This is a genomic window from Micromonospora sp. PRAS1 (assembly GCF_059553435.1).
The window spans coordinates 1-57,671 of sequence record NZ_JCANNB010000024.1 but is presented as its reverse complement, the minus strand read 5'-3'; the positions used below and the strand labels follow the sequence as shown (position 1 = coordinate 57,671).

Genomic DNA, 57,671 nt, shown 5'->3' with positions numbered 1-57,671 from the left:
CGCCCGGGTACGCGACGCCGACCGGCACTGGTCGACCGCCGCCCGGGTCGCGCTGGACCTGCTGCCCCGGCTGACCGCCGGGCCGGTGGAGAGCGTGCTCAACGTCAACGCGCCGGACCTGCCCTTCGAGCGGCTGCGTGGCGTCCGCCGAGGCTCCCTGGCCACCTTCGGTCAGGTACAGATGACCGTCGCCGAATCCGGCCACGGATTCGTGCGTACCGCGCTGGAGGAGCCGGGTGAGGTGGTGCAGCCCGGCACCGACCTGGCCCTGATCGCCGAGGGTTACGCATCGGTGACGGCGGTCCGGGCCGTCACCGAGGCGGTCGGCGTCGACCTGTCGGATCTCGACGCCGGCTGAGCACGCCGGGCCGCGTCTTCTGGATCTCGCCGAGTCGAGATCTGGGCTAGGCGCCGGGCAGCACCTCGGGAGTCGCGGCGGCACCGGCGTAGTAGGGCTCGGGAGCGCCGAAGAGGCCGAGCAGTCCGGTCACCCAGAGCTGCCGGTGCACGAACCGACTCGGCTCGGTGACGACCAGCTTCACGCCACTGACCTCGGCCGTCTGGAAACCGGCGACCATCGCGCTGATGCCCACCGAGTCGATGAAGGTGACCAGCCGCATGTTGAGCTCGATCCGGGCCGGGCGCCCCTTGGCCAGCACTTCGGCGATTGCCTCTTTCACCTCGTACGCGGTGTCGACGTCAATCTCGCCCCGCGGGGCGATCTCGATGACACCACCAGGCCGAACCGTTTGCAGGATCGACAGGCTCACGCGAGCACCTCCACTCGCCCGTCCGACGGGCGCCTCATCAGTACGCGGGCCGCGACCGAGAGTATTCCTCCAACGGCCTCGGTCGCCACCCCTCGGGATGAGCAATTCGCGAACGCGGGCGCGCCAAAAGCCCCACGTCCGGACCTTCCAGGACCAAACTACCCGACGCCGGATGGGGTCACCCGCGCCGCCGAACCAGGGTAGCGGGCTGACGCCGGACCGGCAGTGATCCGGCGTACCGGCGTGCCCGCCGGCCGGACCGGCACTGGGCTGGCCACGGGCACCGTTCGGGCAACGGGCGCCACTGGTGCGGTGTGCCTAGCATCACCGTTGGACCGGACGAACGAAAGGACGATCGATGCTTCGCAGACTTGCCGCGCTGGCCGGTGTCAGCGCCCTGCTCGCCCTCGTACTGGCCTGCGGATTCGGCGGCGGGGATGGTGACGACGATGACGATGACGACGACTTCGCCCGCGCGGCGACCGTCGCCGTCATGACCGGCTGACCGCGGGCGGCCCGAGCGGGTTTGCGACGGCACCCGGTGGGGCACAGCTTGCCAGGCGAGCCCCACCGCACCGGGCAAGCCGCCGAGGAGGTCTGATCTGGGCACCGGCCTCGGCACGTCGAGGAGGGAACCCACATGTTCGGAACCAACCTGCTGGAGCGCCGCAGCACGCCGGAGCGGATCGCGGACCAGGCGTGGCAACACCTCGTCTCGGCCGTCAACACCGCGGGCGACAGCATCCGCGACACCGCCCGCTCGGCCCGGCACACCTCCGCCGGCCTCGCCGACGACGCCGGTGACCTGGTGGGATCGGCCGCCGACGAGGCGCGCCACCGGGCCACCCTGGCCTTCGACGCGCTGGCCGGACGCCGTCCCGCGCTGCCCTGGACGCTGCTGATCGGCGCGGCTCTGGTCGGCGCGGCGATCGGCTGGGCTGCGGGCACCGCGGCGCGGGCCGCCGGCAGCCACGACCGTGCCGTCGACGACATCGAGTTCGTCGACGTCCAGCGCCCCAACGACGTCTAGCAAGATGAAAGGAAGGGCCCCCTGTTAACGCCTGGTGCATAGCAGGGGCCCCCTTTTAACGAGTTGCACAGCGAGTAACGAGTTGCACAGCGAGAGCCCCGCCCGACTTCACCGGTCGGACGGGGCCCGTGTCGCTGGCCGCGGTGGGTACGGATCAGCGTTTGGCGCAGGTGACTGTGGTCGGCACGGCGTTGCTGCCGGTGGCGCTGGCGAGGAAGCCGACGGTGCCGGTGGCACCGGGGGCGAGGGCGCCGTTGTAGCCCGCGTCCCGCACCGAGACGGTCGCGCCGTTCTGGGTGTGGGTGCCACCCCAGAGCTGGGTGATCTGCTGACCGTTGGCGAACGTCCAGCCGATGGTCCAGCCGCCGATCGCCGAGGTGCCCGAGTTGCGCACCACCACCTCGCCCTGGAAGCCGCCGGGCCAGGAGCCGACGATCCGGTAACTGGCGGCGCATCCCCCGCTGCTCGGCGGCGGGGTGGTCGGCGTCGGGGACGGTCCGGTGGGCGTGGGTGTCGGGGACGGGCCGGTGGGCGACGGCGTCGGGCCGGTCGGGCTCGGTGAAGGGCCGGTCGGCGTGGGGGTGGGATTCCCACCGACTCGGTCCGCCACCAGGATGCCCCGACCGTTGGTGCCGAGGTAGACCCGGCCGTAGACCCGGGGATCGCCGGTGAGGGCGTCACCGGCGTTGCCGTACTGGTGCTGGTCGTCGTTGATGCGTACCCAACTGGCACCGACGTCGTCCGACCGGTACACCCCGTGCTGGCCGCCGACGGTGCCGAACAGGTACAGCGCCGGGTACGTCTGGCCGGGCGCCGCCCGGCCGAAGCCGATGTTGCCCGCGGTGCTGACCGTTGTCGATTTGCTGAAGGTCGCGCCGGAGTCGGTGGAACGCCACAGCCCGCCCTGACCGGCCAGCCATATTTCACCCTCCCGACCGGGCAGGGCCTTGAACCGGACCTCGCCGGTGCTCGGCAGGCCGGACGCGGCGGAGGCGGTGAAGCTGGCGCCGCCGTTCGTGCTCACGTAGAACCGGCCGCCGCTGAAGCCGTAGAACTTGTTCGGGTTGACCCGGTCGGACTCGACTGTCGCGTTGGCCGGGATGCCGGTCGACGCGGTCCACGAGTTGCCGAAACCGACCGAGCGTACGACCTGCTGGCCGGCGTCGCCCGGGGCCCAGACGAAGCGGCTGCCGTCGGCCGCCGCGGCGACCGTACCGCCGTTGTTGATCCCGCCCGGCTCGGTGCCCTGGAACCAGTTCGCCCCACCGTCGGTGGAGAACGCGACGTGGCTGTCGTTGGGCCGGTCGGCGTCGGTGAAGTTGCCGGCCCGGACCATCACCGACGGGTTGGCCTCGGCGAAGTCCAGGCTGGTGGTGCTGGTGAAGACCGGCTGGGTGAACATCGCCGGCGGTACCGCGTCGAGGTTTGTGTGCCGGAAACCGCCGATGTCACCGAGTGCGCTGACCAGCGGAGCGCCCGACGGCGGGCTGACCAGGTCGAGGACCGCGGTCTCCTCCAGGCCCTTGACCATGGGCCGGATGGTGACCGTGCCGCCGGTGTCCCACCGGGTCAGGTCGGTGCTGCCGTAGATGGTCGCGCCGGTGCCGTACATGAACCGGTTGGAGTCGTGCGGGTCGATCTCGACCGACTCGTTCATCCAGCCGAGCTTCGGCGTCTCCTCGGGCGGCTGCGGGTTGACGCCGAAGGTCAGCCACGGTACCGAGCTGATGTCCATTGTGTACTTCTTGACCCGTTCCGGGTAGCTGCCCCAGTCCCAGATCCGGCTCCAGGTGGCACCGCCGTCGGTGCTCCGCCAGAAGATCGCATCCGGCCACCAGGAAATCTGGGTGGCCACCATGAGGGTGTTCGGTCGCTGCCGGTCGATGGTCAGGCCGCTGTAACCGAAGGACGCGTCGGAGCTGCTCGACGGGACCGGGCTGATCCGCGTCCAGCTGCCGGTGGCGCGGGTGAACTTCCAGACGTCGCCCTTGCCGCCGTCGTACGGGCCACCGGTGTCACTGGTGGCGATGTAGAGGTGACCGCCGACGTGGTCCACCACGCCCTTGTGCGCGAGATAGCCCGTTGGCTGGCCGGGCACCCGCTCCCAGGTGCTGCCCCCGTTGGTGCTGCGGTAGACCGGGTTCTGCTTGTCCGCCACCCCGACGTAGATGGTCTGCGTGGTGTTGCCCGGCGTACCCGTGGACTTGTCGAAGGCGACCCAGGTCACGCCCTGGTTCTGGCTCTGGTAGCCGGTGCTGTCGTTCGGATCCGCGGCGTAGTTGCCGACGTTCGGGAAGTTCGTCACCTTGGCCCAGGTGGCCCCGTGGTCGGTGCTGCGCCAGAGCCCGTTGCCGCCCTCGGCGCCGTAGTAGACGACGCTGTTGCGGTTCGGGTCGACTGCCAGCCGCTCCCCCATGCCCCGGCCCGGCATGTTGCCGCCGACCTTGAACGGCAACTCGAACGCCTGCCAGGTGGCACCCCGGTCGGTGGAGCGCAGGATCGCGCCGTTGTTCGGGTCCCAGTCGTTCGTGTACATCCCGACGGCCGCGTACACCCGGTTGGTCTGCACCGGGTCGGTGGCGAGGCTGAGCACGCCGTTCCATCCCCACCGGTCCGCGTCGACCCAGTCCAGCAGCGGGATCCAGGACTGGCTGCTCTGCTCCCAGCGGTACGCGCCGCCGATGTCGGTCCGGGCGTAGATCAGGTTCCGCTCGGTGGGGTTGAAGACGATGCCGGGGACGAAGCCGCCGCCGTCGATCCGGACGTTGCGCCAGGTGTACGCCTCGGCAGCGGCGCTCGGTGCCGAACTCGCGTTGACCGGCACCGCCAGCACGGCCGCGCCGGCAGCCAGCGCGGACACCACCGCGCCGACGAAACTTCTCCGCATCTGCGCTTTTCCTCTCGGGGGACGCCCCTGCCCCCGCACGGGGGCGGGCGGACGTAGCGGAACACCTGGCGGGAGTTGCCCTGACTCCGCCACCGGCGCGACGGCTCCCGCACCCGAGGAATGCGCTTACCCTAACCCTCCCCGGCGACAAATGGAAGCGCTCCCAGCGCTTCGCCCGGTCCGGGTGAGGCCGGGTCACCCGAACAGCCACCAGCGTCGGCTACGGCGGCCCTGAACTGCTGGTCCGCCACCGGACGACCCGCCCCGGACGGTTGTCGGCTCGACCCAAAACGCGGTTGTCCGGACGGCTCGACCAGGACGCCGGTACCGCGCGGCGAGGAAGGAGCGACCCGATGGCCGACATCCGCACGATCAACCGCACCGACCAGGACATCCGATCCGCGGTGCTCGACGAACTCGACTGGGAGCCCCGGGTAGGGGCACACGAGATCGGGGTGACCGTCGCCGAGGGCGTGGTGACGCTGGCCGGACGGGTGGACAGCTACGCCAAGAAGTGGGCGGCGGAGCGGGCCGCGCACCGGGTCAAGCAGGTCCGGGCGGTCGCCAACGATCTGACCGTACGACTGGTCACCGGCGTGGAACGGGCCGACCCGGAGATCGCGATGGCGGTCGACCACGCCCTCCAGTGGCACGCGTTCGTGCCGGTCGAGCAGCTGGAGATCACGGTTTCCCAGGGTTGGGTGACCCTGCACGGCGAGGTCGAGTGGGAGTACCAGCGCCGCGCCGCCGAGCAGGCGGTAGGCCAGCTGACCGGGGTACGCGGGGTCAGCAACGGCATCCGCGTCCGACCTGCCGTACGCCCGGACGGTGCCCGGCTGGCTCAGCGGATCGTCGACGCCCTGGCGCGCCACCGGGCCACCGACGCCGAGCAGGTCACGGTGCGCGTACACGGCGACACGGTGCTGCTGACCGGGTTGGTGCACTCGATGCCCGAACGCGCCGAGGTGGAGCAGGTCGCCTGGTCCGCTCCCGGCATCCGGGAGGTCCAGAACCACATCGCGGTCGCACCGGTCCTGCACTGAATCGGCCCCCCGTCAACGCTCGACGGGGTGAACCACCTGGGTCGGGTGAGTCGTGCTCACCCGGGTCGGTACGACGCTGGACGGTATGACCGATCGGCTGAGCACGCCGCTGCGGGTCACCGCGCGGCTGCGTACACCCGTCACGGGGGACGACCATGTCCGAGGGCCGGTGGACGCACCGGTGACCCTCGTCGTCTACGGCGACTACCAGTGCCCGTTCTGCGGCCTGGCGTACGCGAACCTGCGGGAGGTGCTGCGGCAGCGGGCCGAGATCGTTCGCCTGGTGCACCGGCACTTCCCGATCGCGAACCTGCACCCGTACGCGGAACGGGCGGCCGAGGCGGCCGAGGCGGCCGGCCGGCGGGGTCGCTTCTGGGACATGCACGACTGGTTGTACGACCACCAGGACCAACTGGACCCGGTGCACCTGACGCTCGGCATCGAACAGCTCGGCCTGCCCGTCGCGGAGGTGGATGCCGAGATCGACCGGCACGCGGGCGGTGACCGGATCCGGCACGACTTCGTCGGTGGCATCCGCAGCGGCGTGGACGCCACCCCCACCCTCTTCGTCAACGGCGCCCGCCACGACGGCGACCTCTCCACACCCACCCTGCTGACCACCATCGACACCACTCCCCTCCCCTGACCTGGGGATGCTCAGATGAGGTGGAGGTCGCGGGCGCGGCGGACGGCGTCGCGGCGGCGGGTGGCGTCGAGCTTGCGGTAGATGTTGCGCACGTGGGTCTTGACGGTGTTCACCGAGACGGACAGCTCCGCCGCGATCTCCACGTTGGACAGGATGCTCTGCAGGTAACGCAGAATGGTCAACTCCCGCTCGGTGAGTGGCTCGTCGAGCGGCGCCACGGACGCGCCGGTCGGGGCCCGCTCGGCCGGTACCTCGACGGCTCGGACCAGGTCGCTGACGAAGGACCAGTGCGCCGTGCCGGCGTCGAGCCGGGCGGCGAGCAGATCCCGCAGCCCTGGCTCGCCCCGGGTGAACGGCCGGCGGTAGCCGTCCGGGGCGGCCAGGTCGAGCGCCCGTTCCATGGTCCGCCCGGCCCGGCGGTCGTCGCCGTCGCCCACGGCGAGCAGGGCGTCCAGCAGGACAGCGTCGAGGCGTACCGGTAATGGCCAGTCCGCTGCCGACGCGGCGGACCAGTCCGGTAGCAGGCCGGCGGCGGCACGCGCATCACCGGCCCGCAGCTCGAGCCGGGCCGCCGCGACCGCCAATGCGGCCTCCGCTGCCGGGTCGGCGACGGCCAGCTCGCGGGCGCGCTGCGCTCCCGGATGGGCGGCCAACAGGTCGCGGGCACGCTGCGCGTCACCGCGCGCGCCGTGCAGGTCGACCTCGGCGGCCAGCAGCCACCCGGCCGGCTCGCCGAGGCGCTGCGCCCACTGGGCGCGGGCCGCCACCAGCAGCCGGTGGCCGGCGCTCAGGTCACCCTCGTCGTAGCGCAGGTACGCGCGGCACCAGCCGGCCACCGCGCCGGCCAACGGCTCCCGGCTGGCCTCGGCGGTGAGCCCCAGGTTCGCCTCCGCCTCCGCCGGCTGGTCCCGGTGCAGCGCCACCAGGGCCAGCGCCAGATAGGCGTACCCGCAGTCGACAGGCGCCGACCAGCCCTGGCAGGGCGGTAGGGCCAGCGCGCCCCGGGCCGTCTCCTCGGCCGCCCGCAACTCTCCCCGTACGGCGCTGAGCAGGGCCGAGCGGCTGGCGCAGACCAGCTCGGTACGGGTCCGTCCCGCCTGCCGTGCCGCCGCCAGCGCCGCCGCGAACCCGGTAGCCGCCGCGCCCAGGTCACCCGCGTCCAACGCGAGCAGGGCCAACGCGGTACCGGCCACCGCGCGCACGTCGGCGTCCTCGCCCGCATCGGCCCGTGGCCCGCCAACGGTGGCCGGCGCAGCAGCCGGGACGTTGGCCGGCGCAGCAGCCGGGACGGAGGACGGCGCAGCAGCCGGGACGGAGGACGGCGCAACAGCCGGGACGGTGGTCCGGGTGGCAAGCAGTCGGGTGGCGGCGGCGCGTACCGCCTCGGCGTCGCCGGCCGACTTAGCCAGGACAAGTTCGACCACGGCGACCAGCCGCCCGAACCGGGCCCGGCGCGGTTCCGGCAGGGATCGCCCGTGCGTCGCGGCCAGCCGCAGGTGTTCCCGGGCCGCGTCGGCGTCGCCGTCGAGCGCCCGCTGGGTGGCGGCGGCCAGCGCGAGTTCCGGGTCAGCCGCCAACGCCTCCGGCGCAGGCAGCGCGGACGGCGCGTCGGTGCGGACGATCCGGTCGTACGGCACGAGTTCCGGCCACCGGGTGACGAACAGGTCGGTGGCGCCCGTCCAGTCGCCAGCGGCGAACGCGTGCCGCAGCGCGTCGACCGGCCGGCCGTTGCCGCCGTACCAGCCCGCCGCGCGCAGGTGCAGCTCACGCAACTCTTCGGCCGGTAGCCGGCCCAGTTCACGGCGCAGCAGGTCGGCGAGGAGCGGCGGGCACCGGTACCACGCCGGGCGGCCACCGTCGTGGTGCAGCAGGCCGGCGTTCTCGGCGAGACCGCTCAGCCGGGTCTCCGCGTCCGCGCCGCCGGTGAGCGCCTCGGCGAGCCCGGCGCAGATCGTGTCCGCGACCGCCGCCCGGCGCAACAGCTCACGGTCCGACGGCTCCAGTCCGGCGAGCACCTCCTCGCGCAGGTAACCGGCCAGCTCCGGCTGGTCCGCGCCGAGTTGGGCGATCCAGCGCTCCGGGTCCGGCTGGTCACGCAGCGCGAGCGCGGCGATCCGTACCGCCGCCGGCCAGCCCTCGGTACGCTCCCCCAACCGTCGTACCGCAGCTGCCGGCATCGCCACCTGATGCGCGGTGAACAGATCGGCGATCTCGTCACCGGTGAAGGCCAGTTCATCCGGACCGATCTCGGTCAGCTCCCCGGCCAACCGCAGCCGCTGCACGGCCAGCGGCAGCCCGGCACGGCCCGCCGCCACCAGGCGTAGCCGCTGCTCGGTGTGGCGCAGCAGGAACTCCAGGCCGGTCAGCGCCGCCGGGTCGGTGATCCGGTGCAGGTCGTCCAGGATCAGCACGGCCGGCCGCTCCCGGGCGGCGAGGGCCGCCGCCAGCACCTCCAGCTCATCCGGTCGCGGGGCGCGGTCGGGCACCGGCGCCACGGCGGCCGGATCCCCGCCGGGATCCGCGACCGAACGCAGCGCCGCAGCCAGGTACGTCCAGAGCCGGTCACTGTCGTCACCGATCTCGACGGAAACCCAGGCCGATGCCGGGGCGGCCGGATCGGCCCCGACGGCCCGACGCCAGGTGGCGAGCAGCGTCGTCTTGCCCCAGCCCGCCGGGGCGCGGAGCAGGGTCACCGGTCGGGCCACCCCGTCGTCGAGCAGCCGGGCCAACCGGGGCCGCAGGACGACCGGCTCGGGCAGCACGGCGGGCGCCAGTCGGGACGCCAGCAGGGGCGGACCGGCCGACGTCCGGGCCGGCTCGACCCGGACGGTGCTGCGGTCATCCGGCATCCGGCCCACCCCCACGGACGCGATCCCTCCCCGGTCCTGCGGCCGGCGGTTACCCCACCCGGACCGGTTCACCCCTTCCGGGGGAACCCGGTTCACCCGCGAGCCGGACGACGGCACCGGACGCGGCCGTCCCGGCAGCCGGCCCGGCTCGGTGTTCGGCCTGCTCACAGGCGGGGTGAGTAGGCGTGGGAGGCGGTCGACGCAGCGGAGTGGGATGATCGCAAAATGGCTGCGGATCGGGCGTACGACATCGTGTTGTTCGGGGCGACCGGGTTCACCGGCGGGCTCACCGCGGAATACCTGGCCCGGCACGCCCCGGCCGGGCTGCGCTGGGCGATCGCCGGGCGTAACCCGGACAAGCTGGCCGCCGTCCGGGACCGGCTGGCCGCCATCGAGCCGACCCTGGCCGGGTTACCGCTGCTCACCGCCGACGTCACCGATGCGGCGTCGCTGCGCGCGGTGGCCGCCGACGCCCGAGTGGTGGCCAGCACCGTCGGGCCGTACGTCCACCATGGGGAGCCGCTGGTGGCGGCCTGCGCCGCCGCCGGCACCGACTACCTCGACATCACCGGGGAACCGGAGTTCGTCGACCTGATGTACCTGCGGCACCACGCCGAGGCGGTACGCACCGGAGCCCGGCTCGTGCACGCCTGCGGCTTCGACTCCATCCCGCACGACCTGGGCGTCTGGTTCACGGTCAAGCAGTTGCCCGACGACGTGCCGATCACCGTCGACGGGTACGTGCGGGCGGGTGGGCGGTTCTCGGCCGGCACGTACCACTCGGTGCTCACCGCCATCTCGCGTGCCGGCGAGGCGTCCCGGGCCGCCCGCGAACGCCGAAGCGTCGAACCTCGCCCGGCCGACCGCCGGGCCCGCGCCGTGCCCGGCCGGCTGGCCCGGTCGCGGGACCTGCCGGTCTGGGCGGTACCGCTGCCCACGATCGACCCGCAGGTGGTCCGCCGCTCGGCGGCGGCCCGCCCGGAGTACGGCCCGGACTTCCGCTACCGGCACTTCGCCGCGGTGAAGCGGCTGCCGACCGTGCTGGCCGCCGGTGCCGGGCTGGGCGCCCTGGCCGGGCTGGTGCGGCTGCCACCGACCCGACGGTGGCTGCACGGCCGGCTCGCCTCCGGCCAGGGGCCGAGCGCCGAACAGCGGGCGAAATCGTGGTTCCGGCTCCGCTTCGTCGGCACCGGCGGCGGCCGGCGGGTGGTCACCGAGGTGGCCGGCGGCGATCCCGGCTACGACGAGACCGCCAAGATGCTCGCCGAGTCGGCGCTCTGCCTGGCCCTGGACGACCTGCCCGCCACCTCGGGGCAGGTCACGCCGGTCACCGCGATGGGCGACGCCCTCCTGCACCGCCTAACCGCCGCCGACATCACCTTCCGCGTACTGGACGAGGCAGTGCCCGCTACGGAGGACGCCTGAGGTAGCGGTTTGACTCTCTACCAGGTTGAGGCGGCAGGATCTCGGGGGTGGAGAGCGACCTGCGCAGCATCGGCGAACTGGCCCGGGCCAGCGGGCTGACGGTCAGCGCCCTGCGGTTCTACGACGCCGCCGGGGTGTTGGTGCCGGCCTGGGTGGACCCGGTGACCGGGTACCGCCGGTACACCGACGACCAGGTGGCGCCGGCCCGGCTGGTCGCCGGGCTGCGCCGGGTGGGCATGCCGGTGGCCGAGATCGCCCAGGCGGTACGCGCCGAACCCGCCGCCGTGCACCGGCTGCTCGACGCGCATCTGCGCCGGCTGGCCGACGGTCTGGCCGACGCGCGTCGCGAGGTGTCCCGGATCCGTTCGCTGCTCCCCGCCGACCAGTCGCCGACGGCCACCGAACTGGTGCTGACCGGTGCCGACCTGGCCGCCGCCGTGGACGCCGTCCGCTTCGCCGTCGGCGCCGATCCCGAGCTGCCGGCGCTGGCCGGGGTGCTGTTCGACGTGACGGAGCAGGGCGTACGGCTGGTCGCCACCGACCGGCACCGGCTCGCGGTGACCTGGGCCGACGCGGTGGTCCGGGGTCCGGCGGTACGCACGCTCCTGCCGGTGACCGCCGTGGACGAGCTGCGCCGGCTGCTGGACCGGGCGGCGACCGAGGTGCGGTTGACCGTCCTCGGGGCGCAGGTCGTCGCCGAGGTCGCCGGTGGTCGGCTGCCGATCACCCCGTTGCCGTACGACTTTCCGGACTATCACGCGTTGTTGCCGGGCGCGGGCGACGGCGGCCCGACCCGCCGGGTCGCGGTGGACGCCGAACGGCTGGTCGCCGCGCTGCGGGCGGGCGGACCGACCCTCACCCGGCAGTACGCCGGCCGGCCGCTGCCGGTGACGGTGCTCGGCCTGCGCGGCCCGGATGCGGTACGCCTGCTCGGCCCCGACGACCTCAGCCGGGCCGATCCCGCTGAGCTGCACGTCGGCGTCAACGGTGACTACCTGCTCGACGCGCTCGACGCGGCCGGCCATCCGCGACCGGTGCTGGAGCTGGAAGGCCCGACCACCCCGCTGGCCATCCGCCGGCCGGACGACGAGGTCGCCTTCTCCATCCTGATGCCCATCCGGCTGTGAAGCCCTGCCGCGGATCCGCCGCTGCGGCCCCGGTGCCGGCCCGATGCCCCTTCACCGCCGCTGCGGCCCCGGTGCCGGCCCGACGCCCCTTCGCCGAAGCCGGCGCCGGCCGTTGCCGAGCCGTCGCCGAGGCGAGAGGTGGGTGCGGGGGGCCGGGCGTTCCGGGCACGGCGGTAGCATCCTCTGGTCGGTCCGAGCGACGGAGGCGTACGGAGCAGCATGCTCGACATGGAGTTGATCCGGAAGGATCGCGACGCGGTGGCGACCGCGCTGGCAAAGCGGCTCGACGCCGCCGAGGTCGACCGGGCGCTGGACGAAATCCAGCAGCTCGACCGGGATCGTCGCCGGCTGATCAGCGAGATCGACGGCGAGCGCCAGCGCCGCAAGGCCGAGGCTCGGGCGTACGCGCAGGCCAAGCGGGCCGGTGTCGAGCCGCAGGTGGCCGACGAGGCGGGCCGCAAGCAGGTCGCCGAGTTGGAGGCCGAGCTGGACGAGGTGCAGTCCCGGCTGCGTACCGTGATGAGCGAGCTGCCCAACCTGCCCGCCGACGACGTGCTGCCCGGCGGCAAGGAGGCCAACCGGGTGGTGAAGACCTTCGGCGAGCCACCGGCGATCGAGAAGGTCCGCGACCACGTCGAGTTGAGCCGGATGCTGGGCCTGGTCGACCACGAGCGCGGCGTCAAGCTCGGCGGATCCGGTTTCTGGATGTACACCGGCGTCGGCGCCCGGCTGGAGTGGGCGCTGATCAACTGGTTGATCGAACGGAACATCGAGGCCGGGTACGAGTTCCTGCTCCCGCCGCACCTGCTGCTGGACACCGCAGGCTTCGCCGCCGGCCAGTTTCCCAAGTTCTACGACGATGTCTACCACCTGGACCGGCAGTCCGCGCCGCGCGGGCAGTTCCTGCTGCCCACCGCGGAGACGGCGATTCTCGGCGCGTACCAGGACGAGATCCTGGACCCGGCGAAGCTGCCGCTGAAGGTGTTCGCGTACACCCCCTGCTACCGGCGGGAGGCGGCCGGTTCACACTCGGACGAGCGCGGCACCGTCCGGGGGCACCAGTTCAACAAGGTGGAGATCTTCCAGTTCACCCTTCCCGACCAGGCCGACGCCGCGCTGGAGCAGATGGTCACGCACGCGGAGAGCCTGGTCGAAGGGCTGGGCCTGCACTACCAGCGCAGCCTGCTCGCGGCCGGTGACTCCAGCGCCTCGATGCGCAAGACCCTCGACATCGAGGTCTGGATGCCGAGCACCGGCAAGTACAAGGAGGTCTCCTCGGTCTCCTGGGGTGGTGACTACCAGGCCCGCCGGGCGGCGATCCGCTACAAGGAGCCGGGTGGCAAGCAGACCCGCTTCGTACACACTCTCAACGGCTCGGCGTTGGCGACCAGCCGGCTGTACCCGGCGATCCTGGAGCAGTTCCAGCAGCCCGACGGCTCGGTGCTGGTGCCCGAGGTGCTCCGGGACCGGCTCGGCACCGACCGCCTCACCCCCCGCTGACCGTCGATCGGGGGCCCTTCCTTCGCAGCCAGGCGGTGAGCAGCAGCGCGGCGAGGAGGAGGGCGAGCACGGTGGGGCCGGCGGTGTCGAGGGTGCCGGCGAGCCAGCGCTGGATGCCGGCGGCGGTGGTCACCACCGGGTCGGTGAGCGCGTCCCGGCGGCCGGCGAAGAGCCGCGCCTCGTACCAGCCGTACCAGGCGACGTAGCCGCCGGCGAGCAGCAGCACCAGGCCGCTGAGCCGGGGTGCCCAGGCGCCGGCGCCGCGCAGCCGGGCCACCACCTCGCCGCGCACCAGCGCCACGCCGAGCGCGGCGACCGCCACCACCAGCCCCATGCCGAGGGCGTACGCGCCGAACAGCGCCAGCCCGCGCAGCGGCGAGCCGGCCTGGAGGCTGGTCACCACGGTGGCCAGGAACGGCGCGATGGCGCAGCCCAGCGAGGCGACCGCGTACGCCATGCCGAAGAGCACCATCGACGGCAGCGTGCGGGTCAGTCGCGGTGCCCGGGCCAACGGGCGCGGGGTGGGCAGCCGCCGGCCGGCGAGCAGCCAGCAGCCGAGCGCCACCAGCAGCAGTCCCAGGCCGACGGTGAACCAGGGCAGCCGGGGCCGCAGCCAGCCGGCGAGCGGGGCCAGCGCAAGTCCGAAGGCACCGAACACCAGCACGTACCCCAGGGTCAGCGCGCCCGCGGCGGTGAGCGCCCGCCGGATCGCGCCCCGGGTGTCGGCGGCCCCGGCGACCAGCAACGACAGGTACGCCGGCAGCATCGCGAAGCCGCACGGGTTGACCGCGCCGAGCATGCCGGCGGTCAGTGCCAGCAGCAGCGGCGCCTCCATCAGCCGGCCAGCGCGGTGACCCGGCGGGTGAGGTCCTCCCCGTCCAGCCAACCCTGGTGGATCACCTTGCCGTCCCGGTCGATGATCACGAAGGTGCTCTGCTCGACGACCTCGAAGCGTCGCCAGATCGCCCCCTCCCGATCATCGAGCTGCGGCACCGGTTCGAGCTCGAACTCGGTGACGAAGTCGGTCATCGCCTTGTGCTCGCCGAGCCCGGCCACACCGATGATCGGCACGGTGTCCCGGAAGCCGGGCGCGATCTCGGCCACCGTCCACGCCTGGCTGGCGCAGGCCGCGCACCAGGGTGCCCAGAACCAGAGCACCGCCGGGCGGCCGGCCAGGCTGGCGCCGTCGAACGCCGCGCCGTCCAGGCGCTTACCGGTGAACCGGAGGGTCTCCGGCACCGGCCCGGGGCTGGCCGGCCCGGTCGAGGGCGAGCCAGTGGCACCGTCCGCCGGGATGGTGGCGGCCGGCGTGCCGGCCGGCGGGGCCGCCTCGGCGACCGGGTCGGCAGCGCAGCCGGCGGTGGCCAGCACACCGACGAGCAGTGCGGCGGCGATCGCGCCGGTGGAACGTCCCGTCGTGCCTGCCGACCTCATCCGCGTCTCCTTCGGTTCGCTGCGCCGGTCCGGGCGCTCGGGCCGTCGCCGGCCACCCGCTCAGGCCTTTGTCAGCCGCAGCGCGAGTTCCGGACAGACCTTGACCGCCTTCACCGCGCCCTCCCGCAGCCAGGTCGGCACGGGAGTGGCCGGGAAGGCCGGGTATCCGTTCTGGTCGAGCCGGATGAAGTCCGGCACCACGTGGGCGCAGAGCCCGTGCCCGTCGCACCGGGACCAGTCCAGCACCAGCTTCTGCGGGTCCGGGTCGGGTGCGCCGGGCAGGCCCATCACGCCCTTGACCCGCCGGCCGCAGCCCTCGCCGGTGGTGTGCCGCTTCAGGTCGTCGGCGAAGACCTCCATCGCCGAGAGGGCGAAGCGGGACGTACCGTCGGGGTGGCTGCACGCACCACGGCCCTTGACGTCGCCGGCCGCGGCCCGGACCACCTCCACCGGCGCGCTGCCGGAGACCGCCAGGTCGACGGCGCGGGCCAGGTCGGGCAGGCCGCGCTTGCACGGGCCGCACTGCCCGGCGGACTCGCCGGCCAGGTAGCGCACCACCTGGGCGGCCTCGCCGAGCGGGCAGGTGTCGTTGGCCAGCGGCACGATGATGCCGGCGCCGAGGGTGCCGCCGACGGCGGCGAGCCCCTTGCGGGAGACCTCGGCCTTGTTCGCCGCCTCCCAGGTGATCCACTTGCCGTGGTAGCCGCCCATCAGGATGCCCGGCCCCTCGGGCACCTCGCAGAGTTCGAGGATCTCCCGAAGCGGGGTGCCGGCGGCGCACTCGACCACCGCGTGCCGCTTCGCCGCGCCGGTCACGCTGAGCAGCACGGTTCCGGGCTCGTCGTCGGTGCCGAGCGCCGCGTACTCGTACGGGCCGAGCCGGGCGGCGATCGCCATCTGGGAGTACGTCTCGGCGTTGGAGAGCAGGGTGGGCAGGTTGTTCACGCCGGAGTCGCTGGACCGCTTCTTGGTGCCGGGCGGGATGTGCGGCAACCCGTTGATCCCGTTGACCAACGCACCGCCCTCACCGCTGATGAACCGGTGCGGCACCGTCACCACGCTTGTCGGCACCGGCATCCGGCGCTCCTCCAGCGCCTCCATCAGGGAGTCCCGGCCGATCAGGTCGTCGGCCACGCAGAGCACGATCTCCTCGGCGTCGAGCGCGAACGCGGCCAGGGCGGCACCGTCGAGGATCAGGTGCGGGGCCCGGGTGAGGATGACCTTGTCCTTCCAGCTGGCCGGCTCACCCTCGGTGGCGTTGACCACCACCACGGGCGGCAGGTCCTGGCGCTCGCAGGACTCCAGCACCGCGCGCAGCTTCTTGGCGAACGGGAAGCCCGCGCCGCCCTTGCCCTTGAGCTGGATGCCCTCGGCCAGGCCCAGCAGCACGGAGGGTTCCATCGGGCTGATCGGGCCGTGCACCATCTCGTGCGCGCGCAGGTCGAGCCGGCCGAACTCGGCGAATCCGGCGGTGAGCCGGGGCTCACCGACGCAGGCCACCGGCGGAACCGTGGTACGCATCGTCACTTGGCTTCACCTCGCAGACCGGCCCAGTAGGCACCGTCGACACTGTCCGGGTCGGCCCGGCGGCGGCGCCGGCTCTCGGCGGAGGAGGCCCGGCGGGCCCGCCGCGAGGCGAGGTCGACAAGGGTCGGGGTGTCGTCCTCCTCCGGCGTGTACCGCGCCGGGGGCCGCCAGTAGTCGGTCTCGGCCTCCGGCACCTCGTCGTCGGCGCTGTGTCGTCCGCCGCCGCTGCGCGGCGCGGCGGAGATCGGCGAACCGGAGATGGGCGAACCGGAGATCGGTGCGCCGGAGATCGGGCCGGCGGAGATCGGTGCGCTCGACTCCCAGCGACGCGGGCTGTCCCAGGGCTCCTCCGGCTCCTCCCGGTCCAGCTGCGGCGGGGCCGAGTAGCGGCTGCGGGCGTCGCTTGCGACCCGGGAGCGCCGGGCGGAGCCGATCTCCTCGTCGTCGCGGCGGCGCCGGCCGACCGGCTCGCGGTCGGCGTCCAGCAGCAGTTCCTCCTCCTCGCGGCGGCGCGTCGAGCGACGGCCCACCGGCTCGCGCTCTGCCTCCCGCCGGGCGGACCGCCGGCGGCTCGGCTCCTCGTCGCGGCGGGTACGGCGGCTGACCGGCTCCAGGTCCTCCTCGACCTGGGCCGACTCCAGTTCCTCGTCCCGGCGGCTGGTGCGCCGGCCGGTCGGCTCCTCGTCGCGGCGCCGACGCGCCACCGGTTCGAGCAGTTCGGTCTCCCGGCGGACGACCCGCTCCAGTTCCTCCTCCTCGCGGCGCGAGGGCCGCCGGACGACCGGCTCCAGCTCCTCGTCGCGGCGGTCCCGGCCCGGGCGGCCCGGCTCGCCGAGCGAGCCCGGCTGCGGCACCACCGGCACGGTGAAGCGTTCCGGGTCGTTGCGCCGGATGGTGGGGCTGGCCCAGGTGCCGGAGGTGGTGTTCGCCCAGCTGGTGTCGCGGCGGGCCCGCTCGTTCTCGCCGCCCCGCTTGGTGAGGGTGCCGAGCAGCGACTTGGGCCGGGTCTCCTCGCTGCCCTTGCCGGCCATCGCCTCGTTGAGCGCGGCGGCCTGGTGCTGCTCGCGGCTGCGTCGTTGCAGGGTCACCGAGAGGCGCACGCACAGCGCCACCACGACCAGCACCACGCAGAGGAAGTAGCTGAGGGTGACCCAGCCGGCGGGCGCGCGGCCGGCGCCCAGGCCGTGGAAGATGCCGAACGGCCAGGAGACGTAGGCCATCGAGTGCAGCGCCCGCCACACCCACTTGGGGCCGATGTCGGCGAACCGGGCGCGGATGATGCCGGTCCAGAGCACACCGACCATGAGCAGCGCGGCGATGGTGCCGAGCCCGACATAGAGGCCCCGACCGCCGACGAACGGCACGGCGGCGTCGGTCACCCCGGCCCGACCGGTGGCGATCTTCGTGACCACGTGGAAGCCGAGGCCGGCGACGCCGAGGATGCCGGTGGCCCGGTGCGCGGACTGGAGCAGGACCCGGTGCCGGATGAGCAGCACCAAACGGTCGGTCGAGACCAGACCCAACATCACGGTGATGCTCAGCGCGACGAGCGCGACGACACCGGCGAAGAACTCGGTGAAGAAGAAACCCATCGCGTACGCCTGCTGACCGGCGCCGGTGAGCATGGTCAGCGCCCACAACACGGCGAGTCCACACGTGGTCAGCGCCAGTATCTGGGCGCGGGACCGCACCCGGATCCCTCTGGTGCTGACGCTGGTACGGACGGCAGGCGGCTTCTCGTTCTGCGTAGCCCGGGCCACTGTGCTCCTCGATCGTCTCGCGGCGGCGCACCGCCGGCCGACCCTGTTCCCCACACCAGTACGGCTCCGGACCCTCGGACGGATCAGTTGCCGACAAAAAATTCTCAGCAACTTGTCGAACCGTCCCCCGACCCGGCGCGTGTAGGCGGCCCGCGCAGTCACTCATGTCCATCATTGACAGTCGATGAAATCCGCTTGTAACCTTTCCGAAATTTTTCAGCCCGGATTGCAAGATCCGGGCAACCGATCCACCACCCGTCCCCCGGCACCCCCCAGGAGCACCCGATGCATCGACGTCGACTCCGCCCGGCGCTCGTCGCCCTCGCCGCGATCGCCAGCCTCCTCGCCCCCAACCTCGTGACGACGTCCCCGGCCATGGCCGCACCGGCCGGCAACAAGAAGGTCATCGCCAACCTCTTCGAGTGGAACTGGCCCTCGGTGGCCAGCGAGTGCACCAGCACCCTCGGCCCGAAGGGCTACGGCTACGTCCAGGTCTCACCCCCGCAGGAGCACGTCCGCGGCAACCAGTGGTGGGTGGCCTACCAGCCGGTCAGCTACCGGATCGAGTCCCGCAAGGGCACCCGGGAGCAGTTCCGCTCCATGGTCGCCACCTGCCAGGCCGCCGGCGTCAAGGTGATCGTGGACGCCGTGATCAACCACATGTCCGGCCAGACAAACGGCGGCACCGGCTGGGCCGGATCGTCGTACCAGCACCACGTCTACCCGGGCATCTACCAGGCGCAGGACTTCAACTACTGCGGCCGCAACGGCAACAACGACATCGTCAACTACAACGACCGGTACGAGGTGCAGAACTGTGAGCTGGTGAACCTCGCCGACCTGAAGACGGGATCGGACTACGTCCGGTCCCGGCTGGCCGGGTACCTCAACGACCTGCTCTCGCTCGGCGTGGACGGCTTCCGGCTGGACGCCAGCAAGCACATGCCGGCCGCCGACATCGCCAACATCCTGAGCCGGCTGAACCGTCGGCCGTACATCGTGCAGGAGGTGATCTACGGCGCGGGCGAGCCGATCACCCCGAACGAGTACACCGGCAACGGCGACGTGCACGAGTTCCGCTACGGCAAGGACCTGGCCCGGGTCTTCCGCTCGGAGCGCCTGGCCTACCTGCGCAACTTCGGTGAGGGCTGGGGCCACCTGCCCGGCGGCGTCTCCGCCGTCTTCGTCGACAACCACGACACCCAGCGCGACGACGGCGGCGTGCTCACCTACCGCGACCGGGGCATCTACGCCCTCGCCAACGCCTTCATGCTGGCCTGGCCGTACGGCTCGCCGACGGTGATGTCGAGCTACACCTTCAGCAGCCGGGACGCCGGCCCGCCCTCCGACGGCAACAACAAGACGCTAAACGCGGTCTGCTACTCGGGCTGGGAGTGCGAGCACCGCTGGCCGGTCATCGCGAACATGGTCGGCTTCCGCAACGCCACCGAGGGCACCGGCGTCAGCAACTGGTACGACAACGGCAGCCAGCACATCGCGTTCAGCCGTACCGGCCGGGGCTTCATCACCATCAACGACGAGGACTTCGCGATCAACGGCCGCTCGTACTACACCGGCCTACCCGCCGGCCGCTACTGCGACGTCATCCACGGCACCTTCACCAACGGCTCGTGCAGTGGCCCGGTCATCACGGTCGACGCCAACGGCTGGTTCGCCGCAAACGTCCCCGCCCACGACGCGATAGCCATCCACACCTCCGCCCGCCTCCCCTGACACCCACCCTTCCTCCGTTGATCAAGAGGTTTGCGTCAGGATCCCGCCATCCCCTGACGCAAACCTCTTGATCATTTGCGGGCTATGGAAGGTCTTGGGAGGTTTGAGGGGATAGTGTTGGGTTTGTGAGGGTTTGGGGTGGAGGGCGATGGGCGGTTGGCATCATCAGTGCTTCCCTCCTGGTCGGCGGTGTGGCTTACGGCGGGTGGAGGTTGACCTCGGCACCCGGGGCGGCGCCGGTGGCGCGGCCGGACGTCGTGCCGTCCGTCGTCGAGGTGCCGGCACCCACCAGGCCCGAGGCCGAGGAGGGGCCAGCCGCGGCACCCGCGCCGGACTGGCTACCGGAGATCGACTACGACCCGGCACCCGCCGGCTTCCCCGCCGACCCGGACACCCTGGACACCACGCCGCTGACCGAGGGAGTACGCCCCGACCGCCGGCTCGCCGCCTACGACGCACCCGGCGGACGGCCGCTGGCCTTCCTGATGCCGACCATTCGTGGCGTTGAGCTGACCGTACCCGTCGCGCAGCGCAGGGCGGGTTGGACGGCGGTGCTGCTGCCCTCGGCCAACCGCAGACTGGCCTGGCTGCCACCCGGCGGCTTCCGTACGGTCCCGCTGGTCGACCAGATCGTGGTGGAGCGGGTGCCGTACCGGCTCACCTGGTACCGAGACGGCGAGGCGAAACGCAGTTGGCGGCTCAGCCTGGGCCAGCCCGGCCAGGAGACGCCGCTCGGCCGGACCTTCGTCCTCGGCCGCACTCCGCCACCCGAACCGGTCTACGGCGGCGTCGACATCCTCGCCCTCGGGTCGGTACCCGACGACCCCGACGCGGTACCCGCCGCCCTGCGGGGCGCGCACATCGGCATCCACACCTGGCACCACGACGGCGAGCTGGGCCGGAAGACCACGAACGGCTGCATCCGACTGACCAGCAGCGGCCAGCGGCTCCTGCTGGAACAACTGCGCCCGGGCACGCCGGTGGTGGTCGTCGACGAGCTACCCACCCCGCCCCCGACCGCCTGAGGCACGCCGAGGCAACACCGGGCCGTCGACCGCAGCTCAGCCGGTGATCGGGGCGAGGTAGCCGCGCAGCACCTTCTTCAGTTCCCGCGTCTCGACGTCGCGCTCGCCGTCCGGCGCGGCGATCACCAGCGGCAGCAGACCCTTGAAGACCTGCACGAGGGTACGCGCGGCGCGGTTGCGCTCCGCCGGGGCCAGACCCGGGGCCCGGGCCGAGAGGACGGACTCGACCCGGCCCAGGAGTGCCGCCTGGATCGGCGCCGCAGCCTGGGTGAGGCCGGCGGGCATGTCCGGGCGGGCGAAGAGCGCCTTGAATCCCGGGTTGGCGAGGTTGAAGGCCAGGATCGGGTCGATCACCCGGTCGAGTAGTTCGTCGAGGTCGATGGCCGCGAAGTCGACGCCCTCGAACGCGTCCCGATGCGCCTCCCGCATCCGGGTGACGAACCGGTCGGCCAGGGCCTGCGCGATTGCCTCCTTGTTCGGGAAGAACTGGTACAGCGATCCAGGTGAGATCCCGGCCGCCGCCGCGATCGCGTTGGTGCTGCTCTTCTCGTAGCCGACTTCTCCGAACAGGGCTGCGGCCGCTTCCAGGATCTCGCCGATGCGCCGTTCACCGCGCGCCTGCCGACGCCGTGGCTGGCCGTCCGAGTCCACAGTCGACCTCCTCTGTTGCAAATGCGAGCGGTCGCTCGTATTGTTGCCGAGCGAACGCGAGTGACCGCTCGTAAACACTCCGACAGGGAGACTACCGTGCTCGTTGCGCGCAGACCGACATGGGTTCTCGTGATCGCGCTCCTGGCCACCGTCCTGGCCGGCCTGATCGGCGCCGGCACGATCAACGCGCTGTCCCTCAACCGGTTCGAGGCGCCCGGCTCCGAATCGATGCAGGCCCGGGACCTGCTCGCCGAGAGGTTCGGCACCGGCGCCCCCAACGTCGCCCTGCTGGTCACCGCCCGGCACGGCACGGTGGACAGCGGCGACGTCGCTGCCGCCGGCCGGGCCCTCACCGACGAGCTGGCCGCGTACCCCGGGGTCGGCGACGCCTGGTCGTACTGGTCCCGAGGCACGCCGGAGACGCTGCGCAGCGACGACGCCCGGCAGGCGATGGTGCTGGCCTGGGTGCCGGGCGACGCCAACGAGGTACGCCGGGCGGTCCTGCCCGACCTGACCCCCCACTTCACCCGCGACGACGGCGTCATCCAGGTGACCGTCGGCGGTGGCGACGAGGTGTTCCGGACCGTCATGGAACAGGCGCGGCGGGACTTCATCCGGGCCGAACTCGTCGTGATCCCGCTGGTCCTGCTGCTGCTGTGGGTGGTCTACCGACGCCTCTCCGCCGCGCTGATCACCCTCGGCGTGGGCCTGTTCGCGGTGCTCGGCTCGCTGGCCCTGCTGCGCGTGGCCACGCTCGTCACCGACATCTCCACGTTCGCCTCGAACATCGCCCTCGTCATGGGCATCGGGCTGGGCGTCGACTACGGCCTGTTCATTATCTTCCGGTTCCGCGAGGAACTGCGCGGCGGCCGATCCGTGCCCGAGGCGGTGCGGCAGACGGTACGCACCGCCGGGCGCACCGTCCTGTTCAGCGGTGCCACCGTCGCTGCCTCCCTGTCGGTGCTCTTCGCGTTCCCCTTCCCGTTCCTCAGCTCATTCGCGTACGCGGGCATCGCCGTCGTACTCGCCGCGGTGGTCGGTGCCACGGTGTTCCTGCCCGCGGCGCTCGCGCTGCTCGGCCACCGGGTACTCCGCCGCGGACCGGCGCGACCGGAGAACGGAACCTTCTGGTACGGCCTCGCCGTGCGCGTGATGCGCCGGCCGCTGCTGTTCGGCGGAACCGCGCTCGCCGTCCTGCTGCTGCTCGGCGCACCGTTCCTCGGGGTCCGGTTCGGGCTGCCCGACGACCGGGTACTGCCCACCTCGGCACCGGTACGCCAGATGTACGACCAGATCCGGGCCGGCTTCGCCGAGGAGGAGGCCGATGCCGTGCAGGTGGTGGCGACCTCCGGCAACCTCGCCACCACCGGCCCGTACGCCGCCACGCTGTCCCGCCTCGACGGTGTCGTACGCGTCGACTCGCCGGCCGGCTCGTACGCCGACGGGGTGCCGGTACCGGCACCGACCGGGCTCCGTTTCACCGGCGAGGGCACCTGGCTGTCGGTCATCCCCACCAGCGAACGGCTGGCCGCCGACGCGACCGGGCTGGTACGCGACGTACGGGCCGCGCCGGCACCGTTCGACGTACTCGTCGGTGGCTACCCGGCCGAACTGACCGACTACCGCGACGGCGTGACCGAGCGGCTCCCGCTCATCGCCGGCCTGATCGTGCTGGTGACCTTCGTGGTGCTGTTCGTGATGACCGGCAGCCTCGTCGCACCCTTGAAGGCCACCGTGCTCAACGTGTTGAGTCTGTCGGTCATGTTCGGCACGCTGGTCCTCGTCTTCCAGGAGGGGTACCTGTCCGGCCTGCTCGGCTTCACCCCCACCGGATCGATCGAGCCGAGCGTGCCGATCCTGATGTTCTGCATCGCGTACGGGCTCTCGATGGACTACGAGGTGTTCCTGCTCAGCCGGATCAAGGAAGAGTACGACCGGACCGGCGACGCGGTCGGATCAGTGCCGCTCGGCATCGCCCGCAGTGCCCCGCTGGTCACCGCCGCAGCCGCCATCCTCGCCGTCTCGTTCGCCACGTACGCCACCGGCCAGGTGGTCTTCCTCCAACAGCTCGGCATCGGCATGGCGCTCGCGGTCATCGTCGACGCGACGCTCATCCGCGGCGTGCTCGTGCCCGCCCTCATGCGCCTCGCCGGCCACGCGAACTGGTGGTCCCCCACCCTCCCATAACCACCCCCACCCCACCCCCACCCCCACCCCCCACCCCGGCGATCTTGCACTTCTGGTCGGTTCATATGCGACAAAAAACGCGTAACGGCGACCGAAAGTGCAAGATCGCGGGGGCGGGACAGCCGTGCCCGCCGGGTGGCATCCTCGGCGGGCACGGCTGGCGGCGAGATTCCGGAATCCCGACCGGGCGCGGCCCGCCAGTTGGGGAGCTGCGATGACCGGATCGGACACGACGCCGAGGCTCTCGGCCGACACCACCAGCCAGGTTGTCGAATGGGGACCGCTGCTGCTGGCCGGCGGCGGACTGGGCCTCTTCGCCTTCATCGGCGACGAGATGCCGGGCGTCGCCGGAGTGGTCATCCTGACCCTGACCAGCAGCGGCTTCGCCTGGGGCGGGGCGGCACTGCTGGCCGGCTACATGGCAGCCCGCCGCAGGGTGTACCGCACCGCAGCGCCGATCAGCGCCGCCGTGGTCCTGGTCGGTGCCACGACCGTCTACTACGGGCTGATCCTCGCCCACGGCCGACGCTGGCGCCTCGGCGTACTCGAAGACGGCGGTTCCACCACGCTGGTCGGCCTGGCCTCGGTCGGCCGGGCCGCCGCGTTCTGGCTCGCCGCCTCCGTCGTCGCCGGGATCATCCTGGGTCACCTGGGCGCACTCATCCGACGCGGGACGCGGATCCCGGCGACCATCGCGGCCGGGGTCGCGCTCGGCCTCTTCGCCGGGGAGGGGCTGGCGTTCTTCCTGATCTTCCGAGGCTGGGGCGCGTTGGACGCCTTTTTCCTGGGTCGGGTCCTCTCCGCCGCGACCAGCGTGCTCCTCGCCACGGCCGGCCTGCCCCTGCTCCTGGCCCACCGCCAGGCAGCAAAGTCCTGGCCCCTCTTCGCCACCACGGCCCTGGCGTCCTGCGCGGCAGGCGCACTGCTCTGGCACCTCCTCAGCGCCATCACCACCGCCATCTAACTAGCCCACAATCGCGCAAGTCGCCCATAGTCGATTCAAGCCCTCACGAACCGAACAGGCTCGTGGAGTACGGCGGCTGCCGCGTCCAGATCGGCGAGACGGGCGGAGAGGGTCGCTGTGGCGAGCCGCTTCGGCAGGGCGGCACTGAACTTGAGGCCGTCGAGCGCCTTCTCGCTGACCTCGGGCAAGCAGAGGCGGTCACCTGCATCGACAGTCATCGCCCGCCATTGGGACGGGGTGAGGTTCTCACGCAGCCGGATACTGTGGTCGTCATAGCGCTCCATCGGGTCGATAACCTCGCCGAGAGTGGCACTCAGGGTCGCGTTCGCCCTGGCACCCGCCCAGGTCCACCAGCGAAGATCTTCGCTTTCGTCGCGAACAATGAGGGTGCCGCCGGGGTGCACCAGGTGCGACAACTCCTCTCGTTCCCGGGCGAGCCGTTCGACGGCGCGACGGGTGATCCTGACCGGTGGATCCGCGCCGAGCAGCACCTCACGCACCGCTCGGGTCAGGGCGAAAGCCTGGTACGCCCAACCGGTGCCGGACCAGCGGGCGCGGCCTCCTCCGTCGGCGGGTTCCACGAAGCAGCGTCGCCGCCGCCAGTCGATGTAGGTGACCCGCCAGCTCCGGCCACCCAACAGCAGCCTGCGGTCGCCCTTGACCTCTTCGGTTAGCAGGCTAGGGTCGATCTTCCCCAACTCGTCGCGCCCGAGGAGGACGGTGAACTCCGGTGGCCCGGTGAAGACAGCAGTCATATCCATGAAGTGCCGGCGGCCGAAACGCGCTTCGGCGGCTGGGCCGATAAGGAGCATGCCGCCGTCCTGGTCCAGGTAACCGTGTTCGACGAGGTGCCGGACGATGGGCCGGGCGGGTTCGCCAAAGGGCGGCAGTCCGTTCCAGGCATTCACCCACAGTTGGTCACCCACCCGGTGCTCCTGTAGGCAGAGGGCGAGCAGTTGCTGGGCGACGATGTGTCGAGGTTCCGGCGGCGCGACGACCGCTTCGACCCAGCCCCGTGACCAGAGCAGCAATAATGCGGCGGCCTCGGTGAGCGCCGCACCGTCGAGCGCCAGGAACAGGCAGTTGCGGCTGCTGCCGGCGCGGCGGCCGGTCCGTCCGATCCGCTGGAGGAACGACGCGACGGTGGCCGGTGTATCTATCTGGACCACCCGATCGAGGTCGCCGACGTCGATGCCGAGTTCCAGGGTGCTGGTGGAGACGATCACGCAGTCCCGTGCTTCGCTGAATGCCTGCTCGGCGCGATGCCGCTCGTCGGCGGAGAGCGATGCGTGGGACAGGAAGGTGGTCACCCCCTTCATCCGTAGGAGCTGACCAAGTTCTTCGACGGTCTGCCGGGATTCGCAGAACACCAGCCGCTTCTCGCCATGGTGAAGTCCGGCGATCACCGTGGCGGCGTTGACCAAGGAGCCAACATAGTCCAGCTCGATGTCGCCAGGCGGTGGCCGGTCGACCGCCGTGGCCAGGTGAGGCGCCACGACCTCTGCGGGCCGGTGGCCCGCCCCGGAGCCCTGAAGCCACTTGAGCAGCTGATCCGGATTGCCGACGGTGGCGGAGAGCCCGATCCGTTGCAGGGGACGGTCGGCTATGCGGGCAAGGCGTTCGAGCAGGGCCACCAGGTGCCAGCCCCGGTCATCTCCGGCGAAGGCGTGCACCTCGTCCACTACGACGGCCTGCAGCCCGGCGAAGAAGCTCCGATGGTCAACCTTCGTGCTGACCAGCATGGACTCCAGCGACTCGGGCGTGGTGAGCAAGATGTCGGGTCGCTCGTAGAGCACTGCCCGACGTCGTGCGGCGGTGACGTCGCCATGCCAGAGGCCGGCGCGCCGGCCGAGCCATCCGGCGTACTGCTCGACGCGAGGTTGCAGGTTGTTGAGCAGCGCCTTGAGTGGTGCCAGGTAGAGCACGGATGTACCTGTCCATTGCTGCTCCGTCATCCGCGTGAGCAGTGGAAACAGCGCGGCTTCCGTCTTCCCGCCGGCCGTGGGCGCCAGCAGCAACACGTCCGCACCGCGTCGTACGGGATCGATCGCGGCTCGTTGCATCGGCCTCAGGTCGCGCCACCCGAGGCTGTTGACCACGTGGTGCACCACGACCGGATCGAGGTCGTGCGGCATCTCAGATCGGCAGTTCGATGTCGTCCGCCGCTGCGGCGGCGTTGCGTTCGATGTCGGTCAACTCGTCGGCCCGCAGGGTCAGCTGGTAGTGCCGGCGCGGGTCCCAGTCGTCGAACTGGTCAACTCGGTCGAAGACGTCCGCGACCAGCTTTTTCAGGTAGATGCGAGGTGCCACTCCCACCTGGCCGCCGAGGGCCCCGGTGACCGCTCGGGCCAGCAGGGCCAGATATTCGTCGTCGACTCGGGAAGTCACCGGGGCGCTGCCGTAGATGGCGCGTACCCGTCGGCCGAGGTCGACGAGCGCGTCGGTGGTGAAGCCCGGTAGCCGCAACTGGGTGGCGCGGGGGTTGTCCCAACGTGGTTCCGGGCCGAAGTCGGTGGCGAGTCGCTGGGCGAGGGGCGCGAGCCGCTGCACGCCCTGTGGCCCGTCGTAGAAGGCGGGCGTCCCGGTGATCAACACCATCAGTCCGGGAAACCGGTCGGCGTGCACCTCGTCGATGAGCTGACGCAGCGAGTTGAGGGCCTTGTCTCGGGCGTCGGAGCGTACTCGTTGCAGCGTCTCGACCTCGTCGAGCACCAGCAACAACCCTTGGTGCCCGCTGTCCCGCAGCACGGTCAGCAGGCCGCGCAGAAAGCTCAGGGCGGCGTAGTGGTCGAGGTCTCCCTTGACGCCTGCCGCCCTGCGCGCCGCCGCCGCGACGTGTGGCTGGCCACCCAGCCAGGCTGCGAGGCCGTCCGCCGTGGCACGGTCGGCACCTGCGCTGGCGGCCCGGTAGCCACGCAGCGCCGCCGCGAAGCCCGGGGTGGTCCGGGATATCTCCCCCAGCCGGCGTTCCAGCAGATCGTTCACCGCTCGGTCGAGGGCGTCCGCATCGTCCTCGGCGATCGTGCCGCCGGAGAGTACGTCCTCCTCGAGCGCGAAGATCCAACCATCGAGTACGGGCCGGAAGGCGCTGGGCGCGAACTGCTCGGTGCTCAGGTGCTCGATCAGGCGCCGGTAGACCGTCTCCATCCGGTGCAGGGGCGTTTCCAGTTCCGAGATCTGTACCTCGGCGGCGGCGAAGCCACGCCGTTTGGCGCGTTCCGCGAGCCAGCGGGTGAAGAATGTCTTACCCGCGCCGTACTCGCCGCGTACCGCCTTGAAAACGCTGCCGCCCTCGGCCACCCGGTCCAGGTCGTCGTCGAGCGCGGCGGCGAACCGGTCCAGCCCGACGGCGAGCGCGTCCAGGCCGTTGCTCGGCACGACACCGCGCCGTAGGGCGTCGATGATGTCCCGACGGCGACGGGCGGAGATTTCTCCGGTCACCGCGACTCCAGCTCGAACTGCTCGATCAGCAACGTGCGGTTGAGGTGAACGGTCTGCCCGTCCGTGTCGATGGTGAGCACGGGATAGCCCTCGACCTGGAGCAGCCGGCGCAGCGCGGTGAGCGTGCCGGTGATGCGGTGGGCGGGGATCCGGGCCCGCGCGGCAAGGGTGTCGAGGGTCGCCCGGTCGCCGCTGGCGAGCAGGGTACGCAGCAGCGCGGCGACCCGTTCGTCGGCGAGCGGCAGCCGGGGGTCCCGCCGCTGGGCGTACCGCTCACTGGCCAGCAACGCGGTTACCAGGTCAGGTGCCTCCTCGGGGGCCGGCTCGGCGGCGGCCGGCACATCGTCCGGCGGTGCGGCGGCTGGCACGTTGATCAGATCGAAGAGGCCCTCGGGCTGATGTTCGGCGGGGCGGCGCGAACGGCGGCGGGTTGCCGGCGCAGCCGATTTGTCGGATTTATCGGGCAACGGTTCACGCCACCAGTCCGGGCTGGCCACCGGCGCGCCGGCCCAGCCGGATGGGGCGAGATCCTCACCCGGGGTCAGCACGAGCAGCGGAATCACCGCCTCGGCCGCCGAGGCGCCGCCGTGGTAGCCGGCTTTGCGCGGTCCGTACCGCACCTCTTCACGCCACGGCACCACGATCTCACCACCGGCGAGCGCCACCCGGCTGCCGGCCAGCCTGACCTCGGCGTCACCGGCGGGCGTGCTGGCAGGGCGCCATCGGTTTTCGCTGCTTGGGCTGGGCAGGACCGTCCCGTCGGGCCCTCGGTCGACGACGTGACCGTGGTCGGAGACGACCACCACCACCCGATCGGTCACGGTGGCCAGCAGGTCATCGACGGCGGCAATGGTTTCCGTTCCCCAGACGGTGATGCCCGGTTCGCTGCGGTCGAGCGCGTCGTCGATGGTGTTGACGACGGCGGCCACGACCGGGACCGCGGCGTCCTCGATGGCGGCCAGCACCTCCGGATCAAGCGCCATTCCGGCGCCGGCCCGCAGCGACGCCTTGTGCAGCAGCCGCCCGGTCGGGAAGCGCTGCTGGAACGCTTTTCGTTCGGCCTGCTGGCCGCCGGTGGCGATGTGTCCGCTCAGCAGGCTGCACCGGCTGACCTCGGTCACGGTGGGCAGCGCGGCCAGGATGCCGGTGCGGGGTCCGCCGGCGGGGGTGAGCTCCAGCCAGGCGCCTCTGCGGGTGACCGACTCCGCTACCTCGGTCGCCGCCGCCACGCCCATCCCGTCGAGCACCAGCAGCAGAACGCGCCGCCCCTGGTCGATAATCGGCTGGACCACCCGGTCCAGCACATCCTCGACCCGCAGCAGGGCCCCGGGTTCGCTCTCGGCGCCGGTGGCGGCGGCGAGCAGGTCGGCGAACTGGTGGTCGTGCCGGGAGCGGCGGGAGTCCACCGCCTGATGCAGCAGCCGGTACGCCGCGCCGACCTGGGCGTCGGGGTCTCCGGCGAACACGTCGAGCCGAGCCCGATCGACCCACCCGTCCTGTCGGATCTGCCGGTGCAACGCGTCCAGCAGCGTCCTTGGCGGGGCGTCGTCGGGTGTGCTCAGCCAGCGCAGCAGGCGTACCGCCATCCGGGCGGTCTCCAGCCGGCGTGGTTCGGCAGCGCGGTGCTCCTCCACGGTGGCCAGTGCGGCCTGCGCCCGGACCACGGCGGCCGGCAACGCGGCACCGCCGGCCGGCACGGCGAGCCGGATGGCATCGGCGAAGGCCCGCAGTCGCTGGAGGAACCCGCTGGGCAGGATCGCCGATGCGCCGAGCAACTCGGTGACGCCGATCTCCCTGGCGATCGCCTCCGCTCGCCGCAACATCCGCATGGCCTCGGCTCGGCCATCGGCGTCGAAGGTCCGGTAAATCCATGCCTCCGCGGCCCGGTGCAGCGCCTCGGCCTGGTCGGCGGTCAACGAAAGCCCGCCGAACCTCGGCTCCAGCCGGGTCCGGCCGACCGCCGCCGCGACCTCACCACGACCGGTGGCCGACCAGAGTAACCCGGCCAGCAGCCCCAACGGGATGACGTCCACGCCGTGCCCGGCCCGCGCCGCGGCCATGATTCCCGGAACGGCCCGGCCGGCGACTCCGGTCAGGTACGCGGTGACGCCCTTCGCCACGATGTCGGACGCATCCATGAACCGCCGTTGCCGGACGGCGTCGGTGCTCCACTGGACCAGGCCGCTGTCGTCGAGTGCGGTGGCGGGCAGGTCGAGTAGTTCGGCGGTGAGGCTACGCAACGCGTGGTCGCGGGTAAGGAGGGTGCCGGGCGGCGTCGGCCAGCCCTCCGGCGGGGCGTAGTCGCTGAGTGCGTCGGCGACCCAGCGGCCCGTCCGGACCAGCATGGGATCGTTCTTGGCCACGCCGCCGAACAACTGCCGGACAAGGTCCCACGGGTCGATCTTGCGTACGGTCTGCTTGCTGAGATGGGCGAGAAGGCCCTCGCCCAGTTGGCTCTCCGTCAGGTCGGTGAGGAGCACCAGCCGTTCGTCGTCGCGGCGGTCGTGCAGGGCGGCCCGGGCGGCCAACGGGGTCGGGCACGGCACCACCCGGATCCGGGTATCGCGCACGGTGAGCAGCGGGTCGGCGGGCCAGTCCGGACGGGCGGCCAGCGCGATGACCTGCGCCGAGTCCGCCTCGGTCAGCCACGCCTCGACCTTGCGGCGGACCGCCTCCGGTGTTGCGGCATTTACCGGGGCACTCATGACTCGACCCAGGTGACGATGATCTGCCGGCCGGCGGCCACCGCCGCCTCGATCTCGGCGGCGACCTCTTTCCAGGTGGCCACGTCGGAGATCTCCCGCTGCCGAGCGCCGGTGCCAGCGCCCTCAGCCGGGTGTCCACCACCGCCCGGCGGCAGCTGCGCAGCTCCGGCCTGAGCCGCGCCCTGACCAGCATGGTCCGCTTCGGGCCGCCGATGGCCGGGCACCAGCACGCCGCCGCCGGTCACCGCAATGCCGCCCTCCGTCGCCGCAATGCCGCCGCCCGTCGCCGGCCCCTCCCCGTTCGACGGCTGAGGCGTCGTGGGAGGTGCGCTCGGGCGGGCCGAGGCATCGGCGGCGAGCAGCGCGGCGGCACCCCGGACCGCCGTCCGGAGGGCCGCGACCAGATCCTGTCCGTGCTGTTCGTGTTGCACGACGCCACGCAACTGACCGATGATCTGGCGCGCCTGTTCGTCGTAACCGATCCGGGCCGACACGGCGTTAAGCAGCGACCACTGGTGATCCTGCCGAAGGGCCCGATTGAGGCTGCCAGCCTGACTGAGTAGCTCGCCGACGGCCTGGTCGTCGATGTCGCCGAAGTCGGCGGCGGCAACGGATTCGACGAGCACCACGTCGTCCCGTTCGGCGGCGATGTCGGCGACGAAGCGGGCCGCCCGCCGCGCGGTGGCGAGCCGTCCGACCGGTGCGGCAGCGTCCAGCCCCAGCACCTCGGCGTGCGTGGTCAGCTCGTCGACCAGTTCGGCGGCGGCCTCCTGGCGCTCCTTCGCCGCCTCGCGCAGGGTGCTGGCGAGCGTGCCCAGGTTGGCCGGGGTACGCCAACCCGGCAGAACTTTGCCAAAGAGTTTGCCCCCGCGCTGCACCGCCTCCGCCCACGCCTGCTCGTCGGGCATTGGCGGGTGCCGCAGCTCCATCTCGTCGTCCCGCACCGCGGCCACGCTTGTCACGTCGACCTTGCCGCCCCGGTAGTACCAGGCGAGCTGTTGTTCCAGCCCGAAGACCAGGATGATCAGATTTTGCAGGTCCCGGTCGAAGCCGAACGGGGCCGGCACGTCGATGAGTTCCCGCAGCCGAGCCACCGGGAATCGGTCGGTGTAGCCCTCGTTGGCGGCGGCTTGCAACAGGTGCCGGCTCCACCGGCTGGTGGAGGTGGTGAGCACGTACCGGCCGTCGTTCACCTCGCCGAGCCCGAGGTTGTTGCAGACGCGACGCAGGGTGCGCTGGTCAGTGGGGTTGGGCACGCTGACGCCGCGCGCGGGGTCGGCGGCGGCCCGGGTGGCGTACTCCAGGATCTTGGCCAACTCGCCTCGGGTGACCGGCTTCTCGTCGTCGGGCATGGCCGGGCGGCCCGGGTAGGACCAGGCGAGCAGTTCCCCGGTGAGGTGGTGGAACGCCTCGGCGAGCGTGCCGCCACGCGGGTCGCCGAGGTGCAGGCCCTCGCTGAGGGTGTGGAACACTCCGACGCTGTCGTCGCGCACGTCCGAGCCGTGCGAGGTGGCCGACCCGTACGCCTGCATCAGTGCGCCGAGCAGAGTGCTGCGCAGTTGCGACTGGCGTTGCTGTAGGTAGACGCGGCCCTGCTGGCGGTCCGCGAGGGACCAGTCGGCGGCGAGCGAGTTGAGCCGGTCGCCGGTGCCGTTGCCGAGCAGATAGTTGATCTTGGCGAGTTGGCCAACCTTCGCCATCATCTCGTCGGTCAGGAAGAACGGCAGCCAGAACACCGTCCGGGAGCCGCGTTCCAGGCTCTCGATCCGGGCCCGGTCGGCGCTGCGCTCGTAGCCTTCCAGGTCGAACGGGTAGTCGATGATCACCCGCCAGGCTTCCCCGCTGGCGATCAGCGCCGAGACCGGCATGGTGTCGGGGTCGCGCACGTTGCCGAACTTGACCTGGATGGTGTGCCGCTGGCCACGCCAGTCACGCGGGTGCAGCAGCTCACCGAGTTGGCCGTCGGCCCCGGTGATACCCATCTCGGCGGTGACCATCTCGCGGATCAACTGCTGCCGCACGCCAGTGGTGATGGTCTCCTTGTCGGGCACCAGGTCGAGCAGTTTGTCGTAGTCGACGGCGTGCAGCTTGAGTGAGAAGACCGGGTCGGGCGTCTTGGTGATGTGCAGTTCCCCGGCGCTGTCGGCGACCCGGTTGAGCCGGTTGCGGACGATTGATCCCTCGTAACCGGGGATCGGCGAGGTGATCGAGCCGAAGTTGAGCGCGTGCAGCTTGGCCGCGGTGAGGTTGTGCAGCGCCGGCACCTCGGGCACCAGTGCGCCGAGCAGCACCGTCTTGATCAGCTTGTCGTCGAGCTGAAACTGCTGGTGCCCGGCGGCCTGCTCCTCGCTGATGTTGTTGATGTTGAGCAGGATCGGCCGCAGTTTCTGGAGGTAGAGACTGCGGGCGGACTGGAACAACTGCTTGAGCTTGGGCCGGTCGGGCAGCTCGCCGTGCAGCACCAGCGGGTCGAAGAGGGCCGCCACGCCGATCAGGTCGTTGATCCGCAGGGTGTCGCGGCGGGCGACGAGCAGCTCGGTCATCACCTTGAGCGCGGTCCGCTCCCGCTGCAACGCCTGCGACAGTGCGACCAGGGTGGCGACCAGGGCTGGCGAGAACGGGTAGAGCTTGCGGAAGGCGGCGGCGTCGGAACCGATGCCGGCGTCGCCGTACTGGGCGCCGAGCAGCAGGGTGTCCCAGACCTCCCGGTTGCCCTTGACCGCGGCGAAGGCGTTGTCGATCACCGCCCGCCCCTCGTCGGTGAGTGGCTTGAGCAGCCGACCCTCGGTGATTTCCGGCAGGTTGGTGTCGGCCAGGACGATCTCGCCGAAGCGGCCCTGCACGCTGCGCATGACGTGCGCGAGGGCCTCCCGTTCGGTGCCGCCAACCTGCGGGCCGAGGAAGTCCTCCAGGTTGCGTTGCCGGGCCACGAAGGAGATCAGCGGCAGCGGCCGGGTGGCGTCGGCGGACTCCACCAGCTTGTTGAGCTTGGCGCCCTCGGTGTTGACGAAGACGTGGTCGCTGAGCTTCGTGGAGAGCCAGAGGATCAGTTCGTCGAGGAAGAGCACAAGTGCGTCGTACCCGAGGGCCTTGGCGTGTCGGGTGATCACCGCGAGGCCGGTGTCCAGGTCGAGGTATTCCCCGCTGCGCACCGCGCCGGTGAAGAACGTGCTGGTCAGGGCACTGACTAGCAGGTCCCGCTGCTCGGTGCCGGGCGCTGCGGCGGCTGCCGCGGCGTAGCGCTGCGCCGTCCAGCCGGCCGCCCGGGTGACGTGTGCGGCCAGCCCGGCGCCGGTGGCCAACGGCGCGCCACCGCCGTCGTGCAGCGCGGCGAAGAACGCCTCGTCGCCCATCCGCTCGCGCAGCCGGGCCGCGTCGTCGAGCAGCGCGTCCGACCGGTGTACGGCGGGCAGGGGCGCCTCGGGGTGCAGTGCGGTGACCTGGTTGAGGTACCCCTCCAGGATCGCCTGCTCGACCGAGCGGGCGTCGAGCATGTGGAAGGTAAGGGTGAGCAGTTTCCGGTCGCGCAGCCACGGGTCGGCGGCGAGCACCGGCTCGGCCAGATTCCGGATCTGCCGCGCGTCCGGGTTGTGCTGAAGGATCTCCCGAAGCACCGCCATGAAGTGCGACTTGCCGGAGCCGAACGAGCCGTGCAGGAACATCGCCTGGGAACGTCCGGTGGTGACGGCGTGCCCGATCCGCCGCAGCGCCTCGGCGAAGTTCTCCCGAAGCTGGTCGGTGACGACGTACCGCCGCAGATCGGCGCCCTCGGCCGCGCGGACGACGAAGTCACCGTCGCCCACCGACGTCGGGATTTCGATCACGTCCCGCAGCAGGGTCATCACCGCTCCTCGTTCCGCCGCTCCCCGTGACGCCGGCGTCACCGGCGACCCGACGATCCTAAGCCGTCTTCACGGCCATCCCCAGCCACCGGGCACCGCGGCGGCCGGGTCACAGTCGCAGGGCGGATACGGCGGCGTCGAGCGTGGCGGCCTGGGCGAGTGGCTGGAGGCCGTCGTCGGTCAGCCAGAGCCGGCAGCCCGTACGGTCGAACGCCGCCACCACCGGCTGCCCGGCGTAATGCCACCCGACGTGCCGCAGCAACTCGGTCGGGTCGGGCAGTGGTGAAGAGGGGGCCGTCTGCGGTGCGGGCACCGGCTGTTCCGGTGCGCGGGGCACGGCGGCGAGCAGGTGACTGTCGAGATGCTCGACGCAGCACACAACGGCGGCCTCGACGCTGGCGTGGCCCGGAGGGTACGACGTGACCTGCGCTTCCCGGGCGACGAGCCGAACGTCCCACTGCTCCCCCTGGATCTTCAACGGGTCACCCGCGTCGAGCCTATGGTTGCAGTAGGTCAGTACGGCGGTCAGGTCGAGGGCGTGGGCGAGCCGCAGCAGGTCGGTCAGGTGCGGCGCGTCCGGCGCGGCGGCCAGCACGAACAGCCGCGCCCCGGGCAGCCCGGCGGCGAGCTGCTCGACGTGGCAGCGCACCGGGTCGCCGCCGGGCTCGTGGATCGTCACGATCCCGTCCAGCAGGTCCTGCTCGACCGGCCAGTCCGTGTCGAGTCTGGTCAGGTCGGCTCGGCGTACCCCGAAAATGCCGGCGTAGCGGGACAGCCGCCGGTGCGGTCCGAGCTGATGCACCGGCTTGCCGTTGGGCTGATGGGCGACCACCGGGGCGGGCTCGTCCGGGTCGGGCCGCCAGGTTTCGTGGCTGACCTGGCGCCTGTCGGTCACGGTCACCGCCACCGCCGCCGGGATCCGGCCGCTGTCCCGGCAGGTCCGGCAGCAGCCCACCGAGGGGGCCAGGCCGGCACCGGAACAGTCCGGGCACTGTGGATCCGGTCCGGGACGGCCGAGCCGGCAGTCGCAGCGGCGCAGCCGGCTGCCGGGCCGGCAGTCCGGGCAGGGCCGGTGCGGAATCGGCTCCCCCCACCAGCCCGGGTCGGGTGGTTCGATGGCTCGCCGCAGCGACTCCGCGACGTACCGGACGATCTGCCCGGTCTCCCGCTCGTGCAACGTCTCGACGCTGCCGGTCGGGTGCAGCGCGGTGTGCCACCAGCGGCCGTCCCGCCAGATCGCCTGCGCGCCGGGCGCGCCCCCGGTCAGCTCCGCGAGCACGGCCCGGCCCAGCCGGTCAAGATCCATGACCTTGGGTACGTCGGCAGTCGGCATCGCCCGCACCGAATACAGCGGCGCGTGCCGTCCCCGTTCGTCCAGCCCGCACATGGCGGACCGGAAACTCGTGTCGGCGATCGCCGAGGGCAGGTCCCGGGCGTGCGCGTGCACGTGTGAGTCGAGCGGCACCGGACTGCCCGGCAGTTCGTACCGGATCTCCCAGACCAGCCCGTCGTAGCTGCGGCGGCGTGCCTCCACCACCAGGTCAAGATGGAGCAGGTCGGCCAGCGCACAGAGCCGGGACAATTCGGCCGCCGGATCGGGCGGTGGCGGTGTCACGCTGCTCCTCCCGACGAAAATCCACCACGGGTCGTAGTCGTGCCGGGCGAGCGCCTCCGCTTCCAGCACCCGCCGCTGTTGCGCGGGCAGCTCGGGCCGCCACTGCGGCGGCAGCCAGTACAGCGTGTCGTTCACCGAGCGCCACCCCCACCGTGGCCGCAGCCCGCGTACCCCGACGGCGTCGGCGAGCACCGAAACCAGCTCCTCCGTCCGGCCGGCCCGATCCCGGCCCGGCGGTGGGTCGAGCCGGCCGGGCACCAGCCGCCGCGACGCCGCCGCCCCGGTGTCCAGGTTGACCACCGTCACCACCAGCTGCGCCCGCCGCCGCCCACCGCGCGCACACTTGTGACACGGCTCCGCCACACTGCCGTCCCCACCACAGAGCCGACAATCGGCGTACGCCTCGTCGCGGTATTCGCCGCCCTCCACAATGTGCCGGTCGCCACCCCAGGTGCACTGGCACCGTCGCACCTGAAAGCCCAGCCCGCCACAGTCGGCGCAGTCCACGGTGTTCATTAGCGACCGCCCAACCGCCGCGCACAATCGCCGTCGTGGTCAGCCCGCAGCAGGCACCGCCCGCCACCAGGCAACAACAGATCGCAGAAAACCCGATGCCGTACGCCCTGCTCGTCCTCGGCCGACACGGTGATCTCCCCCGGGTCGAGCTGCGGCAGCGCCCGCGCCCAGCGGGCCAACACCCGGGCCAGCCGCTGCGCCGCCACCAGGTCGGCCGCCTCCACCGGCAGATGCACCACGTAGCGTTCGCTCACCGCCAGGCCTCCTGGCTCACCGGCCGCTGGTACGTCGGGCGCTGGTTCGCGCCACCCGGCCGCGCCTGCCCCCACTCGGACTGCCACCGCCGCAACGCGTCCCGGACCCGCGCCGCCTCCCGCTGCGACTCGGCCACCTGCCGATACGCGACCTCCAGGTCATCGGCCACCCGATGGAGAAACTCGGTCACCTCCGCCGGGTCATAGCCACGCCGCCCCAGCCGGAACCGCCGATCCCGCACCTGCCACGGCCGATAGCTCGCCGCCCGGTAACAGGTGCCGTAGCTCTCGCCCCGCTGCTCGCCTCGCTGCCCGCCCGGCCGCTTGCTGTGCTCCGCAGCGTGCCTGGTGTGCCCTGCGGGCTGCCTCGTGTGCCCTTCGGTCTGTCGGGTGTGCCTGGCGTCGTACCGGCTGGCTCGCCGCCGGAAAGGGATGCGCATGACAGACCTCGCTCTCGTCAGCGTGGGCGATGTAGACGGCGGGCCCATCGGCCCGCCGCGCACCGACGGACCCGCCACGCACCTGCCACCGCAGCCCTTCATCGCAGTACGGCACCAGGGCAGAAACGGCCCCTGACCAGCACCTCCACAGTGGCCGTGGAGAGAGTCAAGCATCGGCAAAGGTGAAATGCAACGTCTAACAATCGATGCTTGATCGATGACCGGCACACCTCGAACACACGCCGTGAAATGTCTATTGTTTTTTATACATCGTCACTGTCTAATTACGCAGAGGCACGTCGACAATGGCCACGACAGCGGAGGCGCGGAGTGTCACAGGCTGTAACCGGAACGACGATGTTGCGACGCCAGATCGGCCGCAAGCTCGAAGCCCTACGCAAGGCGGCCGGCCTCACCATGGAGCAGGCCGCCGAGGATCTGGACCGCGCTCGGGCAACCCTGCACCGCATCGAGAACGGCGCTGAGAACGTCCGCTTCCGCGCCGCCGACGTCAAGGAGATGCTCAACCTCTACGGTGCGTCGACAGAGGACACCGAACTGCTGTTGGCGATGACCGCCGCCACCCGGGAGAACAAGAACTGGTGGCACGACTACATCGGCTCCGGCCTACCCCGCTGGTTTCAGCTCTACATCGGACTCGAAGAGGCAGCAGCCAGCATCCGCCAGTACCAGTGCGAGCTGATCCCCGGACTCCTACAGACAAAGACCTACGCAGAGCAGCTCTTTCAGATGCCAGGCGTCCCGCGCAGCAACGATGAACGCGCAGAGCAGGAGCGTGCTGTCGCCCTTCGCGTGCAGCGCCAGACCCTGCTGACCCGCTTTGCTCCCCCACAACTGAGCGTGATACTCAACGAGGCGGTATTGCGTCGGCCCGTTGGAAGTTCCACGCTGATGGCGGAGCAGCTGCACCAGCTCAACAAGGCAGCCGAACTACCCAACGTGACCGTTCGAGTGCTGAAATTTTCGGCTGGACTACATGCGGGTGCGATGACAGGAGCGTTCTCGGTCCTGGACTTCCCACGCGACAGCAAGGGCGAGGAGGTAGAGCCGACTGTGACCTATCTGGAGACCACCACGGGAGCGATCTACCTCGACAAGCCCCACGAGACTGACGCATACAACGCCATCTGGGCGGACATGGCCAACCGCGCGCTCAGTGAGACGGAATCCCAGTCGTTCATCAAGACGATCGCAGAGGAGTATTCGCGTGCCTGACCTCACCAACGCCACTTGGCGCAAGTCGACTCGAAGCAACAACGCTGGCGAGTGCGTCGAGGTCGCGGACAACTTGCCCGGCGTTGTCGGGCTGCGAGACAGCAAGGACCCCGTTGGTCCCGTCCTCGCCTTCAGCCCGGCGGCCTGGACCACCTTCGTGTCGGGCGTCAAGCGGGAGAGCTTCGGCAGCTGAGCCGGTGGGCGCGGGCCGGTTACGGCGAGTAGGTCCGCGCCCCCAACCAGTCGTGGGAGCTTGATTTCACCCAGAAATTTTGATTCACGGTGAAATCAAGCCCAAGGAGCACCTCACCACCGGCAGCTCACCCAGCGCGACGATCTTTCCCGCTCGACGTCCGTTTCCTGACTGATGCGCAACCGAGGGCTGACGGAACGCCCATGCTCGGATAGTGTTCGTTCCGCCACGGATTCATGAACGTCGTGCGATGTCCTTTGACGTACAGCAGCTCGGGAAGGGGCGGCATGGCCAGTATCGAGCAAGTGAAGGCCGCGCTCGCCCAGGCAGCCGAGCAGAGCAACGCCACCACGAACCAGATCCGGGCCGCCATCGACGGCACCGAGCAGGTGCTTGCCCGGCTGCGTTCGGTCGCCGCTGGCACCGGGCACCCTGCTATCGGCGAGGCGATCGCCCGCGCGGAACAGAGCAAGCAGCGCTTGATTGAAGCAGCGACGACGCTTCAGGGCAGCACCCAGGCCGCCCGGCAGTACATCAGCGTCCTGGGCTGACCGTGAGCATCGGCGACGTCAAGGCGGTGATCGGCGAGGGAAGCCATTCCCTCGACCAGGCCGCCACAACAATCGAGGGCATCGGAACCGCTCTCAAGGACGTGATCCGCCCTGTGTTGGCTACCTTGGAGGGCAGCGAGCACCAGAAGGCGAGAGAAGCCCGCGCAGCGCTGCTTGCCGCAGAGCGCGAGGTTGAACTGACACTGCGCACCATCAAGAGAGCAAAGGACAGCGCCTCCTCGTTCGTCACCGAACTCGGATGAGCGGCCTCATCGCTCAGGTCGTCGCCCAGCTCAACTCCGCTGTCAAGGATCTGGATGCTCTCGCCATCCAAGCCATCCGCGCGAGGGAAGACATCGAGCAGGCGACCGGCTACCTCGCCGAAGGCGGTAAGGGCAGCAGCCATCCGCAGATCAAGGCGGCGGTCACCGAAAGTCAGACAGCAGCGGCGAAGGCTGGCAAACTCGGGCGGCTCAACAGCAATGCCGCCAGCCATCTCGCCGACTATGTCAACGCGATCGCGCCCGGCTCGGCAACCCGCCGTGATGCAGCCGGAGCGGCATCTCCCTCAGGCGAAGACCTGCTTGCAGACAGCGAGGAGCGAGAACTCGCCCGCAAGAACGTCGGGACGTTCCTGAGGCGTGCAGTCCGCAACGCAGACGAGCTACAAGATCAGGCAGCCAACGCGACCCGGGCGGTACAGCAGACAGCCAAGGTCGTACGGAATCCGAGTGGACCGGCTGGCTCACATTCGACCGGTACGGCCACCCCGAGTACACCGGCCTCGGCGGCACGACCAAAGATAGACGCACCGGATGCCGCCGGAAACCTCGTGGTCATCGGCCTCCTGGCAGGTGTGGCGATACACCGAATTACAGCAATCGCCAAAAAGAACATTCCGAGGACAAGGAGGCGTGGTCGTGACGAAACTGGGTGAGTTGATCCAGGCGATGGCCTGCGGTGATTGGGAGACGACCGACGCCCTCATCGCTGATCTTGACCGCGCCAACTGGGCTGACGGGCTCCAGGTGATCGGTGCCGCGTTTGCCATCGCCGTCAACCGACGCTTTGGAGCAGACGCCACACCTGCCGACATCGCTCAGTTCGTGGCCACAGCTCGGGCGAGCTATGAGGAGGGTGACAGCCTTCCCGCGCTTGAAATGGAAGGGCTGATCCGTGCCGCTCTCGGCGAGCCCGATCTAGCTGACAACATAACTCCGGACGTGGCATTGGGCGCGGAGTTGTTCGTCCTTACCCGGCTCTTGCAGGAGGCCAGCCTGACGCCGGAGCAACTTGACGCCTTCGTCGCCGAAGCGGAGCAGACCGCTGCGGAGTACATGTAGGTCCGGAGCCTCGCAAGCCCATCCCGTTTTGCTGCCGCTACACGCCAGCGCGCTGAGGGTGAGGGAACCCGGTCGGAACCCGAGGCGACGGATGGGCGTTGGACGCGGTGACGGTGTCGACGAGCCTGGGGGTGGCGATGGGCGGGCGGGCAGCAGCGTTACTCGTCAGTTTGGTGGTGCTGGTGGCCGGCTGTGCCGGAACGGCACCGGACGGCGACGGGTCGGCCGGCCACGCCTCGGACGGCCTGCAACGGTCTGTTGGGTCGCCTGATGTTCATCGGGCGTGGGAGTCATGCGCCGCCGCCGGGGCAGCCGATGGTGACCTCGAGGGCAGCCAGGATGCACTCGCGTTGCCGGTGCTCGGTGCGGATTTCGTGCCGGTGGCGGCGGTGGTCTGCCGGGGCGAAACACAGCAGCGACCGACCGGCGGATCGGACCTGGTTGCCGTGGAGGATCGGGCCGACGAGGTGACCGCGCTGGTGGCAGCCCTGCGGCTGCCGGACGACAAGCGCTTGGGTGACGGCTGCACGTTGGAGTTGCCGTTCGTGCCGTGGCTGGCGCTGTTTAACGCGCAGGGACAGTGGATGCGTCCCGGCGTGCCAATCGACGGCTGCGGCAAGCCACGCCAGGAGTTCCGCACCGCCTATGACCAGTTGGTGACCGAGCGGGTCAGCACGCGGGTGCTGCGAGAGCTGGAGTCGGATGAGGCGGTGGCCAGCGGATGCGCCCAGCAGTGGTCGGACATGGTGTGGGCGACCGGGCAGGACGGCGGCGGCCAGGACACCACGCCGGATGCGCTGCCCGACGCCGACGTTCGCGTTTGCGTCTACCAGGTTCCGGTCAGTGAACAGGGCGGCGGCAAACCAGCCGGTGAGTTCGAGTCGGGCGGACCACTCGCCGATCGGCAGTGGGCCGCGATCAGGCAGCAACTGACGACGGCGGCCCCGGCTGCCGCCTGCGATACGCCGGCCAGCCGCTTCGCGGTACTGCATCCGCCCACCGGGCAGATCTACATCGAGGCCGATGGCTGTCGGCGGTTCCTGATCGACGGAGGCACCGGCCCGGTGGTCTTGCGGCAGAACACCGCCGGGCTAATTGCCCTCGTCTTTGACCGATGACATCTCGGTCCGGGTAGAGACGCCGTCCGGTCGCCGCGTGGCGGCTTTGACGCTGGGCGAGGCAGGCACCACGATTGCCCGCGTGGAATCGAAGAGGTTGAAGGAGCGGGCGCAGGCGCTGCGGTCTGCCGGGAAGACGCCGAAGCAGATCGCCCGGGAGTTGGGCGTGACCCGTGCGGTGGTCACGCGGCTGGTTCGTGGGGTCCACGTCGTACGGCCCGCGCGCATTCATCCGTCGGAGTTGCCGCTGATGGGATGCTGGATCAGCCGGCAGTGGAGCAACGGGTTGAGCATCGCCGATCGGCCCGACGAGTGGGCGGACGACGAGAAACTGCCGTCGATAGCGATGGATGCCGGCCTGGTAAGTGTCATGGTCGTGCGCGCCGAGAACAACGCAGTGACCACCTGCGGCTTCCTGGTTGACACGTACTGCCTCGGGGTCAAGAATGCCCTGCCGCCGATAACCAGCGAGCCGGAGAGCCTGACGGGCACCGCGGCGGAATTCTTCGCCGCCTACGACACCGAGCCGCTTCAGGCGCCCCTCGATCTCGCCCGGCACTTGGTCTTCGGCTCAGTGGATTACGCTCGCGGCCTCGGCTTCGAGCCGCATCGTGACTTCTACAGCGCCGCGCCCTACCTCGGCGCCTGGGAGCCACCGAGCCGGATCACCTTCGGCCTGAACGGCAAGCCCTACTTCCAGCAGGGTCCGCACGACAACCCCGAGCGGGTTATGCGTACCCTCGACCGGACGGTCGGCCGCGACAACTACTACTACACAATCGTCCCGACGACACTCTGACCCGCACCTTACGACTCGCCTGGGTCGCTGAGCAGCGATCTTTCCGCCTCAGGAATCGACCGGAGTAGCGTTCTAGTGCAAGGATGCGGTCATGATGCGGCTGATCGCCGACAAGGCATGGGACGGCCTGGAACGGTATGTGCAGCAGGCGACCCGCAAGCGCGTCGCCATCGCATATATCGGCTCGGCGGCCAGGAAACTGCTCAACCTCGCACCCGACGACATGATCATCATCGACGGCTCGGACGCGGTGCTCAGCGCTGGTCTGGTTGATCCGACCGTGGTCAGCGACTGGCTCGCCGACGGCGTAGAGGTTCGTTCCCTTCCGAACCTGCACGCGAAGGTGATGCACTTGCAAGGCAGGACAACGCGAGTCGTTGTCGGCTCGGCCAACGCTTCGGCCCACTCTCGGGACTCCCTGTTGGAAGCAGCCGTCGTCACCGACGACGCAGGGTTGTGTGACCAGGTCGCCGAGCAACTGGATGTGTGGCAGGCCCGGAGCGAGAAGGTCAATCAGGCGTGGCTGAAGCGCGCACGCGGGATCTACCGTCCACCGGTTTTCGTGCCAGCGCCTCGCCGTCGCCGGCAGTCACCACGCCTTTGGCTGGGCATGGCCTTTGACGAGACGGGTGCCCTGCCAGCTCAGGCCACAGCCGTGCTCGAGCGTCTTGACCAACGTCACGGGCAGGGCAGTGTCTTCCCTTGGCGGATGAACCCGGGTGACGACAGACTTGTTCGCCAAGGCGACGAAGTTGTGCTGGTCGACGTCGGTCCGATCGAGCAGAAGCCCCGCAAGAACTCTCGGGCGTGGCCTCCTGCAACCGTGGCGCGTGTGGTGAGCGACAGACGCACCCCCGTGGCCGTCCTGGTCTGGCAACAGCATCCGGGCGACCTCGAAACGCGCACCTTCGCCCAAGTCGAGGAGACCGTTCGAAGGTCCGGCGCAGAGGTCGACTGGGAGCGCCCCTTCTCACCCACGTCACCTGCATCCACTGCCCTACGCGCTCTTTGGGCAGCCTGAGGAAGCACAACCCCCAGCAATCGGTAGGCTCCGCGATCTAGGGCAGCTCCGGCACGCCCCGCAGCAGGGTCAGGGCGGACCGATCGGAGCTGAGCGCGGTCAGCTCGGCGTTGATGAAGTCGGTGAAGAACTCGGCAGGTGACCCGGGGAAGGCGGGATGCTCGCCGGAGTGCCACTGGTGTAGCCACGGCTCGATCTCGGCCAGGCCGGCGAGCAGCGGCAGCAGCCGGTGCGCTGGCCAGGCCTCCTGCGTCTTGCGGTCTAGGTAGACGGTGGCCAAAGCTTGGGCCTGCGCCAGGTGGTCCCACCCGGCCCAGCCGAGCAGCTCACTGCCGTCGCTGTCCCGGCCCGCTCCCGGGTACGAGATGAAGCGCTCCTTCGGCACGTCCAGCTTGCCGCGCGCCCGCCAGTACGACGGCCGTACGAAGTCCGCCGAGCTGTACTTCGGCGGCACCTCGATGGTGACCTTCTCCCCGGCGTCCTCCCGGCGCTGCAACGCCCAGGTCCGCTCCCACTGCGCCCGCTTGCGCAGCCCGGCCGGCTTGTAGCGTTGCGCGGGAAGGTACGGCACATGCTCCTTGGCGACCAACTCACCAAGCGCCCACGTCAGGTCATAGTTGTCGTGCCCGACCCACAGGTCCAGCACCGCCCGGAAGTCCTGATCGCCGCCGACCCGGTCGGCAACCTGCGCCACCGACAGCGGCCCCGGCTGCCCACCCCACAACTCCGGAGCCTCCAGCCGATCCAACAGCCAGTCCTGCAGCGCGGCCTTCTGCATATCCTTCCAGTCATCAGCAGACCAGCGCCGTTTGCATTCTGGCCGCTCGATCAACCCGATGTGCCGGTTCGACCCGATCACCTCGATCCGGCGCTCCACCAGCGACCGATACTCCGCCGGCCACTCCGCCTTGGGCCGGTCGATCGGCTTGGAGCCGTGCCGGTTGAACCACTCAGTCTGCGCCCCGCTGGTGTGCAACACGATCTCGAAGGCCCGCTCCCCCAGCTTCAACTCCGGCGGATCGGCACAGGTCAGATCCTCATCGATCAACCCATAAAGCCGGTAGACCTCCCAGTCCAGCTCCTCCTGAAGCGCGATCATCCGCGCCCGCACCGAGTGGTACTCCGCCTCAGCCTCCGCAAGCCGCTGCCGGGTCGGCACCCCCGAGGCGGCAACCGCCGCCGGAGTCAAGCCCGACAGCCGCTGCGCCAGCCCATCCAGCGCCCGCGCCCGCCCCAACGGGTACGCCGAAGGCAACGGAAACTCCTCCACCTTCGTTCCCGTAAAATCGTAAAAATGCTCCCAATCCTCACTAGTGAAGCCGCCACCTTGACCACGAATACCTTTGTCGTGACACACCTGCTTAAGCCAGAAACAGGAAGTCGAACTATTGAGGACGCCGAGCAGCCCCAAGTATCCGTTTTCGGCGACACCATCGGGAAGCAGGATAACGGGCGCAGCTCTATTGAAAACTCTTCCACCTCGGTCGAGCACAAACCGATTGTGAGTCGCCACAAAGGAGAATGATAGCTTCATCGGCGCCATCAACCTTGATAGGTGAAAGTCCGAGTATTCAAACCACGCCAGACCACGCATCTCCTGGGTCCCGGAGAGCGCTCGACGCACCCTTAGGGGAACTCGGTACAGCCAGAGGAGTCTTAGCCCTAAGGCGCCTGCATCAGCCGCACCATCCGAGCCATAGGGAAAAACAATAGGGTCACCGCAGTCAGTCACATAGTCTCTAATTGAGGTTCCGGTAAGGAACGGCAGCGTCCTCGTGTCACCCTCAAGCCTGCGAGCCACCGATCGTCCCACGAGATACGCGTCGTCAGTTCGCGTCTCAGCCACAAGCCCGATAGCATCCGCCAGCGCACCAAGCCTCCCCGAGGAGTTTTCCTCGATAGCACTTCTAACATCGATTGCACCAGCACCCGAGAGGCTCCATGGAAAAACCGATAGCTGCCGACGGGGAAGATCAATGACAGTAACCCATTCCGATTCGGAACCCGGGCTGTCAATTTGCTCAACGATGGCCATCCAGACCAAACCGTTGGCGGCCAGTTTAGGCTGGGACGGCTCTCCACGAATACCGAGCACTGACCGCACAATGCCGGAGCGCCGACGACGTTTCGGCCGACCGATGAGGATTACTGTCGGGGTGCCGTGGCCGGGGATGTAGGCGCCGGAGGTGTCGATTACCTCGGTCAGTTCCACCTCGTGGGCGAAGTAGTTTTCGATAAGCTTTTTTCCGAATTCGCGTTTCATGAAGGCGTTGCCGGTGATTTGGCCGACGTGGCCGGCACCTTCGCCGTGTTCGTCGGACCACTTAGCAAGTTCGAAGAAGCGTTTGGCGAACGGGACGGTCAGCGCATATTGGCGATGGCAGACCGTGGGGTAGATGCTGCGGTAGAGCTTGTTGCGTGCCGGGTCGGAGACGGTGATGTAGGGCGGGTTGCCGACTACCACCGTGTACTGGTTCTCGGCCAGGTATTCCTTGAGCAGGTCGGCGTCTTCGCTCTCGTACGCGAAGATTTCCTTTTGTTCTTTTTCTTCCGCCTCCGCTGCTTGCTGGGCCTCCAGCATTTTCATCAGATCGCCCTGGGCTCGGGAGCTGAACGCGCCCCACGGGAGCAGCGAGTCGCCGGTGGCTACTCGGACCGGGAAGGCGGGGGTGCGTTCCAGGGTGGTGAGTCCGCAGGCTTTCGTGGCCGCGATGAGTAGGCGGAAGCGGGCGATGGCTACCGCGAAGGGGTTGATGTCGACGCCGGTGACCTGGCCCAGGGCTCGTTCGGCGAGGATGCGTACGTCGGTCCCGGGTTCGCGGTCCTGCCACTTGCGCAGCAGTCGCTTGAACGCGCCGAGCAGGAAGTGGCCGGACCCGCAGGTCGGGTCGATGACGCTGGTCTCGGCAAGGCCGAATTCTTTGACCGCTGGTTCGAAGGTGCGGTCGAGGATGAACTCCTCGACGAACTCGGGGGTCTGCAACAGCGCGTACGTCTTCTTGGCGTGCGCGGAGAGGTCCTGGTAGAGGTCGCCCAGGAAGCGGGTGTTCAGGTCGTCGCGGCGCAGCGACTCGGCACCGGCACCACGGCGGAAGAAGTCGCTGAGGTCCTCGGCGGCCGGGCCGGAGATGTCGAACCGCCAGAGCGGGTTGTGCCGGTCGAAGATCTTGCCGGTGGCGCGCAGTTCGGCCAGGTAGCCGAAGGCTTCGCGCAGCCAGTGCCGGTCGTTCTCCTTGGGGTGGGCGATCAGGTACGCCTGCCGGTGCTGCACCGCCTGCTCGGCCGGGGCGGCCGGGTCGGCGCCGCCGATCCAGAGCCCGTTGACCAGTTCGTTGTCCTCGCAGAAGCGGACGAAGACGCAGCCGAGCACCCAGGCCACCGCCGCCTGGTCGAGGATGTCCTCCAACCAGGTCTCGAAGCTGACCCCGACCCGCTCGGCGGCCTGCGCCCTGGCGTACTCCTGGCGCAGCTCGGCGCGCAACCCGGCGGCCTCCGCGATCTGCCCGCGCAGATCTTCCACCAGGTCCTTGACCTGCGCTTGCAGTGCCTTCAGCTCGATCACTGCTAGATCCTAAGGTCTGCCGCTCGCGCGGCTGTCATTCCGAGTCGTCGTCGGCGTCGCCTTCGAGGGTGCCGAAGACTGGCACGTCGAGGCGGTCGGCGAAGGCCCGGAGTCGCTGCTCCAGGAACTCGGTACGGTCGTCGACGAAGATCTGGTTGCCGTTGCCGCCGTCCCGCAGCCGCCGCCACGCCTTCACCGGGATGCCGTGGCTTTCCAGGATCTGCTCATCCCTCGGCAGGCTGAGCCCTTTGAGCGCGGCCAGCACGCCGATGTTAGGCGTGGTGGGGAAGATCACCCGGTTGGCGGGTCGGCTGTCCTTCGGCACCACATGCCGGAAGATCTGGCTGTCCGCGGTTTCCAGCAGTTTCACCACGTCGAACGGCTGGCCCAGCATGTCGAGCCGCCGGGGGAACTCCGTCGCCTCCCACGCCACGTACGCCTTGGTGCGGGCGCTGTTGAGGTTGAATGCTTCGGGCATCGGTTGCACGTCGCTGAGGTCCGGCCGGAGATCACCCGTGCCGCTGGCGAACGTCTCCATCTCCACCAGCGCCTTGCGCAGGACGGTGGAGGTCGCGCCGGCAAAGGCACTCGACCAGGAGGTCACCCAGAACCAGCGGCGCAGCCGGTCATACTGCCAGCCGCTGGGCTCCGGGCAGACATGAAAGAACATCGCCAGCAGCACGAGCTGATGCGAGTACGGCAGGAACTTCGCCTGCGGCAGGTTCACGCCGGTGCGGAGGAAGCGCGCGGCGAGCTGCACCGCGCGGTCGGTCTGCGGCAGGGCGTCGTGCAGGCGGTTCTGCATGTAGTCGGCGACCAGGCTCCACCGGGGCGACATGATGTCGGACTCCCCGGCGATCGCCAGCAACGCGCGGAACACCGCCAGCCGGGGCAACTCGCCGAAACCGGTGTCGGCGACAGCCGCGACGATCTCGTCGATCCGGCTGGCCAGCGAGGGCTGCTCCTTGCGGTACGTCAACGCGGAGACCATCTGGTCCGGGTCCATCCGGGTGCCGGTGCGGTTCAGCCGGGCGTAGACGTTTACCGCCTGCTCGATGCTCGCCCCGTCAAGGCGTACCAGCGTCAGCTTGTATCCCTTGATCCGCTGGGCGACCGCCTCGGCCTCCCGGGTCAGCGCATCCGCCTGGTCGGGATCCTTCACCGACAACTCCACCCGATAGAAGTGCCGGAGAAAGTCCCGGGTACGCATCACCGCCGCCAACGGCAGCAGATGGGGTGAAAACTTGCCGGACCGGTGGTGGCGATAGCGATCTGAGCCGAGCGGATCGGGACGCAGGTCCCGGTAGATCTGCCAGATCCAGTCCGCTTCGTGCTGCGGCGGCCCGTCGCGTAGCGGGCGGTTCAGCACCCCGAACAGCGTCGACACCCGCTGGTGCCCGTCAAGCAGGTAGGACACCTGGCGACCTTCCGGCGGCGGCGGGATCGGCAGGCCACCGATGCTGTCCAGCGAGGGCACTCGCTGGTTGGTACGCCAGAGCAGCAGACTGCCGATCGGGTAGCCCCGCTCGATGCTGTCGAACAACTCCAGCATCTGGTTGGGTCGCCAGACAAAGGGGCGCTGGAACGCGGGCACCCGGATTTCGCCCCGGCCGATGCCGCCCAGCAGATCATCGACGAGTGCGATGGTCGGGTCGGGCCGGATCTCGGCCTGGTCGGCGCGCATGACTCCAGTCTCCTACAGGATCCGGTTGATCATCGCGAGCAACTCCCGCAGCTCTGCCACGATGTCCGGCCCCAACTCGGCAAAGTCCTCCTCGGCCAGTGCGACATCGATGGGAAAGACCCGCTTGGGCACATGGCAACGGCGCCCCTTGAACCACTCCTTGAGATGCAGATAGCCCCGCCGCTCTGGCGCGATCGACCGTAGTTCTTCTACATGATCCATCTTGTACGAGAAGTGGTGCTCCCAGATTCGGAAGGGGGCGTAGTTCTCCATCATTCGCCAGGCCAGCATGTGCACCTCGGTGACGCCGTTCTGGACACACTTCTCGACCTTGTCCTGGTTGTTCTTGTCGTCACCGGCGTGTTTGCGATCGCTGTCGAGAAGGACCGCGACACGGACCAGCACCGTAAAGGCCGCTCGTTCGTCGGCGGCTAACTCGGGGATGTCGCCGCTGCCGCCGCCGTTGATGAAGCAGAGCCATTGACGGTCGGGCGACAATGCCTCCACCACCCGGTGCTCCCCGAGTGCCGCCGCCACCGCACGGACGAAACCGCCATCGCCGATCCGGTTTTCCACCACCAGGGTGGCGGGCCGACGCAGATCAGCCAGCAGATCCTTGAGCTTCGCGGCGGTGATCGTGGCAATAGCCGGTGCGGCTGGGGCCGGGCTCGCTGCTTCTACCAGCGCCTTCTGCACGAACTCCGTGAGCACCGGCGCTTCTGTGGTGGCGAACCGTTCGGCGCTCAGTGCAACCGGCAGACTCGGTCGCCAGTCGTGCCGCCCCTCGACCGCGAGGGCCAGCAGGCTGATCACCGAGAGCCGATCACCGGAGGTGAAGACCTCGGGCTCGATGTCAAGACGCATAGCCACCCTGCCTCAGTTGGGCGGCGGCCAGTGCCCGCACCTCGTGGTAATCCTGGGAGAAATAGCCCTCGGGCCACTCGTCGTCGAGGTTGCCCAGTCGGTCGATGCCGACCTGCCGGATGTCGGAGACACCGTCACGCTGTTCGACAACGTACACCGCCACCATTTCTGGTGGACAGCCCTCGGCAATGTGCCGGCGTAGTCGCAACAGGAGGGTTTCGCTGTGGGTTTCGATGAGGAAGCGGGTGCCGGTGTCTCGCGCGGTGTTGAGATAGAGGTCGGCCAGCGCGGCATGGGCACCGGGGTGCAGATGCATCTCCGGCTCCTCGATGATCTGCAACGCAGGCTGTGCATTCCGCCCGCGAAGTTCGTCGATGGCGCATTGCACGAGAATCGGCAGCACCTGCGAAAGCCCGGTGCCGGCATCGGCCAAGTTGACCCGGACTCGGCTGCCACGCCGGGTGAGCACCGTCGACCACAACGGACCTGCCTCGATCTCCTCGATTCGCCAGTCCGGCACGATCGACGCCAGTTTCTGGTTGACCCGTGCGATTAGCTCGCCAGAGTTACGTGCTTGGTCGTGTGCAAGGATGCCCAGCGTCCCTTGGCCCTGTTCGCCGATGCCTCGGGGCGCGCCCAGCGGTAGCCGGTGCTGCCGCTCGGGCCGGTCCCGATAGGCGCTGAGGAAGCGAATTGGTCCAAGGGACAGACTGCTCCGTCGCTCGTCGAGAAGGCGCAGCTCAGGAATGCCGGCCGGGCGTGGCCGCAGCCCGGCGAACCTGACAGGCCGCACGGCTGGCGCACGCTCCGGCACCTTGATCCGGTACTCGTAGCCCCCATAGCTGTCTGCCATCGTCGGTTGCCAGGAGAGCTGAATCTCCTGCTCTGCCAGCCCAATACGCAGGTCCGAGACGAAGGCCGATCGATCCTCGTCGACAAGCTGGACCATTGCGTCCATCGTGAATGGAGAGGGCCCGTCGACCTCGAAGCCGAGGAAGAACTTGCCGTGCGGGCTCTGCTCGAAGACGAGGTCGTCAAACCCGTCCACCGGCTGGGGTTGCAGGCGGTCCAGGTCGAGTGGGGCGGTGCTGGAGGTGTCGAAGCCGGTGGCGATGACCAGTGGGGCGCGGGTCAGGACGCTCTTACCGGAGTTGTTCTTGCCGAGCACCACCGTCACCGGGGCCAGCTCGATCTCCTGCCGGTCTCGGAAACAGCGGTAGTTCTCGAGCACGATCTTGCGCAGCGGCATTCCACAGTGTCTACCACAGCCTGTGACCAGTCGGGCACCCGCCCGCTGAGTACACAAGGTACAGTCGCCGACACGCAGAGGGTTGAGGAGGCAACCACGTGGGCACCAGCCCCGGCAACATTCCACAGAGGTCGACGGCCGTTCGTCGGGGCGGGCGACACTGGGTGGTCACCGCCATCGGCATGCCGATCCTGGCCGTGTCCGGGTGGTACGCCTACCAGCTCGACGTGCGGTTCGAGCAGTGTCTCGCCGCGCACGGGCCGGATTCCGCCGACCGGATCGATGGCGTCGCCGGGCCATGCCACCGCATCATGATGTCGAGCGGCACTCTGTCGCTCGCCTATCTGACTGCTTTTGCGGTGACCCTCATCGTCGGGCTCGTGCTCGGGGTCGTCGACGGCCGTCGACGACGTCGTTTCGCGTACGGCCGTTGGGTGTGCGTGGTCGTGGTCGGCCTCACCGGGCCATGGGCGCTGCTTGCGTACGCGCTGGCCTACGGCCTGGGACGGCTACTGCCTGCCCATCGCCCACCTGCGCGCCGACCGCAGGACGTGGCTCGGCAACAGGGCTGGATCGAGGCGATCCACCTTTACCAACGGCTCGCCGCGGGAGAGCCGCCACCTGTGGTTTACTCGCCCGACTTCCTCGGACCGGGCGTGGTCTACCTGGATGCCCCGTTCAACTACTCCCGCTACTACGGCACTACCGCCACCTACGAGCAGCGAAGCACCTTCGCCTACGGCCCGCTGGCCGTCGTCACCAGCGCGGTGGTCGGCGACCTCATCGGCAACAGCATCGCCCGCTCCCGCGCCGCGAGCTTCGCCCAGCCCCAATGGCGGGATTTCGCGTACGCGCGGGTCGTCCTGACACCGACGACCACCTGGTGCTGTGTGGGCGGTCCATGGCTGGCATTCGACCACGACGTGGTCATGGAGTACTCCGTCGACGGCATGAATGCCATGCTGACCTTTCCCGACGTGGAACCGTTGCGGCTGGGCGGGCCCTCCGTCTGGTGCCACGCCGTCATGTTCGCCTACGCCCGATTCGGGCCGGACCGCTGGCAGAGCGCACCGTTTCTGCACCCGGTACGCGAGGCGGTCGCCAGCCTCGGTCGGCAGTGAATCATCGCCCGACCAGACCGGTCCGGCGACTGCGGGGCTGGTCGGCGGCGTCGATCCAGTCGTCGGCGAGGTAGAGGGACTGGTTGGTTGGGGAGGTCAGCGGGAGCGGGACGCCGTCGAGCGTGGCCGACTCCGGGCGTCGAGTCGGGACCAGCAGCAGCCGGGCCGCCGGGCGGGGCCGGGTCGGATCGGCCAACTCCTGGAGCAGTTCGAGCTGCCCGTAGCGGGCCAGCGGCGCCGCCTCGGTGAGCAGCACCGGCCCGTCGGCGGCGGCGATCGCGTCGCGCACCGCCGGCAGCACCTGATGCCGGACGAGGTCGACGAGGCTGCGGAAATCGGCGTCCTGCGGCAGGCCGTTGTCGGCCGCCACGATCGCCTCCCAGGGAAAGCCCAGCGCACGCAGCCGCTCCAGCAGGATCGCCGTGACATCCACCTCGGTCAGCGGCAACCGGGCCAGCAGCGCCCGCCGGGCCGGGCCCAGCCGACGCCACGGCGCCTGCACGGCGAGGAAGGCGTGCCGGTCGATCGCCGCGGCGAGCCGGTCGCCCACCTCGTCGACGGCGTTGGGCTTGAGCAGCGGGGCATGGTTGGTGAAGTTACGGGTGCCGGTGACCGATGCCAACACACTCAACGGCCCGAAGGCCTGATCCTGTGCATGCCAGGTCAGCGGCACCTCGGCCTTGGCCAGCAGGTTGCTGAGGGTGGAACGGCTCGGCAGCGGCTCGGCGCGCGGGAAGCGGCTCCGCACCCGATCCCGCAGCTGCTGTTCACTGAGCCGCTGACCGATCAGGGTGCCGGTGGAAAGCCGCAGGGCGCGCTCGGCCGACATGCCCACCGGGTAGAGCTGCCCCTGAGCGTTGACGTCCACCCGGTCGTTGCTGCCGATCGCGGCCAGTTGCAGCAGCCGCAGGTCGGCCACTGGCGGCAGGCCCGACGGTACGGGCAGCCGACGCAGTTCCTCGATCGCCCGCTGCCGGGTCGGCAGCGGGTCACCGTCACCACTTCGGCGCTGGCGTGGCAGCGAGTCGTCGCCCGTCCGGCGCGGATGTGGCACGCCGACCAACTCGGCCGCGCGCCCACCCAACGTCACCACGTACTCGAGGAAATCGGCGGCGGTCACGTCGGAGGTCGGGTCGTCCGGCTCCCGACCGACCAGGACCAGTCCGGTCGGGCGCAGCCGCTGGATGGCCACCCGGGCGTTGCCGCCGGTGCTCAGTTCCGCCTCCACGGCGGCCCGGACCAGACCGATCGCCTGGGGCAGCCGTTTCGACCCGGGGGTGTAGGAACCGCGCACGGCCATCAGCGCCTCGGCCAGTTCCACGGCGGACATCACCCCGCCGCGGGCGTCGAGCAACGCCACGATCTCGTTGCGGACCGCACTCAACGCCGGCTCGGCCAACCACACCTTGGCCTGCGCGGCGAGCAGTTTGGAGATCTGCGGCTGACTGCGCCCGATGATCCCGGCCACGTCCTTCTGCGCCGGCCAGAGCAGGAACGTCCCGTCCTCGGCCGGTGCCTGCCCCAACAGCACGGCCAGGGCTCGGCGGTTACGCGACGTGGGCCCCGGCAGCAGAATTTCGCAGAGCGCCTCCACTCCCTGCGCCGCCGGCCGGTCCGTCGTATCGACAGGCTCGATGCCGGCCGGCACGACCGCGCGCAGTGCCCGCGCCTTGGCGAGGATCTCCTTGCGGGTGGCGTCGGGCACGCCCTTGGCCCGGGTCAGCACCGACGGCTCCGCGTCGAGCAGATCGCCGACGGTGACCATGCCGAGCCGCTCCAGCGCCGACCGGGCGCGGTCGGTCAGCTCGGCGGCGGCCAGCGGCGACTCCCGGGTCAGCCCCGGTACGGCCGGTCCGCTCGGTGCCGCCTTCGGGATCTGCTGGAAAATGGCCCGCCAGGCGTCGGTCATCTCGTCGACGGTGTCGAACCGGGCTGCCGCGTCGCGGGCCAGCGCCCGCCGGAAGAACTCCACCAGCCGGTCGGCGACGGCGGGATCAAAGGCGGCGGCCTCCAGCGTCACCTCGTCGCGGATCGCCGCCGGGTTGGCGTTGTCGCCCCATTTGGGCAGCGTGCCCGTTGCCATCTCGTAGAGCACCACGGCCGCCGCGAAGCGTTCCGCCGCCGCGTCGTAACGCAGCCGGCGCGGCGGCCCGAGGAACGGATCGAGGTAGCCGACGGTGCCGGCGGCGATCCGGTCGGCGGGAGTGGCCGACAGCGAGAAGTCGAAGACGCACAGGTGCGGCTGCTTGTCTTTGGGTCGGGGTCGGGCCGCCAGGTTGGCCGGTTTCAGGTCCCGATGCCAGACGCCCTGGCCGTCGAGGTAGTTGACGATGTCGAGCAGGTCCCGCCCGTACCGCTCCAGCAGGTCCAACGCGAGCCGGCCGCCTCGCAGCTCCTCGGCGAGGGTCGGCCTGCCGGCGCTCTCCATCAGCAGGGCGGTCCGGCCGCCGACCCGCACCGGACCGTCGATCAGCGCGGCCACCTGGGGGTGTTTCAAACTCGCGAGGGTACGCGCCTCCGCGGCCAACCGTTCCTCGTGCTGTTCGTCGCGGGCGACCTTCAGCACCGTGTCCTCGGCATCCCCCGGCCGCCGGACCAAAAGTGCGATGGCGGTGGCACCGGAGCCGAGCCGGTCCTTGACCTCCAGGCCGCCGTCCAGGACATCGCCGCGGTGCGCCGAGAGCGGATCGGTCACCGGCTCGGGTTCCGGAGCGGTCAGCTCCTCCCACACCTTCTCCAGCCCCGACCGGATCGCCGCGACGCTGGAAATCCGCTGCCCAGGGTCGCCACGGGTCGCGTCGTAGACCAGGGTGACCAACGCGTGCGGCATGCCGTCGACGACGGCGTCCAGGTGCAGGCCGCTGTCCCGGACCGCGCTGACCAACTCCTCCGGGCTCGCCGCCGGTGGGCTGCCGGCGAGAATCCGGTAGGCGATCGCGCCGACCGAGAAGACGTCGAGCTGATGCCCGGACAGCTTGGTGGCGGTTTCCGCCTCGGGCGCCTGATAGCAGCGGACCTCGTCGTCGAAGAACAGCTCCAGGCTCGCCGAGTCGCTGGACGGCCCCAACCGGGTCAGCTCGGTCGTCCCCTTCAGCCGTCCACCGGTCTGCCAGTCCGTCACCACAAGCGTCGGCCGCGGCCCGTCCGGGTCAGCGACGTAGACCGCTCGGGGTGAGAGCGCCCTGTGCGCCAGCCGGCGGGAGTGCGCGTAGTCGACGATCTCGGCGAGTTCCTGCACCAGTTGCAGCCGCTGGGCGAGCGTCAACGAGTCTCCGCGCCGCAACAGCCACTGGTCCAGGCGCACCCAGTCCTGCTGGTGTTCGAAGACGACCGCCGGCCCCCACGAATGCTCGACCAGGTCGTGGGCCCGCGCCACCCCGGGGTGGTGGATGCCCTGCAACAGGCGGAACTCCCGCTCCGCCGCCCGGCGGATCGCCGGCACCTCGTGCTCGGCCGCCCGGCTGGTCAGGTAGAAACGCACCCGTCGCACCAGCGCCGTGTCCATCACGTGCCCGCCGAGGAAGTCCTGCCAACCCAGGCCCTCGGCGAACGGCTTCGGGTGCAGCAGCAGTTGGCCGACCTTGCGATCCGCCACCGACGGTCGAATCTTCGCGCCCCGGACCAGCTCGATGATCTGGCGGCCCCGAGCCGCGTCGACCCGGTGCGCCGGGTTACGCGCTGCGGCCAGCAACAACTCCTTGACGCTGGGCAGGTCCGAGTCGTTTCCCGGTAGGCCGTAGACATGCTGGCGGCCGATGGCGTCCAGGCCACGAGCGTTCATGTTCCTGGCATGCAGGAACACCGCCGTGCCGACGTACGGTGCCTGGGCCTCCCGGCCCTGCTGGCGGGCGTAGTAGCGGATCAGGCTGGCCAGCCGCTTGGCCTTCCGGTTGGCCAGAATGTAGGGGTTGTCCTCCGGGGTGAGCCGGTGATTGCGGAACCGACGCACCCACTGCGTTCCGTCGCCGTGGATCTCGCCCTGCCAGTGCTTGAGCTCCAGCACGTAGAGCCCGCTGGGAGTGAGCACCAGAGCATCGATCTCGTTGATCGAACCGTCGGTGCCGACGAACTCGACGTTCGCCCAGACATGGAACGGGTCGGCGTCCGGCAGGTAGCTGGCCAACTCGCGCAGCCCATCCTGCTCCTGGGCGTGAATGCTGGCGTTGATCTGCTCCCAGCGCGGCGAATCCTCACGCATGCGCCGACTCCTCCACCCCCGACCGGCAACGATCCGGCTCAGCTTTCGCACCTTACCTGGCTGCGGCGCCTCCCGAGCAGCAGGGCGGCGCGGGTCGCGGCTATTCGAGCGGGCTGCGGATGTCGTTGGCGACCACGACTTCGGTGCGCAGCAAACGATAGTCGTCGGCCATTCGCTTGACGCGTACCCGGGCAAACGGTCAGGGCTGGCGATAGGTGACGCCGGGCCCGGGCATGGGATCACTTTCCGGGGGTATCACCGGTACATGAGGGCGAGTTTCCGGCTCGGCCGGATCGTGGGCGTACCGGTGGGGGTCAACTGGAGTGTCCTGGTCATTTTCGGGCTGATCTGGTGGGGGCTGTCGGCCAACCTGTTCCCGCAGTCGTACCCGGGACGGTCCGGGGTGGCCTACCTCTTCGCGGGGTTGGCCGCGGCGGTGGTCTTCTTCCTGGGGCTGCTCGCCCACGAGGTGTCGCACGCGGTGCTGGCGAAGCGTAACGGGCTGGGGGTCGAGGGGATCACACTGTGGCTCTTCGGCGGGGTCGCGCAGTTGCGTGGCGAGGCCCGGAACCCGGGGGCGGAGCTGCGCATCGCCGGCATCGGTCCGCTGGTCAGCCTGATCATCGGCGCCTTCTTCGGGGCGATCGCGATGCTGCTCGGCATCGCCGGGGTGCACGGGCTCTGGCTGGGCGTGATGGCCTGGCTCGCCGGCATCAACCTGCTGCTGGCGGTCTTCAACATTTTGCCGGCAGCGCCGCTGGACGGTGGCCGGCTGCTGCGCGCGGCGGTCTGGAAGGCCACCGGGGACCGGACCCGGGCGACGGTGGTCGCGGCCCGCGCCGGCTGGGTGTTCGGCGTGGTGCTGATCGGGTTCGGGCTCTGGCGGTTCCTCACCGGGGCCGGCGTCGGCGGGCTGTGGCTGGCGCTGATCGGCTGGTTCCTGATCGGTGCGGCCAGTCTGGAGGAGCGGCAGGCCCGGGTGGGCAGCGCGCTGCGCGGGCTGCGGGTCGCCGACGTGATGACCCCGCAGCCACAGACCGCCTCGGGTGAGCTGACGGTGGCCGACTTCGTCGACAACTATCTTTTCGCGTACCGGCACACGGCGCTGCCGCTGACCGCGGACGGCCGACCGGTCGGCCTGGTCACGCTCGACCGGGTCCGCAGCGTGCCGAGCGACCAGCGGAGCAGCACCACCCTGGAGGCGGTGGCCTGCCGGGCCGACGACCTGGTCCTCGCCTCCCCCGACGAACAGCTCACCGACCTGCTGCCCCGGCTCAGCGAGTGCGCCGACGGCCGGGCGCTGGTGGTCACCGACGGCCGCCTGGTCGGCATCGTCTCGCCCAGCGACATCAGCCGCGCC

Annotated in this window: 42 protein-coding genes and 1 pseudogene (1 of these 43 running past the window's edge); 23 read left to right on the top strand and 20 right to left on the bottom strand. The window is 70.3% G+C overall.

Annotated elements, in window-relative coordinates:
* A protein-coding gene (gene surE / locus AC507J_RS21570; protein ID WP_496290986.1) for a 5'/3'-nucleotidase SurE crosses the window boundary here: on the top strand, nucleotides 1–358 show its 3' end. It extends 467 nt beyond the left edge of the window; only the last 358 of its 825 coding nucleotides appear in the window; the start codon falls outside the window, past its left edge; it ends in the stop codon at nucleotides 356–358.
* Nucleotides 359–404: 46 nt separating this feature from the next.
* On the opposite strand, the gene AC507J_RS21565 is transcribed toward surE, so the two are convergent.
* Nucleotides 405–770, bottom strand: a complete 366-nt coding sequence (locus tag AC507J_RS21565) for an STAS domain-containing protein (protein WP_111218982.1) — start codon at nucleotides 768–770, stop codon at nucleotides 405–407.
* A 358-nt stretch (nucleotides 771–1,128) separates the two neighbouring features.
* Between AC507J_RS21565 and AC507J_RS21560 the strand changes: the two genes are divergently transcribed.
* Together AC507J_RS21560 and AC507J_RS21555 are read left to right on the top strand one after the other, a co-directional pair.
* Complete coding sequence (locus AC507J_RS21560; RefSeq protein ID WP_496290985.1) at nucleotides 1,129–1,275, top strand: hypothetical protein; 147 nt, start codon at nucleotides 1,129–1,131, stop codon at nucleotides 1,273–1,275.
* A 135-nt stretch (nucleotides 1,276–1,410) separates the two neighbouring features.
* Nucleotides 1,411–1,800, top strand: coding sequence for a hypothetical protein (locus AC507J_RS21555; protein WP_496290984.1), 390 nt, complete (start codon nucleotides 1,411–1,413; stop codon nucleotides 1,798–1,800).
* A gap of 154 nt (nucleotides 1,801–1,954) precedes the next feature.
* Here the strand turns inward: AC507J_RS21555 and AC507J_RS21550 are convergent, their stop codons facing one another.
* Entirely contained in the window at nucleotides 1,955–4,687 is a 2,733-nt protein-coding gene (locus AC507J_RS21550) for a cellulose binding domain-containing protein (RefSeq protein WP_496290983.1), read from the bottom strand.
* Between the two features lie 353 nt (nucleotides 4,688–5,040).
* Here AC507J_RS21550 and AC507J_RS21545 point away from each other — a divergent pair, with 353 nt between their 5' ends.
* Together AC507J_RS21545 and AC507J_RS21540 are read left to right on the top strand one after the other, a co-directional pair.
* On the top strand, nucleotides 5,041–5,730 hold the full coding sequence (locus AC507J_RS21545; protein WP_496290982.1) for a BON domain-containing protein: 690 nt from the start codon (nucleotides 5,041–5,043) through the stop codon (nucleotides 5,728–5,730).
* 97 nt (nucleotides 5,731–5,827) lie between these two features.
* Nucleotides 5,828–6,376 (top strand): DsbA family protein, encoded by a 549-nt coding sequence (locus tag AC507J_RS21540; RefSeq protein WP_496291026.1) that lies wholly within the window; start codon nucleotides 5,828–5,830, stop codon nucleotides 6,374–6,376.
* A gap of 11 nt (nucleotides 6,377–6,387) precedes the next feature.
* Here the strand turns inward: AC507J_RS21540 and AC507J_RS21535 are convergent, their stop codons facing one another.
* Entirely contained in the window at nucleotides 6,388–9,321 is a 2,934-nt protein-coding gene (locus AC507J_RS21535; RefSeq protein WP_496291025.1) for a helix-turn-helix transcriptional regulator, read from the bottom strand.
* Between the two features lie 129 nt (nucleotides 9,322–9,450).
* Between AC507J_RS21535 and AC507J_RS21530 the strand changes: the two genes are divergently transcribed.
* The 3 genes from AC507J_RS21530 (at nucleotide 9,451) to serS (ending at nucleotide 13,277) form a co-directional block, all read left to right on the top strand.
* Nucleotides 9,451–10,650, top strand: a complete 1,200-nt coding sequence (locus AC507J_RS21530; protein WP_496290981.1) for a saccharopine dehydrogenase family protein — start codon at nucleotides 9,451–9,453, stop codon at nucleotides 10,648–10,650.
* A 47-nt stretch (nucleotides 10,651–10,697) separates the two neighbouring features.
* Nucleotides 10,698–11,777: a DNA polymerase III subunit beta family protein gene (locus AC507J_RS21525; RefSeq protein WP_496290980.1), complete on the top strand. Its 1,080-nt coding sequence runs from the start codon at nucleotides 10,698–10,700 to the stop codon at nucleotides 11,775–11,777.
* 219 nt (nucleotides 11,778–11,996) lie between these two features.
* Nucleotides 11,997–13,277 (top strand): serine--tRNA ligase, encoded by a 1,281-nt coding sequence (gene serS, locus AC507J_RS21520; protein WP_496290979.1) that lies wholly within the window; start codon nucleotides 11,997–11,999, stop codon nucleotides 13,275–13,277.
* Here the strand turns inward: serS and AC507J_RS21515 are convergent.
* Genes AC507J_RS21515 through AC507J_RS21500 form a run of 4 tightly spaced genes read right to left on the bottom strand, consistent with a single transcriptional unit; the run spans nucleotide 13,264 to nucleotide 17,998 of the window.
* Nucleotides 13,264–14,112, bottom strand: a complete 849-nt coding sequence (locus AC507J_RS21515) for a cytochrome c biogenesis CcdA family protein (RefSeq protein ID WP_496290978.1) — start codon at nucleotides 14,110–14,112, stop codon at nucleotides 13,264–13,266. The two genes, serS and AC507J_RS21515, sit on opposite strands and share 14 nt — an antisense overlap.
* Nucleotides 14,112–14,711, bottom strand: a complete 600-nt coding sequence (locus AC507J_RS21510) for a redoxin domain-containing protein (RefSeq protein WP_496290977.1) — start codon at nucleotides 14,709–14,711, stop codon at nucleotides 14,112–14,114. The genes AC507J_RS21515 and AC507J_RS21510 overlap by 1 nt, the downstream gene beginning before the upstream one ends.
* Before the next feature lie 60 nt (nucleotides 14,712–14,771).
* Entirely contained in the window at nucleotides 14,772–16,232 is a 1,461-nt protein-coding gene (locus AC507J_RS21505; protein WP_496291024.1) for an NADH-ubiquinone oxidoreductase-F iron-sulfur binding region domain-containing protein, read from the bottom strand.
* A 2-nt stretch (nucleotides 16,233–16,234) separates the two neighbouring features.
* Complete coding sequence (locus AC507J_RS21500; RefSeq protein ID WP_496290976.1) at nucleotides 16,235–17,998, bottom strand: ferric reductase-like transmembrane domain-containing protein; 1,764 nt, start codon at nucleotides 17,996–17,998, stop codon at nucleotides 16,235–16,237.
* 285 nt (nucleotides 17,999–18,283) lie between these two features.
* On the opposite strand from AC507J_RS21500, the gene AC507J_RS21495 reads away from it, so the two are divergent.
* Entirely contained in the window at nucleotides 18,284–19,732 is a 1,449-nt protein-coding gene (locus tag AC507J_RS21495) for an alpha-amylase (RefSeq protein WP_496290975.1), read from the top strand.
* A 239-nt stretch (nucleotides 19,733–19,971) separates the two neighbouring features.
* On the top strand, nucleotides 19,972–20,757 hold the full coding sequence (locus AC507J_RS21490; protein ID WP_496290974.1) for a L,D-transpeptidase: 786 nt from the start codon (nucleotides 19,972–19,974) through the stop codon (nucleotides 20,755–20,757).
* A gap of 36 nt (nucleotides 20,758–20,793) precedes the next feature.
* Here AC507J_RS21490 and AC507J_RS21485 read toward each other — a convergent pair whose 3' ends face one another.
* Entirely contained in the window at nucleotides 20,794–21,408 is a 615-nt protein-coding gene (locus tag AC507J_RS21485; RefSeq protein ID WP_496290973.1) for a TetR/AcrR family transcriptional regulator, read from the bottom strand.
* 129 nt (nucleotides 21,409–21,537) lie between these two features.
* Between AC507J_RS21485 and AC507J_RS21480 the strand changes: the two genes are divergently transcribed.
* Complete coding sequence (locus AC507J_RS21480; protein ID WP_496290972.1) at nucleotides 21,538–23,595, top strand: MMPL family transporter; 2,058 nt, start codon at nucleotides 21,538–21,540, stop codon at nucleotides 23,593–23,595.
* Nucleotides 23,596–23,809: 214 nt separating this feature from the next.
* The gene (locus tag AC507J_RS21475) at nucleotides 23,810–24,559 is read left to right on the top strand and encodes a DUF6518 family protein (RefSeq protein WP_496290971.1); all 750 of its coding nucleotides are present in this window, start codon (nucleotides 23,810–23,812) and stop codon (nucleotides 24,557–24,559) included.
* Between the two features lie 35 nt (nucleotides 24,560–24,594).
* On the opposite strand, the gene AC507J_RS21470 is transcribed toward AC507J_RS21475, so the two are convergent.
* The 7 genes and pseudogenes from AC507J_RS21470 to AC507J_RS21440 form a co-directional block, all read right to left on the bottom strand.
* A complete protein-coding gene (locus AC507J_RS21470) occupies nucleotides 24,595–26,694 on the bottom strand; it encodes a DEAD/DEAH box helicase (RefSeq protein WP_496290970.1) in 2,100 nt (699 codons plus the stop codon).
* A gap of 1 nt (nucleotide 26,695) precedes the next feature.
* Nucleotides 26,696–28,000, bottom strand: a complete 1,305-nt coding sequence (gene brxD / locus AC507J_RS21465; protein ID WP_496290969.1) for a BREX system ATP-binding protein BrxD — start codon at nucleotides 27,998–28,000, stop codon at nucleotides 26,696–26,698.
* A complete protein-coding gene (gene pglZ, locus AC507J_RS21460) occupies nucleotides 27,997–30,705 on the bottom strand; it encodes a BREX-2 system phosphatase PglZ (protein ID WP_496290968.1) in 2,709 nt (902 codons plus the stop codon). The genes brxD and pglZ overlap by 4 nt, the downstream gene beginning before the upstream one ends.
* A complete protein-coding gene (locus AC507J_RS21455; protein ID WP_496290967.1) occupies nucleotides 30,702–34,547 on the bottom strand; it encodes a DUF6079 family protein in 3,846 nt (1,281 codons plus the stop codon). The genes pglZ and AC507J_RS21455 overlap by 4 nt, the downstream gene beginning before the upstream one ends.
* 109 nt (nucleotides 34,548–34,656) lie before the next feature.
* Complete coding sequence (locus AC507J_RS21450) at nucleotides 34,657–36,678, bottom strand: hypothetical protein (RefSeq protein WP_496290966.1); 2,022 nt, start codon at nucleotides 36,676–36,678, stop codon at nucleotides 34,657–34,659.
* A complete protein-coding gene (locus AC507J_RS21445; RefSeq protein ID WP_496290965.1) occupies nucleotides 36,678–36,932 on the bottom strand; it encodes a hypothetical protein in 255 nt (84 codons plus the stop codon). Before AC507J_RS21445 ends, AC507J_RS21450 begins: the two co-directional genes overlap by 1 nt.
* Nucleotides 36,929–37,210 (bottom strand): annotated as a pseudogene (locus AC507J_RS21440) (DivIVA domain-containing protein); the annotation flags it as partial. The gene AC507J_RS21445 and the pseudogene AC507J_RS21440, both read right to left, overlap by 4 nt.
* Before the next feature lie 519 nt (nucleotides 37,211–37,729).
* Between AC507J_RS21440 and AC507J_RS21435 the strand changes: the two are divergent.
* The 9 genes from AC507J_RS21435 to AC507J_RS21395 all read left to right on the top strand — a co-directional run bounded on the left by AC507J_RS21435 (nucleotide 37,730) and on the right by AC507J_RS21395 (nucleotide 43,633).
* Entirely contained in the window at nucleotides 37,730–38,608 is an 879-nt protein-coding gene (locus AC507J_RS21435; RefSeq protein WP_496290964.1) for a helix-turn-helix domain-containing protein, read from the top strand.
* Nucleotides 38,601–38,801, top strand: coding sequence for a DUF397 domain-containing protein (locus tag AC507J_RS21430; RefSeq protein WP_496290963.1), 201 nt, complete (start codon nucleotides 38,601–38,603; stop codon nucleotides 38,799–38,801). Before AC507J_RS21435 ends, AC507J_RS21430 begins: the two co-directional genes overlap by 8 nt.
* 287 nt (nucleotides 38,802–39,088) lie before the next feature.
* Nucleotides 39,089–39,352, top strand: coding sequence for a hypothetical protein (locus AC507J_RS21425; RefSeq protein ID WP_327024609.1), 264 nt, complete (start codon nucleotides 39,089–39,091; stop codon nucleotides 39,350–39,352).
* 2 nt (nucleotides 39,353–39,354) lie between these two features.
* Nucleotides 39,355–39,615, top strand: coding sequence for a hypothetical protein (locus AC507J_RS21420; RefSeq protein WP_496290962.1), 261 nt, complete (start codon nucleotides 39,355–39,357; stop codon nucleotides 39,613–39,615).
* A complete protein-coding gene (locus tag AC507J_RS21415; protein ID WP_496290961.1) occupies nucleotides 39,612–40,289 on the top strand; it encodes a hypothetical protein in 678 nt (225 codons plus the stop codon). Before AC507J_RS21420 ends, AC507J_RS21415 begins: the two co-directional genes overlap by 4 nt.
* Nucleotides 40,273–40,695, top strand: coding sequence for a hypothetical protein (locus AC507J_RS21410; protein WP_496290960.1), 423 nt, complete (start codon nucleotides 40,273–40,275; stop codon nucleotides 40,693–40,695). Before AC507J_RS21415 ends, AC507J_RS21410 begins: the two co-directional genes overlap by 17 nt.
* 98 nt (nucleotides 40,696–40,793) lie before the next feature.
* Complete coding sequence (locus AC507J_RS21405) at nucleotides 40,794–41,813, top strand: hypothetical protein (protein ID WP_496290959.1); 1,020 nt, start codon at nucleotides 40,794–40,796, stop codon at nucleotides 41,811–41,813.
* Entirely contained in the window at nucleotides 41,803–42,612 is an 810-nt protein-coding gene (locus AC507J_RS21400; RefSeq protein WP_496290958.1) for a hypothetical protein, read from the top strand. The genes AC507J_RS21405 and AC507J_RS21400 overlap by 11 nt, the downstream gene beginning before the upstream one ends.
* A 91-nt stretch (nucleotides 42,613–42,703) precedes the next feature.
* Nucleotides 42,704–43,633, top strand: a complete 930-nt coding sequence (locus AC507J_RS21395; RefSeq protein ID WP_496290957.1) for a phospholipase D family protein — start codon at nucleotides 42,704–42,706, stop codon at nucleotides 43,631–43,633.
* A gap of 37 nt (nucleotides 43,634–43,670) precedes the next feature.
* Here AC507J_RS21395 and pglX read toward each other — a convergent pair whose 3' ends face one another.
* Genes pglX through AC507J_RS21375 form a run of 4 tightly spaced genes read right to left on the bottom strand, consistent with a single transcriptional unit; the run spans nucleotide 43,671 to nucleotide 50,992 of the window.
* The gene (pglX, locus tag AC507J_RS21390) at nucleotides 43,671–47,195 is read right to left on the bottom strand and encodes a BREX-2 system adenine-specific DNA-methyltransferase PglX (RefSeq protein ID WP_496290956.1); all 3,525 of its coding nucleotides are present in this window, start codon (nucleotides 47,193–47,195) and stop codon (nucleotides 43,671–43,673) included.
* 34 nt (nucleotides 47,196–47,229) lie between these two features.
* Nucleotides 47,230–48,879 (bottom strand): GmrSD restriction endonuclease domain-containing protein, encoded by a 1,650-nt coding sequence (locus AC507J_RS21385; protein ID WP_496290955.1) that lies wholly within the window; start codon nucleotides 48,877–48,879, stop codon nucleotides 47,230–47,232.
* 12 nt (nucleotides 48,880–48,891) lie between these two features.
* Nucleotides 48,892–49,743 (bottom strand): hypothetical protein, encoded by an 852-nt coding sequence (locus tag AC507J_RS21380; RefSeq protein WP_496290954.1) that lies wholly within the window; start codon nucleotides 49,741–49,743, stop codon nucleotides 48,892–48,894.
* Complete coding sequence (locus AC507J_RS21375) at nucleotides 49,733–50,992, bottom strand: DUF3696 domain-containing protein (RefSeq protein ID WP_496290953.1); 1,260 nt, start codon at nucleotides 50,990–50,992, stop codon at nucleotides 49,733–49,735. Before AC507J_RS21375 ends, AC507J_RS21380 begins: the two co-directional genes overlap by 11 nt.
* 98 nt (nucleotides 50,993–51,090) lie before the next feature.
* Here AC507J_RS21375 and AC507J_RS21370 point away from each other — a divergent pair, with 98 nt between their 5' ends.
* Nucleotides 51,091–52,113: a hypothetical protein gene (locus tag AC507J_RS21370; protein WP_496290952.1), complete on the top strand. Its 1,023-nt coding sequence runs from the start codon at nucleotides 51,091–51,093 to the stop codon at nucleotides 52,111–52,113.
* A gap of 1 nt (nucleotide 52,114) precedes the next feature.
* Here AC507J_RS21370 and pglW read toward each other — a convergent pair whose 3' ends face one another.
* Nucleotides 52,115–56,311, bottom strand: a complete 4,197-nt coding sequence (gene pglW / locus AC507J_RS21365; RefSeq protein ID WP_496290951.1) for a BREX system serine/threonine kinase PglW — start codon at nucleotides 56,309–56,311, stop codon at nucleotides 52,115–52,117.
* A 265-nt stretch (nucleotides 56,312–56,576) separates the two neighbouring features.
* On the opposite strand from pglW, the gene AC507J_RS21360 reads away from it, so the two are divergent.
* Nucleotides 56,577–57,671: site-2 protease family protein (locus AC507J_RS21360; protein WP_496290950.1), on the top strand; the 1,095-nt coding region annotated here is incomplete at its 3' end.

Excerpts from the sequence above, each read along its gene's own strand:
- AC507J_RS21560 (WP_496290985.1), top strand. The coding sequence starts at position 1,129 with ATGCTTCGCAGACTTGCCGCGCTGGCCGGTGTCAGCGCCCTGCTCGCC.
- AC507J_RS21555 (WP_496290984.1), top strand. The coding sequence starts at position 1,411 with ATGTTCGGAACCAACCTGCTGGAGCGCCGCAGCACGCCGGAGCGGATC.
- AC507J_RS21550 (WP_496290983.1), bottom strand. The coding sequence starts at position 4,687 with ATGCGGAGAAGTTTCGTCGGCGCGGTGGTGTCCGCGCTGGCTGCCGGC.
- AC507J_RS21545 (WP_496290982.1), top strand. The coding sequence starts at position 5,041 with ATGGCCGACATCCGCACGATCAACCGCACCGACCAGGACATCCGATCC.
- AC507J_RS21530 (WP_496290981.1), top strand. The coding sequence starts at position 9,451 with ATGGCTGCGGATCGGGCGTACGACATCGTGTTGTTCGGGGCGACCGGG.
- serS (WP_496290979.1), top strand. The coding sequence starts at position 11,997 with ATGCTCGACATGGAGTTGATCCGGAAGGATCGCGACGCGGTGGCGACC.
- AC507J_RS21515 (WP_496290978.1), bottom strand. The coding sequence starts at position 14,112 with ATGGAGGCGCCGCTGCTGCTGGCACTGACCGCCGGCATGCTCGGCGCG.
- AC507J_RS21510 (WP_496290977.1), bottom strand. The coding sequence starts at position 14,711 with ATGAGGTCGGCAGGCACGACGGGACGTTCCACCGGCGCGATCGCCGCC.
- AC507J_RS21505 (WP_496291024.1), bottom strand. The coding sequence starts at position 16,232 with ATGCGTACCACGGTTCCGCCGGTGGCCTGCGTCGGTGAGCCCCGGCTC.
- AC507J_RS21495 (WP_496290975.1), top strand. The coding sequence starts at position 18,284 with ATGCATCGACGTCGACTCCGCCCGGCGCTCGTCGCCCTCGCCGCGATC.
- AC507J_RS21475 (WP_496290971.1), top strand. The coding sequence starts at position 23,810 with ATGACCGGATCGGACACGACGCCGAGGCTCTCGGCCGACACCACCAGC.
- AC507J_RS21470 (WP_496290970.1), bottom strand. The coding sequence starts at position 26,694 with ATGCCGCACGACCTCGATCCGGTCGTGGTGCACCACGTGGTCAACAGC.
- pglZ (WP_496290968.1), bottom strand. The coding sequence starts at position 30,705 with ATGAGTGCCCCGGTAAATGCCGCAACACCGGAGGCGGTCCGCCGCAAG.
- AC507J_RS21455 (WP_496290967.1), bottom strand. The coding sequence starts at position 34,547 with ATGACCCTGCTGCGGGACGTGATCGAAATCCCGACGTCGGTGGGCGAC.
- AC507J_RS21450 (WP_496290966.1), bottom strand. The coding sequence starts at position 36,678 with ATGAACACCGTGGACTGCGCCGACTGTGGCGGGCTGGGCTTTCAGGTG.
- AC507J_RS21435 (WP_496290964.1), top strand. The coding sequence starts at position 37,730 with ATGTTGCGACGCCAGATCGGCCGCAAGCTCGAAGCCCTACGCAAGGCG.
- AC507J_RS21425 (WP_327024609.1), top strand. The coding sequence starts at position 39,089 with ATGGCCAGTATCGAGCAAGTGAAGGCCGCGCTCGCCCAGGCAGCCGAG.
- AC507J_RS21415 (WP_496290961.1), top strand. The coding sequence starts at position 39,612 with ATGAGCGGCCTCATCGCTCAGGTCGTCGCCCAGCTCAACTCCGCTGTC.
- AC507J_RS21395 (WP_496290957.1), top strand. The coding sequence starts at position 42,704 with ATGATGCGGCTGATCGCCGACAAGGCATGGGACGGCCTGGAACGGTAT.
- AC507J_RS21385 (WP_496290955.1), bottom strand. The coding sequence starts at position 48,879 with ATGCGCGCCGACCAGGCCGAGATCCGGCCCGACCCGACCATCGCACTC.
- AC507J_RS21380 (WP_496290954.1), bottom strand. The coding sequence starts at position 49,743 with ATGCGTCTTGACATCGAGCCCGAGGTCTTCACCTCCGGTGATCGGCTC.
- AC507J_RS21375 (WP_496290953.1), bottom strand. The coding sequence starts at position 50,992 with ATGCCGCTGCGCAAGATCGTGCTCGAGAACTACCGCTGTTTCCGAGAC.
- pglW (WP_496290951.1), bottom strand. The coding sequence starts at position 56,311 with ATGCGTGAGGATTCGCCGCGCTGGGAGCAGATCAACGCCAGCATTCAC.